Source organism: Microbispora corallina, from assembly GCF_016863035.1.
In the GTDB taxonomy this organism is placed as follows: Bacteria; Actinomycetota; Actinomycetes; order Streptosporangiales; family Streptosporangiaceae; genus Microbispora; species Microbispora corallina.
This window is the reverse complement of the sequence record NZ_BOOC01000015.1, coordinates 57,077-113,103: the sequence shown is the minus strand read 5'-3', so window position 1 is coordinate 113,103 and position 56,027 is coordinate 57,077. Positions and strand designations below refer to the sequence as shown.

Here is a 56,027-nt window from a genome sequence, read left to right as displayed (position 1 = left end):
GAGACGGCCCCCCAGGCGAGGGCCGCGGCCGTCAGCGAGGCCCAGAGCGGCCACACCCCGGCCGTGAGCCCGACGACGACGGCGAACGCGACCAGGCCGAGGGCGCCGAGGGTGGCGCCCCGGATCTCGTCGTCGGCCTCGCGCACGCCCTCCTCCTTCGCCACGAGCGTGACGCTGGCCAGCAGGATCGCCGGGAACGCGAGGAAGAGCCCGCCCGCGCGCGGACCGGCCACGATGGACACCGCGGCGGCGAGCGCCGACACGCCCGCGCCGAAGGCGAAGCGGATCGCCCAGTCCCGCTTCGGCGGCCGCCGCAGCTCGCCGGGCCGCAGCCGGACCCGGTCGTCGTCCCCGCCGGACGCGGTCACGGCTCCCATCCCGACGGAGTCCGCACGCCCGGGCGGTGCGAGTGCGCCTCGGACGGCGCGAGGCCGTACCCGGCGGCCGCCACCGCGCCCCAGACGGTGAGGGCGGCCAGCGCTCCCCGCCAGGCGCCCCAGCGCCGCACCAGCGGCACGGCGGCCACGCAGTAGAGGGCGAAGCCAGCCGCGCCGATCCACATGCCGTGGGCCGAGGCGAGGACGTCCCCGACGCCGGTGAAGCCCGCGGTGACGATGAGGCTGGCCAGGGCCACCGAGGGCGCCGCGGAGAACACCCCGGCGAGCCGCTTCGGCGACAGCGTCTCGGCCAGCGCGGCGAACGCCAGCACGAACGCCCCGCCCACCAGGGCCTTCAGCACGACCTCGACGATCCTGCTCCCCATTGCGCCTCCGGCTCCCGGTCCTCCCCACGCTGGCGGCCCACCGCGATCAGGTGGAAACAACGTTGATCCCCGCCCGGCCCGTCCCGGAAACGCGGTCACAGGCCGGGTGGCAGTCCAGGTCACGGCCCGGGTCACAGGCCGGGGTCGCGGTCCAGGGTGACCCGGCAGGCCAGGTGCAGCGCGAGCCTGTCGTCCGGGTTGTTCAGGTCCACGGTGAGGAGCTCCTCGATCCGGCGCAGCCGCGCGGCGACCGTGTTGCGGTGGACGCCGAGGACCGCGGCCGTGTCGGCGGCCGAGCCGCCCGCGTCCAGGTAGGCGGCGAGCGTGGCGACCAGCTCGCCCGGCTGTGCCTCCAGGGGGCTGAGCAGCCGGGTGGCGGTGGGCACGAAAGTCTCCGTGCTGGCCCAGGCGACGAGGAGCTGGGCCAGCCCGAGCCGGTCGATGTGGACCAGGCGCCCGGTCTGCGGGCGGCCGCGGGCGAGCCTCGCGGCGTCCCACGCCTCGGCGAGGCTGCGGGTCAGCCCGCCCGCGTCCGGGTAGCCGCGGCCGACGCCGATGGCGCAGTCGAACCGAGTCGCCAGGCGGCGGCGGATCCTCTGCAGCGCGGCGAGCAGGTCGCGGCTGGCGTCCTGGCCGGGCTCGGCGCGCGTCGTCGTCCAGGCCGACCAGCCGTCGCCGCGTTCCACCAGCGCGGCCTCGACCCGCTCCGCGGCCATGGCGGCGGCCACCGCGTCGGTGTGCTGCAGCAGGTCGACCTGCCCGAGGACGGCGAGGTGGAACGCCACGTGCCAGCCGTCCAGGCGCCAGCCGACCTCGGCCGCCCGCTGCCGGGCCGTCTCGCCGCCGCCCAGCCTCCCCTCCAGCAGGTCGCCGAACATGCCGGCGCGCAGGCGGGCGTCGCGCTCCAGCACCCCCCGGCGGGTGGCCTGCCAGCGCTGGACGGCGAGCGTCCCGGCCTGCAGCACGTCGCGCGCGCAGCGGGCCCAGGCCGCCGGCGCGTTCCCGAGCGCGACGGCCAGCCAGAGGTCGACGGTCCCGCCCGCCATGCCCGGGACCGGTACGGCGACCGTCGTCCGGCCGTTCCCGGTGAGGATCTGGGCCGCCCCGGCGTACGGGTCGAAGTCGGGCGGCGGGCCGACCGGGACGGTGATCGGCGTGCCGTCGGGCCCGAAGACGGCCACGGGCCGGTCCAGGATCGCGGTGAGGGTCCGCGCGACCTCCTGTGGGCTCAGCAGGCCACGGGTGAGGGCGCGGTGCGCGCGGCGCAGGTGTTCGGCCGCCTGGACGGCCGGGGCGTGCACGAACGCGGCGGCCGTGCCCGCCCAGCGCAGCGGCGCGGCCCCGATGCCGAGGACGGGCAGGCGCAGGTGCCGGGCCAGCCGGCGGCTGCCGTCCAGCATCGTCTCGCCGCCCTCGGGGGCGGGCACGGCGAGGGCGGCCGCGCGCCGGTCGTGGAGCCGCCGGATGACGGCGTCGAGCCGCCAGCTGGTGAGGTATCCGGGCGGGATGGCGGGGCAGACGGCGATCTCGCCCTCCTCGACCTCGCCCGCCTCCGCCGGGTCGATCAGCGTCACGCCGGTGACGGGCCGGTCGAGGTCGTCCTCGCCGGACAGGGGCGCGGCGGCGGCGAGCGGCGGGTAGCCGAGCAGCTCCCGCAGCGTGGGGACGGCGCCGGTCATCGCTCCGCCTCCGGCCGGATCGGGTCGGTGTCCAGCCCGAACGCGCGCGGGGCGACCGCGTCCACGACCTCGGGCCGCCACCAGAACGCGGGCCCGGGCAGGTGGAGGGCGACGACCTCGGCCCCGCCGCGTACCGTGTCGCACGGCACGGGCAGCCCGGTGGCCCGGTCGAGGACGCACAGGATGTCCGGCGTGGACACGGCGGGCCGCCCGTCGACGAGGGCGAGGAGGTACTCGTTCTCCATCTCCAGCCGCACGAGGACGCCGTCGCGGTCGGCGCGGACGATCACCGAGCCGCGCCCGAAGCCGACGCCGGAGCGGTGCCGGACGACCTCGACGACCCGCCCGGTGACCAGGACCCGGGCGCCGAGGGACGCGGCGACCTCGTACGGGTCGGCGTCCCGGGTCCAGGCCGCGTGGCGGGCCCCCAGGTCCAGCGCGCGGCTGAGCGAGCCCGTGATGGCGAGGCGGTCGAGGAGCTCGACGGGCAGCGGGCGCAGCACGATGGCGGCCCAGCCGCCGAACTCGGTGAGCGCCGACCGGACGATCCGCTCGGTCGCCCGGGGGGACAGGCCGTCCAGGACGAGGAGCCGGCCGGTGGCGTCGCCGATGGCCAGCGGGGTGAGCGGCTCGCCGAGGGCGGCCACCGACATCTGGTCGAGCCGCGGCAGCGCGCGGCCCTGCAGGTCCGCGTCGATCACCGGGAGGCCCAGCTCGGCGGCGGCGACGAACGCCACGACCCCGTTGACGCCGCCCGCCTCGATGGAGACGAGCCCGGCGGGGCGGGTCCTGGTCCGGTCCTCGATCGCCGCGAGGACGGGCGCCCACTCCCCGCCGGAGGGCAGCCTCTCGGTGAACGCCGACACCGCGCCCACGATCCCCACCGGCACGACGTGGCCGCCCGGCAGCTCCTCGTGGCCCAGCAGCGGGATGCGGTCGCCCGCGAGGCTCCGGCGCAGCAGGCGGGCGGCCGCGTCGGTCTGCCCGCCGCCGCCCGAGCCCAGCAGCGCCGTCCCGCGCGCGAGGTGGTCGACGTCGGGTTCTCCCAGGTGGCGCACCGGCATGCCTTCAGAGTGGCACGAGATCCTCCACGGGCTGGAACTCCATGTCGAGTCCGAACGCGCGCGGCCCGAACACGCCGAGGGCCTCCGGGCTGCGCATCAGGTCCGGGGTGCTGATGCCCACCACGACGGCCCGCTGCCCGTACCGCAGTCCCTCGGTGGTGATGGGCTCCCCGGTGTCGGCCTCCAGCACGCAGATCAGGTCGGGGACCACGCACCGCACCTCACCACCGGCCCGGGCGACCAGGTGCTCGTTCTGGAAGGTCAGCTCCAGCGTCCGCGGCCCGTCGAACGCGGCGATCGTGGCGTGCCCGCGGGCGAAGCCGGCCTCGGTCCGCCGCTCGACGTCCACGACCTTGCCCCGGAACAGCACCCGGACCTTGTCGTAGAGGGTCCCGGCCATCGTGTCCGCGAGCGCCTCCACCGGGTCGCGGTGGTTCTCGCGCGCGGCGCGCAGGGCCCGGCCGATCCGCAGGCCGAGCCCGAGGGTGCGCGGGACCGCGGTGCGCCTGACGTCCGCGCCGCTCATCGCGTACTCGGCGATGTGCGCGACCCCGCCGAGCCGCACGGCGATCCCGCGCGCGAGCCACTCCATGCGCCGGTTGTCGGCGCCGGTGTCGATGATGACGGTCTCGCCGTTCTCGCCGCCGACGGCCAGCGGGGAGCCGGGCACGCCGTACACGGAGAAGGTCTCCATCTGGAGCTCGGGGAAGGCGCGGCCCATGCCGTCCGCGTCGACCACGGGCAGCCCGGTCCGGGCGGCGACCAGGAGCGGGATCATCGAGTTGATCCCGCCGCACTCGATGGGCATGGTGGCGTCCGCTCTGCGGCCCAGGTGGTCCTCCAGCGCCCGGAGCGCCGCCACCGCCTCGTCACCCCGCGGGATCTTCTCCACCATCACCGTCGGCGCGCCCATCTGCGCCGTCGGGATGACGAAGTCGTCGTCGCGGAGGTCGTCGGGGTCGAGGACGGTGATCGTGCCGGGGCCGTGGCGGAGCGCCTGGTCGACGAGCAGCCGCCCGATGTACGGGTCGCCCCCGCCGCCGGTGCCCAGCAGGGCCGCGCCCCGGGCGAGGTCGGCCAGGTCGCCGCGGTCCAGGGTGTAGCTCATGCGACGGTCCCGGCGCCGAGGCGGACGGTGCCGTGGTCGTAGCCGAAGTACCGCGGCCCCACCAGCTCCAGCCCTTCCGGAGTGTGCCAGCGCGGGTCGCAGGGGGCGGCGATCACCCGCACCCGCTGGCCGTACCGGAGGGTCTCGGTGGTGATGGCCGTGCCCGCCTCGGCCTCCAGCACGCAGATCAGGTCGGGGACGGTGGCGACCACCTCGCCGTCCCTCACCGCGACCAGGTGCTCGTTCTGGAACCGCAGCAGGAGGCGCTCCCCGGTCCGGTCGCCCAGGCCCTCGACTGTCGCCTCGCCGCGGGCGAAGCCGCCCTCGGTCCTCCGGACGACGTCCACGACCTTGCCGGTGAACAGCTCGACCCCGCCCAGCCGGCCGGTGACGGCCGCGACCGGGTCGCGGTGGGCCGCCCGGGCCTCCCGCACGAGCCGGCCCAGCTCGGCCGAGAGCGAGAGCGTCCCGGGGACGAGCGCCTCGCGCGCCTGGGCCCCGGACATCGGGAGGAGACTGATCATCGCGGAGCAGCCCATGTCGATCGTGGCGGACCTGGCCAGCCGTTCCGCCCAGTGGTTGTCCACGGTGTCGAAGATGCCGCTGTTGCCCTTCTCGTCGGCGATCGACATCGGCGTGGCCCCGATGCCGTACAACGTGGGGACGACCATCTGCAGCTCGGGGAAGGCGCGGCCCATGCCGTCCGCGTCGATCACCGGGAGCCCCAGCTCGGCGGCGGCGACGAGCGGCACCAGGGCGTTCACCCCGCCGGCCTCGGCGCACACGAGGTGGGTGGGCGTCCTGCCCAGGTACGCGGCGAGCGCCCGCACCGCGAGCGCGGCCTGCTCGGCCGACGGCACCTTCTCGACCATGACGGTCGGGGCGCCCATCATGGCGACCACGACGGCGACGGCGTCGTCGGGGACGGTGTCCAGCGGGACCAGGCGGGCCGGGCCGCCGGCGCGGACGGCCGCGCCCGCGAGCAGCCGCCCGATGTGGGGGTCGCCGCCGCCGCCCGTGCCGAGGATGGCGGCGCCGGCCGCGATGTCGTCCAGGTCGGCCTCGGTGATCAGCAGCTCAGCCACGGACGGCCTCCATCTGGAGGTCGCCGACGGCCTTGACCCGGATGCGGGTGGCGTTGCCCGGCAGGTAGGCGAGCGGCACCTCGTCGACCTCGACGACCCGCACGCTGCCCGGCTTCGCGCCGGAGGCGACCGCCCGGTCCACGGCCTCCTGTTTGGCCTCGTCCAGCACGCTCTGCCGCTGACCCGGCTCGACCGGGAAGATCCGGTCGACCTCGCCGCCGATCTGCGCGATGGCGGCGCCGATCGCGTTGGCGACAGCGAAGTGCTCGGGGCGGTGGACCTGGCCCGAGTCGCCGATCTCGTCGGGGAGCAGGATCGACCCGCCGCCGACCGCGACGACCGGCAGCGGCTCGGGAGAGGTGCGGATGCGTTCGATGGCGTCGCCGATGTCGCGGGCGATCCGGGCCAGCGCGGCCTGCGCCAGCGACCGGTCGAGATCCCGTACGGCGCCGGGGTCGCCGATGGCGGCGCGGCCGGCGGCCACCGCCACGTCGGTCGCGGTGAGCGTGGCCCCGCCGAACACGAGGGCCTCCTCGGCCAGGCGGTACCCGACCGAGTCGGGCCCGACCGTGACGGCGCCGGCGTCGCCCCGTACCCGGCTGCCGCCGCCGATGCCGAGGCTCAGCACGTCGGGCATCCGGAAGTTGGTGCGGATCCCGGCGACGCTGACCTCCGTGGTCGCCTCGCGCGGGAAGCCGTGCCGCAGCACCCCGATGTCGCTGGTCGTGCCGCCCACGTCGACCACGGCGCAGGTCTCCAGGCCCGACAGGAAGGCCGCGCCGCGCATGGAGTTGGTCGGCCCGGAGGCGAAGGTCGCGACCGGGTAGCGGCGGGCGAAGTCGACGTCCATCAGCGTGCCGTCGTTCTGGCTCAGGTAGAGGGGGGCGCGGATGCCCGCCCCCTCCAGGGAGTCCGCCAGGCCGTCGACGATCTGGCCGGCCAGCTCGCGCAGCGAGGCGTTGATGATGGTGGCGTTCTCCCGCTCCAGCAGTCCCATGCGGCCGACCTCGGACGACAGCGAGACGGCCAGGCCGGGCAGCTGCGCGGTCAGGATGTCGGCCGCGCGCTGCTCGAACTCGGCGTTCACCGGGGAGAAGACACTGGAGATGGCGACGCTGCGCACGCCGTGCCTGTCCAGCTCCTCGGCGACCCGCTGGATCTCGTCCTCGCGCAGGTCGGCGATGCGGCGCCCGTCGAACTCGTGGCCGCCGTGACACAGGTACGCCCGCCCCGCGATAGCTTCCACCAGCCGCTCCGGCCAGTCGACCATCGGGGGCAGCGACGCCGTGGCGGGCAGGCCCAGACGCACGGCCGCCGTCGGCGCCAGCCTGTCGGCCTCGACCAGGGCGTTGATGAAGTGGGTCGTGCCGATCATCACCGCGTTCACGGCGGCCGGGTCGAAGGCCCGCTGCCGTTGCAGCCCCGCGAGCGCGGCGGTGATCCCGCCGGTCACGTCGCGGGTGGTCGCGGTCTTGACCGCGGCCAGGACGCTCTGCCCGTCCATGAGCACGGCGTCGGTGTTGGTGCCGCCGACGTCGATTCCGATCCTCATGCGAGTCCCTTCGTGCGTGCCGGTCGCCTCACCGGCGTGGACGTCCTTCCATGGCCGGACCTCTACGCGGCTGTGTGCGCGGAGGCGCCCACCTGCTCGCCGCCGGCCGACGTGGGGGCGGTGCCGTACCCCCGGACCAGGCCGATCCGGCCCGCGACCGCGTACAGGACGAAGGCGGCGACCAGCGAGTTGATGCTGGGCAGGCCCCATGTGACGAACTTGCCGATCAGGCTCGCCGCGAGCCAGATCACCAGCGTCGCCGGCACCCAGCGGGGCGACTGCGGCGGCACCGACCCGGCGGCCTTCGTGGCGTCCAGGTCCGGGCGCCAGGTGCGGACGACGAAGTACTCGGCGATCATGATGCCCGCGATCGGCGGGAACGCGACCCCGAGCAGGATGAGGAAGTCGGTGAAGCTGTCGAGGATGCCGGCCGCGGCCAGCACGCTGCCGACGACCCCGACGAACAGGGTGACCAGCGCGCGGTTGACCTTCCGGCCGAAGACCGTGCCGACGAAGTTCACCAGGCCGAGGCCGGAGGAGTACAGGTTCCAGTCGTTGATCTTCAACGTGCCGACGACGATGACCAGCACGCCCACCCAGCCGACGCTGGACGTGACGATCGTGATGATGTTCGCCGACTTCACGGCGTGCGCGAGCAGCACGCCGATCAGGCCGATCACGTACTCCCCCAGCGTGATGCCGAGCAGGGTCTGCTTGACCACGTCGGCCGCCGACCGGTTGAAGCGCGTCATGTCCGGGGTGATCACCGCCCCCACGATGAACCCGCCCGCGACCAGCGTCGTCCCCTCCAGCAGCGACAGGGCCGGACCCGCCGGCGCCGTGGCCGCCAGCTCCGTCAGGGAGTGGCTCGACAGCTCCGACCCGACCGACCAGGCGACCAGCAGGACGAACGCCGGCACGGTGAGGTAGGCCGTCCAGGCCATCGAGTGGAAGCCCTTGACGACGATGCCGGTGACCGCGAGCCCGAACAGCAGCGACCACAGCCACACCGGCAGCGCCGGGATCAGCTCGTGCAGACCCTGCGCCGACACCGCCGACTGGATGCCGAACCAGCCGACCAGGCTGATCCCGATGGCCAGGCCGATGATCGCCGATCCGGCCTGGCCGAACCCGCACCACCGCGCCAGCGTGGAGGTCGACAGGCCCTCCCGCATGCCGATCACGCCCAGCGCGATCGCCACGAGTTCGAGGATGACCGCGCCCAGCGTGATCGCCCAGAAGGCGTTCCAGAAGCTCATCCCGAAGCCGAGGGTGGCGCCGAGCAGGAACTGGCTGAGGGCGGAGATCTGACCGAAGCGCTGGACCGCCACCGACACCCAGGAGTATCGGGCGCGGGCGGGGACCCGGGATATCGCGTAGTCGTCGGTGCCGAGGGAAGGAGCCATGGTTGCCTCCGAGGGGGGCGGACGATGCCTGGTGGCCAGACCCCACGCGCGTGTGGTGGATCCGAGGGTAGGAAACGGTCCCCGGCCCGTCATGGTGCGGACGGCACGGCCGGACGCCTCCGGCCGTGCATCCCGCACACCCGGCTCACACCCGGATCACACCTGGCTCACGCCTGGGGCTTGCCCGTCCGGTAGAGCCAGGCGTCGAAGAAGGCCCCGAGGTCCCGCCCCGAGAGCCGCTCCGCCAGCCCGACGAAGTCGGCGGTGGTCACCAGGCCGTACCGGTGCTCCTGGGTCCAGGTTCTGATCAGGCGGAAGAACACCGGGTCGCCGACCTTCTCACGGAGGGCGTGCAGGGTCATCGCCCCGCGCACGTAGACGGCGTTCTCGTCGAACATGCCCCGGCGGCCGGGATCGCCCGTCCTCAACTTCCAGAAGCCGCCGCTACGCGCGCTGTACCTGTCGAAGATCTGCCGCGCGGACGGGCCGCCGTGCTGCTCCTGGTACAGCCACTCGGCGTACGTGGCGAATCCCTCGTTGAGCCAGATGTCCCGCCAGTTCCGCACGCCGACGCTGTCGCCGAACCACTGGTGGGCCAGCTCGTGCACGATCTCCAGGTCGTCGGTGGGACCGCCGCTGTAGACGGGCCTGCCCTGCGTCTCCAGCGCGGTCTCGTTGCCGTAGCCGTCCGCGATCCCGCCGGTCGAGGAGAACGGGTACGGGCCGAAGAGCCCGGCCTCCCATTGGACCGCCTTGGCGGTCATGTCATGGAGGTCCTTCGCCTTGCCGGCCAGAGAGGGATCGAAGGCGGTGATGTTCGGCATGCCGGCGACGGTCCCCTCGCTGACCGTGAAGCGGCCGATCGCGACCATCGCAAGGTACGGCGCCATCGGGTGCGTCATCTCCCAGCGGGTGGTGGCGTAGCCGTCCCCGGGCGCGGTGACGCCGTCGGCCGCCCGCTCCCCGTTCGCGAGCACGGCCAGGTCGTCGGGCGCCGTCACCTGGATGCTGAACGTGGCCTTGTCCGCCGGGCTGTCGTTGGCCGGGAACCAGCTCCGGGCCCCGTCGGGCTGAGAGGCGACGAACGCGCCGTCCCTCGTGTCGATCCAGCCCTGGTGGCCGACGTCGTCCTTGACCGCCTTCGGCCTCCCCGCGTACGAGACGGCGACCGTGAACCTGCTGCCCGCCGGCAGCCCCCGCGCGGGGGTGACGACCAGCTCCTGGCCCTCGCGCCGGTAGCCGGCCCGGGCGCCGTTCACCTCCACCCGGCTGATCGCGGGCCCGGAGAAGTCGAGGTCGAAGTGGGACAGGTTCTGGGTGGCGGTCGCCGTGATCGTCGTCCGCGCGGTGAGCCTGTGACCGGCCGGGTCGAAGCGCAGCTTCAGGTCGTAGTGGCCGACGTCGTACCCGCCGTTCCCCGCCAACGGGAAGTAGGGATCGCCGAGCCCCGCCGCTCCGGGAGTGAAGGTGGTCTGCCCCGCGTGCGCGGGAACCGCCAGGGACGCGATCACCGTGAGACCGGCGACGAGCGCCACCACGGGAGCTTTACGCAGCATTCGCCCATATTGCGGGAATTGTAGAGATAACCGGTAATTCGTCCCCTTCTGTCGCGTATGTCCCAGTTGTCACGGCGTCATGACGGCGTCCACGAGGTCGAGGCCGAGGTCGTGCGTGTGCTGGACGGGCAGGTGGGCGTCGGTGAACCAGTCGTCGGTCGCCTCGGGGTGCGGCCCCACGACGGCGACGCGGCCCTGGCCGAAGGGGGCGGCGAGGGCGGCGATCGTCCCGTTGGTGTAGGTGGCGAGCACCCGCACCCCCGGGCCCGGACGCGCGTCGAGCACGAAGTGGGGGCCGTCCTGGAAGAACACGGTGCGCGTCCGGTCCCGCCAGCGCACCTCGACCAGGCGGTCCTCCTCGTCGTGGACGGTGGCGCCGGGCGAGGCGATGTACTGGTCGGTGTCCCCGGGCAGCAGGGCGAAACCGGGGGTGGCCCCCGCGAGGTAGCCGCCGAGGCAGAACCCGAGGTAGCGGCCGCCGCCGGCGACGTACTCGCGGATCTCGTCGCGGTGCCGTCTGAGCCGCCGGTAGGCGCGGGACAGGCCCCCGCCGCCCGGCTGGGCGTACAGCGCGGCCCCGGCCAGCGTCTCCGCCGAGAGCGGCAGGTCCTCGTACGGGCCGGTGTAGCGGACGTCGAATCCCCACGGGGCCGCCGACAGCAGCGCCGCGACCGCCTCGGGGCAGCCGGGAACCGAGCCCGGGCCCCGGTAGACGAGCGCCAGCGGACGGCCCGGCCTCCGGCGCGGCGGCTGCGCCGGGCGGAGCGCGCGCCGCAGCGCGCCCAGGATCCTCTGTGGTCTCATCGCGTGCCTCACCAGGTCGTCCATGGAGTGTCAGGGGTCGGGCCCGGTGACGACGGCCTGGGCCGGGATGCCGCGCCAGCTCGTGCCGGGGGCGAGGTGCTCGCCCTTCATCAGGAGCGACAGGGCGCCCAGCGAGACGCCCTCGTCGACCACGGAGTCGTACAGCACCACGGTCCGCGCGCCGACGGTGGCGCCGTCCCGGACGGTGACGGCGGACATCTTCATCACACGGTCCTCGAACAGGTGGGTCTGCAGGGACGCGCCCACCCCGATCGCGGCGTCGTCGCCCACCTCCACCAGGTCGAACTCGGTGAGGTACGTGGTGCCGACGCAGGTTCGCCTGCCGATGCGCGCGCCGAACCACCGCAGGACGGGTGGCAGGAACGGGGTCCCCGTGAGAATCCCCACCCCGGCCGGGACCGCGGCCGCCTCGTAGAGCCCGGTGACGAACTCCGTGCGCCGGACGTACCGGCTCCACAGCGGCTCGACCCGCGGCTCGTACCTGCCGATCAGGACCCGCTTGGCGGCGGCGCAGCACCCGATCACGGCGAGCCCGAGGGCGAGCGCGACGAAAGGCGACGCGAGCACGACCACCGGCAGGGCGGATCCGAGGGCGAGCCCGAGAACGGCGAGGAGGTAGAGGTAGAACGCGCCGCCGAGCAGGGTCGCGGGGAGGGTGGCGCGGAAGAACTCGACGCCCAGCCGGTGCGCCACCAGCCCCCGGCTCGGCCGGTACGTCGTCTCCTGTGGGAAGGGGCCGCTCGCCTGCCGCCGGGGCAGGCGGATCGCGGGCGAGCCCAGCCAGGAGGTGCCCTCCGGCACCCCCTCCGCAGGCGGGACCGTGCCGACCCCGAGCAGCGAGCCCGGTCCCGTCCGCGTCCCGGCCGGCAGGACCGCCGCGTTGCCCACGAAGGCGCGCCGGCCCACCTCGGTCGGCAGCAGCGCCACCCGGCCGGCCGCGAATCCGGCGGCCCCGACGCTGGCCATGTCGGCGACGAAGCTCTCCTCGTGCAGCGTGAGCAGGTCGGGGTCGATCTGGGCGGCCGTGGACACCTCGACGCGCCGGCCGACCCGGGCGCCGAGCAGCCGCAGCCACGGCATCGCGTACAGGGTGCCGTAGAGCGAATTGGTCCAGGCGAGGCTGGCCGCGAGCAGCTTGTCCACGGCCCACTTGCGCACGCCCAGGCCGGAGCGGACCGGGTGGACGCCGGCCGGCGCCCGCCGCAGGACCAGCCGCTTGCCCCCGGCGACCACGGCGCAGACCCCGGCCACGAAGAGCGGACCGGCCACGGGCAGCGTGGCCAGGCCTGCCAGGACTCCTCTGGTCAGCAGGGCGTACCAGACGAGCGCGGCGCCGGGCGCCGCCGCGACCAGCCCGCAGACCTCCAGGCACAGGAGGCCGAGCGCGGCCGCGGCCGGCTCGCGCGCCCGCCAGCCGGCCGCGCCGGTCCCGGCGCCCAGCATGGCGTCCACGGCGGGGCCGAGGGAGGCGACGGGGCTCGCCGGCGACCCGGCCCAGCGCGCTCCCTCGGGCACGGCCTCGCCCTGGCCGAGCGCCGACTGGTCCCCGAGCCCGGCCCCCGCCCCGACGCGGGCGCCCGGCTCCAGGGCCGCGCCGGCCCCGACGAAGGCGCGCGGCCCGACCTCGACCGGCGCGACGATCACCCAGCCGTCCGCGACCCGCCAGCCGTGCAGCGAGGCCCGGTAGCCGACCGAGGCGCCCTCCCCCACGCGGACCAGCGTGGGCGGGCCGATGTCCGCGGTGGCGATCGTGGTGCCCGGGCCGATCCGCGCGCCGAGCAGCCGCAGGTACGGCCCCATCATCGGGGAGCCGCTGAGCACCCCCAGCGGGCTGAGCGACAGCAGCAGGTTGAGCGTCCACAGCCGCAGGTAGGTCACGCCCCACAGGGGGTGACGTCCCGGCCGGACGCCGGCCGCCAGCGGCCGCGCCGCCACGACCGGCAGGAGCCAGCGGACGCCGAGATAGCCGGCGACGGCGGCCTGCACGATCGGGATCAGCAGACCGGGGCCGAGAAGGCGGTCATGGGGCGCCGCGCCGCCCGCCGGGGGCCTCCCACCGCGGTCGCCCACCCACCGGTACAGCAGGCAGGACATCGGCAGCGTGACCAGGAGCAGCAGCAGGTAGATCGCCGCGGCCTGGGCCGCGCCGGCGGCGGCGACGCGCCGGGACGGGTGCCGTACGGGCTCGGGACGGGGGACGACGGCCGTCCCCGGCGTCTGCGCGCCCTGCGGGGACGCGCGCAGGTGCGCGGCGAGGCGGCGCACGGTCGGGTTGGCGTACAGGTCGCGGACGGCGAGGCGCGCTCCGACGTCCCGGGCGCGGAGCAGCGACACCACGCGGGCCGCGAGGAGCGAGTGGCCGCCGAGGTCGGTGAAGAAGTCCGCCTCGACCGACACCGACGCGGGCTCGACGCCGAACTCCTCGGCCCACGCCGCCCGCACCCGCTCCTCGAGCGCGTCCCGCGGCGGGACGGCCGGCCCCGAGCCCGGGAGCCGGCGCCCGGACGGCGGCGGCAGCCGCGAGCGGTCCACCTTGCCGCTCGGCATGGCCGGCAGCGCCGCCACGACGTCCAGGAACGACGGCACCATGTACGCGGGCAGGGCGCGCCGCAGCCGGTCGCGCAGCCGCCCGGCGAGCGCCGCCCCGTCGCCGTCCCGCCCGTTCCCGTTCTCTCCACCGGGGGCGGGCACCACGTACGCGGCCAGCTCGGCGGGCCGGCCATCGCCGTCGGGCGCGAGCGCGGCCGCGGCCGCCGCGACCCCAGGCTCCTCCAGCAGCACGCCCTCGACCTCGCCCAGGTCCACCCGGTGTCCCCGGACCTTGACCTCGGCGTCGGCGCGGCCCAGGTACTCGATCTCCCCGTCCGCCGTCGTCCTCCCGAGATCGCCCGTCCGGTACAGCCGGCCTCCGCCGGCCAGAGGATGGTCGATGAACCGCTCGGCGGTCAGGTCGGGGCGCCCGACGTAGCCCCGGGCCACGCCGGGGCCGCCGACGCAGATCTCCCCCACCTCGCCGTCCGGCACCGGGCGGCGGCGCTCGTCCAGCAGCACCACCGAGTACGTCGGCAGCGGCCTGCCGATGGTCACCGGACGGCCGGGCAGCAGCTCCGCCCAGGTCGCGGTGACCGTGGCCTCGGTCGGCCCGTAGGTGTTGAGGATGCGGCGCCCGGGCCGGCTCCACCGCTCCACCAGCGGCGCGGGGCACGGCTCGCCCCCGACCAGGACGGTCCGTACGGCGGGGAGGTCCCGGGGGATCGTCGCGAGCAGCGTGGGCACGCAGTACAGGACCGTGACGCCCCGGTCGTCGAGGAAGTCCGCCAGCTCGGCGCCGAGCCGCTGGGAGCCGGACGGGCCGGCGACGAGCGTGGCGCCGACCGCCCACGTCGGCCAGATCTCCTCGATCGAGAAGTCGAAGGAGATCGTCATGCCCTGGTACACCCGGTCGTCGGGCCGTACGTCGTACAGCCCGGGCACGACGTCGAGGAAGTTGCGGATGCTCGACTGGGCCACCTCCACGCCCTTGGGCCGTCCGCTCGACCCGGAGGTGTACATCACGTACGCGGCCGGATCGTCCTCCCGGCCGTCCCCGGGCGGCTCAGGAGGGGGGCGGGTCGGCGGCGCGGCGGCCAGCGCGGCCCCGCACCGGCTCACGTCGAGCACCGGCCGCCCGCCCGCCGCCGCGTCCGGCGTCGTCTCCGCGACGGTGAGCACGAGGTCCGCGCCGGCGTCGCGGAGGATGTAGGCGACGCGGTCCGGCGGCGACGCCGGATCGATCGGCACGAACGCGCCGCCCGCCTTGCCCACCGCGAGCAACGCCACGTAGGTGTCCAGCGACCTCGGCAGCAGGATCGCGACCCGCGACCCGGCGCCGGTCCCGCGCCCGCGCATCACGTGCGCCAGCCGGTTCGCGCGTTCGTCCAGCTCGGCGTAGGTGAACGCGCCCTGGTCGCACTCCAGCGCGGTCGCGTACGGCGTCCGGTCGCCGGCGGCTTCGAAGACGTGGTGGAGCCGCCCGGCCGCCGGCCGGCCCGGAGCGCCGGCCATCCGCTCTGGTCGCGATGCACACCCCGGCATGATCACCCTTTGGTCGCTCGCGGACCGCCGCCCCGTCGCCGGGGTCCCATGGGCGGTCGCGTCGTTCGCGCCTGATCGCCGTGCCGATGGACGGTCGCGTGATCGCGCCTCCTCGCCGTGGCCCGGGCGACGGCCTCGGACGCGGGTCTCGACATGCCCGGCGGCCGCACGGCGGATCCCTCCCAGGATAAGTTCCCGGCCCTTCTCCCCCGGTTATCACCGCAGCACAATCGGCGCAAAAGATCCCCGGTCATCGGATGCGCAGGGGCGGGCGGCGACCCCAGGTGGCCCAGCGCCAGAGCCACTCCAGCGGGCCGTACCGGTACCGCCGCAGCCAGGCGGCGGACACCGCCCACTGGACGGCGAGGATCGCGCCGGCGATCGCGAGCACCGTCGTGACGGGCCAGTTCTGCGGCACACCGCCGATCACCCGCGCGACGGCCAGGACGAGCATGGTCGCCGTGAGGTAGTTGGTCAGCGCCATCCGGCCGAGGGGCGCGAAGACGGCCCGCAGCAGCGGCCGGACAGGGGTGTGGAGCAGCGCTAGCAGCCCGCACACGTACACCCCGGCGATCAGCAATCCGGCCACGCCCATCGAGAGGCCGAACTCCGGGTCCGTCACCCGCGTGCCCGTCTGCCACCACAGGGCGGGCGCGGCCGCCGCCGCGAACGCCAGGGCCAGGGCGGCCGGCACCCGCGGGGACCGCTCGATCCGGTCGGCCACGCCGTACCGGACCAGTGCCGAGCCCAGCAGGAACAGCCCGGGGACGAGGGCGAACCCGCCGCCGAACGCCAGCAGCCCGGCCGCCAGGAGGACGGGAGCGAGGCCGGCCGCCGCCCACCGCGGCAGCCAGGTCGAGGGCAGCAGCACCACCAGCCCGACGAGCGCGTAGACGGTGAGGACGTCGCCCCGCCAGAGCGCGAACATGTGGACCAGGCCCACCGCGAGCAGCACCAGGAGCCGGCGCAGCAGGACCACCCTCGGGCGTGCCGTGCGCGCCGCGGCCGACTCCAGCAGCAGCGAGAACCCCACGCCGAACAGCAGCGAGAAGATCGGGAAGAAGCGCTGCTCGACGAGCAGGCCCACTACCTGCTCCCCCGGGCCGCCGCCTCCCGGGCCCACCACGGCGGCGTCGCCGACATGGGCGATCGGCTGGACGTTCGCCACCAGGATCCCGCAGAGCGCGAAGCCGCGGATCACGTCGAGGGCGGTGATGCGCTCCCGCACCGGGGGCGGGACGGAGTCCTCCCGTCCGGGAGCTTCTGACGGCGGGGAGGCGGGCCGCGGCGCCGCCCGGCCCGGAGAGGGGTGATCGGAGAACATGGGCCAAGCCTGCGGGCCGGCGGCCGGGCCGCGGCATCGGCCGGAAGGGGGGTTCGCGCCCCGGGGATCGTACTTTCGGCCGGTCCCGGGGGCGGCCGGCCTCTCGTAGCCTGAGCCCTGTGAACGCGAGGGAGTGGGCGGCCCGGCTCGTCCGGCTGGCGGCGGTCGCCGGGCTCGGCGCGGTCTTCGCCGCGGCGCTCGCCGTCCAGGCGTACCGGATCGCGCACAGCTGGGGCGGCGGCGCCTGGCGGTTCGACTGCGTCGCCGGACTGGTGGTGTGCGTGATCGCGCTGGCCCGGCGGCGCGACCTGGGGTGGGCGGCGGTGGCGGGACTGGCCGTCGCGGCGGTCGCCGTCCCGGCGGCCAAGGCGGCGCACCTGCCCGGCGAGCCCGGTCTCGCGATGACGCTGGCCCTGTCGGTGCTCCTCGGCAGCGCGATCAGAGTTCTGCGGCCCCTCGCCGCCTGCGCCGTCGCGGCCGGGGGGCTCGCGGTGGCCGCCGCCACCGCCGTCCCCCCGCCGGACCACCTCGCGCCGGTGACGAGGCTGTACGGCGCGGCCTGGCTCGCGGCCCTCGCCGCCGGGCTGGGCCTGCGGCTGCTCGACGCCCGCCGCCGCGCCGCCGCCGAGCGGGTGCGCCGCGACGAACGGCTGGCGCTGGCCAGGGAGCTCCACGACGTCGTGGCCCACCACATCACCGGCATCGTGGTGCAGGCCCAGGGCGCCCGGATCGTCGCCCGGCGGCAGCCGGAGAAGCTGGAGGAGTCGCTCGCCGGCATCGAGGCCGCGGGCTCGGAGGCGCTGACCGCGATGCGGCGGGTGGTCGGGCTGCTGCGCGACGCCGGGGACGCGGCGCCGGCCACTCCCGGGCCCGAGCGGCTCGGGGAGCTGGTCAGTCGCTTCGACGGCCACTTCGACGGCCGCGGACCCGCGGTGAGCCTGCGCCTGCCGGACGGCGAGGGGACGGCGGCGTGGCCGCCCGAGGTGACGAGCACTGTATACCGGGTGGTGCAGGAGTCGCTGACCAACATCACCCGGCACGCCCGGCACGCCCGCTCCGCCACGGTCACGGTCGCCCAGGACGGGCACGTCGTCACCGTCGAGGTGGTGGACGACGCCCCGCCGGGCCCCGTCCGGCCCTCCCATCGGGGCGGGTACGGCCTGGTGGGGATGCGTGAGCGCCTCGAGGCCCTCGGCGGCACGCTGCGCGCCGGGCCGCGGGCGGGCGCCGGCTGGGCCGTGCTGGCGACCCTGCCCGTTCCCGCGGGGAGGCCCCGGTGACCGGCGGCCCTCGGCGGCAGGCCACGGCGATCGGCGGCCCTGGACGGCAGGCCGCGACGACGGGCGGGCCGGTCAGGGGGATCGGATGACGATCAGCGTCCTGATCGCCGACGACCAGGCCATGGTGCGCAGCGGGCTGCGGCTCATCCTGGAGGACCAGCCGGACATCACGGTCGTCGGGGAGGCCGCCGACGGCGCGGAGGCCGTCGCCCTCGCCCGGCGGCTGCGGCCGGACGTGTGCCTCGTGGACATCCGCATGCCGCGCCTCGACGGCATCGAGGTGACCCAGGCACTGGCCGGCCCGGGGGTCGCCGACCCGCTGCGGGTGGTCGTGGTCACGACGTTCGACCTCGACGAGTACGTGTACGGCGCGCTGCGCGGCGGCGCGGTGGGGTTCATCCTGAAGGACGCCGGCCCCGTCCTGCTCGTCGAGGCCGTGCGGGCCGCGAACGCCGGGGACGCCCTGGTCTCCCCGTCGGTCACCCTGCGGCTGCTGCGCCACCTGGCCGCGGCCGCCGCACCGGCCGCCCGGCGGCCCGCGCGCCCGCTGTCCGAACGGGAGACCGAGGTCGTGCGGGCCATCGCCCGCGGCCGGACGAACCAGGAGATCGCCGCCGAGCTGTTCATCTCCCTGAGCACGGTGAAGAGCCACCTGGCCGGCATCCAGGCCAAGCTCGGCGTGCGCAACAGGGTCGAGATCGCCGCCTGGGCCTGGGAGAACCGCCTCACGGGCGCTTTCTAGCGGCGTACCTTGAACATGAGGTGCAGCACCCGGTCGCCCTGGACGACCACGTGGGGATCCTCCAGCAGATGCCGCCCGTCGACGCCGCCGAAGTAGCGCTTGCCCGACCCGAACACCACGGGCACCACGTCCATCGCCACCTCGTCCACGAGACCGGCCGCGAGGATCTGGCCGCCCACGTCGCCGGCGTTCACCGCGACGGTCCGCTCCCCGGCGAGCTCCTTGGCCTTGCCGATCGCGGCCGTCACGTCGTCGACGAAGTGGTACGACGCCTCGGGGTGCCAGCCCTCGGGCTTGGGCCGGTGGGACACCACGACCACGTGGTCGCCCGCGGGCGGCTTGCCCTCCCAGCCGTTCACCAGGTCGAACAGGGTGCGGCCCATCACGATCGCGCCGATCGCCTCCCACATGGGCCGGACGTACTCCGCCGACGCGCGCGAGACCGTGAAGCCGCTGCCGACTCCGGAGTGGTCGTACTGCCGGCCGCCGCCCTCGACGATCGGGGTGTCCCCGGTGAAGTACCACTCGTGGAGTGGCCCGACGTCGTCGTTCCCGTCGGCGATGAAGCCGTCCACCGACACCGCGCTGTTCATGATCACCATGCCCACGGGACCTCCTCGATTCTCCTCGCGCGTTCGCCTCCGATCGTGCCGGTCCCGAGGGCGGGCGGGCTTGTAGAAAATCCATCAGCGGGCATCGGACCGCTGTCCGGCGGGAACCCCCGCTCGGCGGGGAACCGGCGCCGCAGGGCCAGGTATTCCGTCGGGGTGTGGCCGGTGAAGTCCTTGAACTCCCTGCTGAAGTGGGCCTGGTCGAAGTAGCCCGCCGTCTGCGCGAGCCCCGGCCAGTCGACCGGACGCAGGGCGTCGACGGACAGGATCAGCCGCGCGAAGCGGTAGATCCGCGCCACCCGCTTCGGGGTGACCCCGACATGGGACGTGAACTGCGCCGCCAGGTGGTTGCCACTCACCCCGGCGGCGTCGGCCAGCGCGCCGATCGGGACCGCGCCGTGGGCGGCCTCCAGGCGCCCTCCCGTGTGCCGGACCAGGTCGAGGCCGCGCGGCGGCGCCTCGGTGAGCATCGACCGCAGTTCCTCCTCCAGCACCCGCAGTGTCTCCGTCGCCGACGCGAGGCCGCCGACCCGGTCGCGGATCCGGTCCGGTGACCGCCGCCGGACGGCGTCGGCCGGCACCCATCGGTCCCGCAGCTCGGCGGCCGGCACGCCGACGAACGGCGACATCCCCCACGGCTTGAAGTGCACCCCGACGAGCCGCACCCGCGTGGGGTACTCGAAGAGGAAACGCCTGGTCCACACACCCATGAACCACGCGCCGGTGAACGTCACCGGCGGCACCGAGGGGTCGGAGTCCCACAGGCGGGCGGGTTCGCCCAGGTTGACGAACAGGTGTGCCGACGGCATCGGCGGGACGTTCATCAGGCGGTGCCGCGGCACCCCCGTCAGGCAGTAGATGTCGTCGATGAACCGGTCGAGCGGCGGCGCGGGCACCCGTCCGACGTATTCCATGGACTCAGTGTTGCTCAACGCCACCCTGTGGGGCGAAGCCGTGGAGGAGGGCGTCCACGACGGCGTCGACGCCGGGCGGACCGATCCCGAGGAGCCCCCGGTAGACCACGAGCCCGGCGAACAGATCGGTCAGCAGCCACAGGTCGGCGTCCGGGCGGAGCTCGCCGCGCTCGATCGCCCGGTCGTACACGACCCAGGACCGCGTCATCCGCTCCCGCATCGTGGTCCGGACCATGTCGGCCACCTCCGGATCGCGCCCGGCCTCCCCCAGGACCTGGCGGCTGACGGCGGCGAGCCGGTCGTCCCGCCAGACGGCGAGCGTGTCGGCCACCACCTGCCGCAGGTCGCCGGCGAGCGAGCCCGTGTCGGGGATGGCGACGTGGACGTCGAGCAGCCGCCCCATCGTGTCGAGCAGCAGGTCGCGCTTGGTGCCGTACCGGCGGAAAACGCTGGCGCGGCCGACCCCGGCGCGCGCGGCGACCTCGTCCATCGTCATCTCCAGCCCGCGCTCCAGGAGCAGGGCGAGAACGGCGGCGCGGATCTTCTCGTCGACGGCGGGGTCGGGCCGGCGCCCCCGTGGTGACGGGCTCGTGGGCATATGTGATACTTCCGGTATCGGATACTGCGAGTATCAGAATGAGGATGACGACATGAGAGTACTCGTCGTCGGCGCGGGCGTCGCCGGGCTCGCCTGCGCCCGCGGGCTGGTGCGGGCGGGCCACGAGGTCGAGGTGTACGAGCGGGCGCCCGCCCTCCGCACGGCCGGCGGGTCCGTCACGTTGTGGAGCGGGAGCACGGGCATCCTGCGCGACCTCGGCGCCGGTCTGTCGGGGATCGGCCGGCGGATCGACGCCATGGAGTCCCGCCGGCACGACGGCCGGCGGCTGTTCACGGTCGACGTGGCGGCCGCGGCCCGCCGCTTCGGCACGCCCGCCGTCCACGTGCCCCGGCAGCGGCTCGTCGAGCGGCTGGCCGAGGGCCTGCCGAGCGGGGTGCTGCGCTTCGGCCAGGCCTGCGCGGGCGTGGACCCCGACGCGGGCGTGGTCCGCCTCGCCGACGGGCGGGAGGTGCGCGGCGACGTCGTCGTCGGGGCCGACGGGCGGTCGTCCGCGGTACGCGACCGCCTCTGGGGCGCGGACCCCGCCCGGCCCACCGGCTGGGTGACCTGGCAGGGGTTCGTCCGGGGGCCCGCCGACCTCGTGTCGTCCCACCTCGCCCTGATGATCATCGGGCGCGAGGGGCTGTGCGGGCTCATTCCGGCCGGCGACGGGCTGCTGCTGTGGTGGTTCGACCACCGGATCGGCGGTGGCGATCCGCCCGCCTCCCCCGCCCGCGCGCTCGCCGCCCGCTTCGGCGGCTGGGCCGCGCCCGTCCCCGAGATCCTCGCCGCGATCGGCGACGTGGACCGCTTCGCCCACTACCGCCATCGCGTCCCGAAGGTGTGGGGCCGGGGGCGGGCGACCCTCGCGGGGGACGCCGCGCACTCGATGCCGCCCACACTGGCCCAGGGCGCCAACCAGGCGCTGGAGGACGCGTGGGCGCTGGTGCGCGAGCTGACCGGGGACGGTCCCGTGGAGGACCGGCTGCGCCGCTACGAGCGGGTCCGCTCCCGGACGGCCGGCCGGGTGGCCGCCCTGGCGGCCGTCGAGAGCACGGACCGGTACCCCGTGCAGGCGATGACGCGCCTGGTCCCGGACGCGCTGCTCACCGCCACCAACACCCGCTGGCTGCGCCGGGCCAGCACGTACCTCCGGTCGTCGGGCCCGGTGCCGGAGAAGGGCGCCGTACGGAGGCCTTGACCAGGGAAATGAACGATCGTTTAATTCCTCCATGGCCCGAATCGCGGGCGTCACCGCGGCCGAGACGCGCGAGCGACTGCTCCGCGCGGCCGCCGACGTCTTCGCCGAGCGCGGCTACGACGGCACGCGGGTGGCGGACATCGCGGCGGCCGCGGGGGTGAGCAACGGCGCGCTGTACGCGCACTTCCCGTCCAAGGCCGGGCTGCTGGTGGAGGCGCTGCGCGCGCACGGCCCCCGCCTGCTGGCCACGCTGCTCGCGGCCGCCCCCGACCGGCCGGTCACCGACCTGCTGCTCACGGTCGGCCGGCAGCTGGCACGCCCGCGTGACGCCCGCGGCTACCTCATCGTCGAGGCGCTGGTCGCGGCCCGCCGCGACGAGGACGTGGCCCGGCCGATGCGCGACTACCTCGGCGGGCGCACAGAATGGATCGCGGACCTCGTGCGCGGCGCGCAGGCCCGCGGCGAGATCGACCCGGGCCTGTCGCCGGACGCGCTCGCCCATTTCTGCCTCCTGCTGGCGATGGGCAGCGCGCTCGTCACCCCCGGCCTGCACGGCGTGGACGACGCGCAGTGGTCCGCCCTGCTCACCCGCGTGGTGGCCGCCCTCGCCCCCACCGACGTCACTGCCCAGAGGGGAGCAACCCAGTGAAAGTACGGATAGACCCGCAGCGGTGCCAGGGACACGGCCGCTGCTACGACCTCGCGCCCGACCTGTTCGGTGAGGACGACGAGGGCTACGGCCAGGTCATCGGCGACGGCACGGTGCCGCAGGACCAGGAGCACGCGGCGCGCCTGGCGGTCTCGAACTGCCCCGAACGAGCGATCGAGATCCTCTAGGAGGGGTGGCATGACCGTCGACGACCGGTTCACCAAGGACTTCCGGGAGACCCGGGGAGAGGCGCCGGCCGGAACGCGCAACGAGGTCGTCACCGGCCCCGTCGCCGACTGGGCGACCGACTTCTCCCACCTCGAACCCGAGTGGGCCGCCGACCCCTACCCCATCCAGGACGACCTGCGGCGGCGCTGCCCCATCGCGCACACCGACCGGTTCGGCGGCGGGTGGCTGCCGACGCGGTACGAGGACGTCGCGGCCATCGCGTACGACACCGAGCGGTTCTCGTCGCGGTCGATCGTCATGAGCAACTTCCGGCCGCCGCGGGACATCGCCCCGGTGGGCGGCGTTCCGCCGATCTCCTCCGACCCGCCGTTCCACCACGACGCCCGCAAGCTCCTGCTCCCGGCGTTCACGAAGAGCGCGGTGGCCCGGCGCGAGGCGGCCACGCGGGCGCTGTGCCACGAGCTGATCGACGCGTTCCAGGGCCGTGATCTGGTGGACGCCGCCCGCGAGTACGCGCAGCATATCCCGGTGCGGGTCATCGCCGACATGCTGGGCTTCCCCCCGGAGGACGGGCCGCAGTTCCGCGAGTTCATCGAGAACTCCCTCGAAGGCGTCAACCGGCCGCCCGACGAGCGCATCGAGCGGATGGACAAGGTGTTCGACTACCTGCTCGCGCAGATCCGCGACCACGTCGACAACCCCCGCGACGACCTGACGACGTACCTCGTCAACGCCGAGCTGTACGGCCGCAAGCTCGACCCCTCGCACGTGGCCGGCACGATGGCCCTGCTGCTCATCGCGGGCATCGACACCACCTGGAGTGCCATCGGCGCGTCCCTGTGGCACCTCGCGAAGACCCCCGAGGACCGTGAGCGCCTGGTCGCCGAGCCGGGGCTGCTGCCGACCGCGATGGAGGAGTTCCTGCGGGTCTACGCCCCGGTGACGATGGCCCGGCTGGTGAAGGACGACATGCGCTGGAACGGCGTCGACATGAAGGCCGACGACTGGATCCTGCTGTCGTTCCCGGCCGCCAACCGCGACCCGGCCCAGTTCCAGCGGGCGGACGAGGTCGTCATCGACCGCGAGGTCAACCGGCACGTGGCGTTCGGCCTCGGCATCCACCGCTGCGTCGGTTCTCACCTGGCGCGCATGGAGCTGCGGATCGCCCTCGAGGTGTGGCTGGAGCGCATCCCCGAGTTCACCCTCGCCGACCCGGCGGCGGTCACCTGGTCGGCCGGCCAGGTACGCGGCCCGCGCACGCTGCCCGTCCGCATCGGCGCCGCCTGAGCCGTGACCGCCGGACGCCGGCCGGCCGGTCCGGGGTCCGGCGGTGGCGCGGCCTCCTCGCCGTACGTCCGCGGTGACATGCTGGAGGGGGCTTCGCAATCTCGCGATCAGGGGGGCGTGGGATGACGCGCTTCGACGGCGTCAGGGCGCTGGTCTTCGACGTGTTCGGCACGGTGGTCGACTGGCGGGAGGGCGTGGCCCGGGAGGCGGCGCCCTTCCTGGCCCGTCACGGACGCCACGACGTCGACCCCCACGCCTTCGCCGACGCCTGGCGGGCGCGCTACCAGCCCGCGATGGAGGAGTGCCGGTCGGGCCGCCGTCCCTTCACCCGGCTGGACGTCCTGCACCGCGAGAACCTGGAGGCCGTCCTGGCCGACCTGGGCCTCGACCCCAGGCGCATCGGCGAGGCCGAGCTGGACGACCTCAACCGGGCGTGGCACCGTCTGGACCCCTGGCCCGAGGCGGTGGCGGGAGTGACGCGCCTCAAGCGGCGCTTCACCGTCGCGCCGCTCTCGAACGGCAACATCGCCCTGCTCACGGCGATGGCGAAGCGGGCCGGGATCCCGTGGGACGCCGTGCTCGGCGCGGAGGTCGCCCAGGCCTACAAGCCGCGGCCCGAGGCCTATCTGCGGACCGCCGAGGTCCTGGGACTGCGTCCCCCGGAGCTCTGCCTGGTGGCGGCGCACAACGACGATCTGCGGGCCGCGCGGGCGGCCGGCCTCGTCACCGCCTTCGTGCCGAGACCGGCCGAGCACGGCACCGGGCAGACCGCGGATCTCACGCCCGTCGAACCCTGGGACGCCGTGGCGCGGGACTTCCAGGACCTCGCCCACCGGCTGGGGTGCTGACCCCAGATCGGTGCCGCACCCCCGTCAGCCCGGCGCCGCCTGGAGCGACACCAGGCCGGCGTACCGGCGGCCGTACGAGAGCAGCTCGTCGTGCGTGCCGGTCTCCACCACCCGGCCGCCCTCCAGGACGACGATCAGATCGGCGTCCCGGATCGTCGACAGGCGATGGGCGATCACGATCTGCGTGATGCCGAGGCCCGCCAGGTTGAGCCGGATCCGCTCCTCGGTGAGCGCGTCGAGGGCCGAGGTCGGCTCGTCGAGCAGCAGGACGCGCGGGCGGCGGGCCAGCGCGCGGGCGAGGGCGAGCCGCTGGCGCTGCCCCCCGGACAGGCGGCCGCCGCTCTCCCCGATGTGCGTGCGGTAGCCCAGCGGCATCGCGCGGATCTCGTCGTGGATCTCGGCGAGCCGGGCGGCCTCCTCGGCGACGGCGGGCGTGACCGATGGGTCCCCGAAGGCGATCGTGTCCAGAACGGTGCCGGAGAACAGGTGCGGCTGCTGGGTGACCACGCCGACCTGGCGGCGCAGGTGCCGCGGGTCCAGGTCCGGCAGGGGCAGCCCGTCGAAGCGGACCTCTCCCCTCGCCGGCTCGACGAGCCCCAGCAGCACGCGCCCGAGCGTCGTCTTGCCCGACCCCGACCCGCCCACGACGGCCACCCTGGCCCCCGCCGGGATCCGCAGGGAGACGTCGTGCAGGACCGGGAAGCGCGGGTCGTACCCCGCGGACACGCCCCGCACCTCCACCGCGCCGCGCAGCGCGGGCCGCAGCCCACCGGACGGCTCGGGGGCCGCGGCGAGCAGGTCGGCCACGCGGTCCAGGTGGGCGAAGGCGAGGTGGATCTGCTGCACCGTGCCCAGCAGCGACGAGAGCGGCGCGATCGCCGCGCCCGCCATCGCGGCGAGGGCCAGCAGGTCGCCGAGGCTGGACGACCCGGGCAGCTGGGCGCGGACGACGACGAGCAGGCCCAGCGCGAGCGCGAGCTGGAGCGCCTCGGTGGCGGCCTGGATCGTGACGACCGTGCGATCCCGCTCGGCGCTCGCCTCCAGCTCCCGCCGGTGGCAGGCCTGCCACCGCTCGAACGCGCCGTCCTCGGCGCCGGCCGCCTTGAGCGCCTCGATCCCGGACAGGCTCTCCACCAGGCTCGTCTGGGTGGCGGAGGTGGCGTGCAGCCCGGCGTACGCGAGCTGGACCGACCGGCCCGCGAACAGCGCCACCACGGCCGCCTGCGCCGCGGCGGCCGCGACCGTCAGGGCCGCGATGCCGGGCGCGGCGACGGCGAGGGCGACGAGGTACGTCAACGCCGTCAGCAGGTCGAACAGCAGGGCCAATGAGCGCTCGGCGATCATGTTGCGGATCCCGGAGACCGCGCTCAGCCGGCTGAGCAGGTCGCCGCTGGTGCGCCGCTGGAAGAACCCGTACGGCAAGGCCAGGACGTGGCCGACGAGCCGCCGCATGAGCGCCGCCGCCACCCCGGTCTGGAGCCGGATCAGCAGGAACGACCGCACACGCGAGACGAGCAGGTGCGCGGCCACGGCGACGGCGGCCGCCAGGCCCAGCGCCCCCGGCGAGAGCGCGCCGCCGTCCACCACGAGCTTGGTGAACAGCGGGACGGCCAGGCCGAACAGCTGGACCAGCGCCGTCGCCGCCACGACCTGGAGGATCAGCCGGCGCTCGGTGAACGCCCGCGCCAGCGTCGACAGCACGGCCCGGGCCGACGAGCGGCCGGGCTCGGGCGGGGTGAGCCGCTCCGGGACGTCCGGCACGAGTACCGTGCCGCTGTAGCCCTCGGCGAACCGCTCGCGGGTCAGGCGCAGCCGTCCGGACGCCGGGTCGGCCACCACCACGCCCCGCGCGTCCACGCGCTCGACCACCACGAAGTGGCGCTGCTCCCAATGGGCGACGAACGGCGTGGGCAGCCCCCCGGCCTGGTCGGGCGCGAGCCGGAAGGCCCGCAGCCGGAGGCCGAACGCGGTGGCGGCGCCGATGAGGTCGCGCAGCGTCGCCCCGTCCGCGTTCTCGGGCAGGTGGCGCCAGACCTCGGCGATGCTCGTACGGCGGCCCAGGGCGCCGAGCACCATCGCGAGGCAGGCGGCGCCGCAGTCGGTCTGGGTCTGCTGCATCCGCAGCGGCACACGGCGTCTCATAGCCAGTGCCAGGTGATGGCCGCGGCGGCGCGGCGCCCGGCCAGCCACGCGGTGTAGGCGGCGTCGGCGGCCGCGGCCAGGGCGGCGGGGTCGTCCGGGTCGGCGGCGGCGCGGTCCAGCACGACCCCGGCCAGCAGGCCGTCCTCCGACTCGGCGGGGCCGACGACCCGGCCGGGCGCGGCCGCGCGCAGCGGCGCGGGCAGCTCGGAGGCGGGCCCGGCGGCCGTCGTGAGGCGCAGCCGCCCGGGCCGCTCCTCCAGGGCGCGTCCCGCGCGGTCGAGCAGGCCGGCGGCCGTGTCGGCGCCGGCGATCTCCTCGATCACCGCGCGGTCGCGCCCGGTGACCCAGGCCGCCCGCGCGTGCGCCAGCTCGTCGGCGTGCTCGCGGAGGTAGGCCCTGGCCGGCTCGCCGGCGAACCGCGCGCGGACCCGGTTCATCCGGGCCGTCGTCTCCATGAAGCCGGCGAAGGCGTCCTCGGGCAGCCCGACCTCCTCCAGCCATCGGAGCGTGCGCTCCCGGCTGAACAGGCCGCGGCGGCGGCGGAAGTCGTCCATGGCCTCCCGCAGCTCGGCGTCGCCCACCGGCTCCTTGTCGCCGTCGATCTCCGACAGCAGGATCCGGTAGTCAGCGAGCTGCTCGTGCACCGTGCGGTCGCGGGCGCCCAGCGCGCGGAGGGCGTACAGGGCGGCGGGCACGGACAGCCCGATGCCGTCCACGCTCACGACCTGCCCGGCCGCCCAGTGGGTCGAGTGGTCGACGAGCCACGGCACGCCGTCCTCGGTCTGGGCGGAGATCGCCACCGTGCCGCCCTCAGGGTGGGCCAGCAGCAGGTCGTACCCGACCTGCCCGGTGCCCGGCGGCTCGTCCACGACGAGCTCGGCCGCCAGGGCGGGGCGCTCGGCCGACCAGGCCCGCACCCGCCGCTCGGCCTGCCCGACGTCCTGTCTGCGCCGGGGCAGCGTGCGCAGGAGCCGTACGGCGGACGCGAGGTCGCCGCCGAAGACGTCTGTCATCATGATCTTCCTTCGGTGAGCCAGCCGGCGATCGCGTCCCCGATCGGCAGCCCGGCGCGCAGCTCGACGAACGCCCACTGGCCGCTGACGTTGAGCTCGAGGAACACGTACTCGCCGTCCGGGGTGAGGATGAGGTCGACGGCCCCGTAGCTGAGCCCGAGCGAGTCCACCAGCCGCAGGCAGCGCTTCTCGACCTCGGCGGGCAGGGGATGCGGGCGGTACGCCACGCCGAGGTCCTCGTAGTGGCGCCAGTCCTGGCTGGTCAGGCGCGACGACTGGGAGTCGATCTCGGCGCTGAAGACGCGGTCCCCCACGACGGTGACCCGCAGCTCGACGGCCTTGGCCAGGTTGGGCTGCAGGATCACCGGGCAGTGCCGCACGCGGTGCCGCCCGGCCAGGTCCCTGCGCTCGATCTTCGTGGTGTAGACGTGGTGGTCCTCGCCGTCGACGAAGAACGGGCGGAAGTCGAGGGCCTTGGAGATCAGCCGTCCGCCCGAGCGCCGCCAGGCGGGCACGAGGTCCCCGGGATCGTTGCCGACCACCGTGTCCGGCACCGTGAACCCCAGCTCGACGGCCCGGCGCAGGTGGAGCAGCTTGTTGTCCACCCGGGCCAGGTGCTTGGGCCGGGCCGGCATCCAGCGCTCGGCGGGCATCAGCTCGTAGACGCCCTGGAGCATCTGGCGGGCCATCTGCTCCGCGTACGCCCGCTGGCTCGGGTCGGCCACGGACGGCGCCGACGGCGGGTTGGGACGCCGGTGCCAGACCGCGGTGACCTCGGCGAGGTCGTAGGTCGTGCCCCCGTGCGTCAGCGACTGCCGCCAGCCCTCCCCGGACAGGCGGGTGCCGATGACGGTCCGCTCCGGGAACTCCGCCTCGTCCCACCACAGAAACGGCACGTCGCGCTCCGCGAGGCGGCGCACGACCATGCGCACCGAGTCGTCCCGCGGATCACTGATGATCAACAGCATTGTGGCGTCCCTTCCCACCGGGTACGGCCGGGCGGGAGCCCGGCCGTACCCCCGGATCACATGTCCCAGCAGTCGCCGCTGCTCGACCCGTTGAGGGCGCTGCACACGAAGCCGGACTCGGGGCGCTGGGCGCCGGCGACGATGTCGAGCTGGTCGCCGTCCAGCTCCACGGCGGCCTCGGGCAGGTCGACGATCTGGATGTTCTTGCGCACGAAAGTGCTCCTCTCTGGATTTCTTGCCGATCACGTCGCCGTCTCGTGCGGCGACGGGGACGACGGTGCCAGCCGGCACTTGGCCCCGACTCGTACGCGACTTGGAGTCCGGTTGACCCGCTGCGCACGGGCCCCGTCCGCCGGGTCCCGCCTCGTGCGCGATCTCGCGGTGCGGGATGATTCACCCGTACGGGCAGTGATCGTGGACGCCGGCGCCGGAGGTCTGTGTGATCGTTCTTTCCGCGGAGGGCGTGGGCCTGGTCCTCGACGTCGCCGGGCCGCGCCCGCCCCGGGTCCTGCACTGGGGCGCCTGCCCGGGACCGCTCACGGACCTCCCTCCGGCGCCCGCCCAGGACCTCGTGCCGAGCCAGGGCGACGGCTGGTACGGACGTCCCGCGCTGGCGGGGCACCGCGACGGCGCCTGGCGGCCGCCCCGGTTCACCCTGGCCGAGCCCGTCGCGGTGGACGGCCGCCGCGTCGAGGCGCGCGCCACGGACCCCGGCGCGGGGCTGGACCTGCGGACCGAGATCGAGCTCACCGGACAGGGCGTGCTGCGGATGCGGCACGAGGTGGTCAACACGGCGACATCGCCGTACACCCTCGACCGGCTGGCCTGCCTGATGCCGGTGCCGGCCGAGGCGGCCGAGGTGCTCGACTTCACCGGCCGGTGGGCGCGGGAGCGCCACCCCCAGCGGGCGCCGCTCCGGCGGGGCGTGTGGTCGCGGGAGAACCGGCGCGGCCGCACCGGGTTCGACGCGGGCCCGCTCGTCGTCGGCACCCCCGGGTTCGGGTTCCGCACGGGCGAGGTCTGGGCCGTCCACGTGGCCTGGAGCGGCGACCACGTCCAGCACGTCGAACGGCTCCCCGAGGGGGACGGGGTGCTCGCCGGGGCCGAACTGCTCGCGCCCGGCGAGGTGCGGCTGGGCGAGGGTGAGTCGTACCGGACGCCGTGGGTCTACTTCGCCACCTCGGACGCCGGCCTCGACGGACTGAGCCGGCGGCTGCACGCGATGCTGCGCGCCCGCGGCGGCCATCCGGGGTCGCCGCGGCCGGTGACGATGAACACCTGGGAGGCCGTCTACTTCGACCACCGCGAGGACCGGCTGCTCGCGCTCGCCGACGCGGCCGCCGAGGTCGGCGCGGAGCGGTTCGTGGTGGACGACGGCTGGTTCCGGCACCGCCGCGACGACCGCGCGGGCCTGGGCGACTGGTACGTGGACGAGACCGTCTGGCCGGACGGGCTGCACGCACTGGTGCGGCGGGTACGCGAGCACGGCATGCAGTTCGGGCTGTGGTTCGAGCCCGAGATGGCCAACCCCGACTCCGACCTGGTCAGGGCCCACCCCGACTGGCTGCTGGCCGACCCTGGGCGGCTGCCGCGTCCCCGGCGCCACCAGCACACCCTCGACCTGGCCCGGCCGAAGGTCTACGCGTACCTCCTGGAGCGGATCGGCGCGCTCGTCGGCGAGTACGGCGTCGACTACGTCAAGTGGGACCACAACCGCGACCTGGCGGAGGCCGTCCACGACGGGATCCCGGGCACGCACGCGCAGACCGAGGCCGTCTACCGGCTTCTGGACGACCTGCGCGGCCGCTTCCCGCACCTGGAGATCGAGTCGTGCTCGTCGGGAGGCGGCCGGGCCGACCTCGGCGTCCTCGAGCGCACCGACCGGATCTGGGCCTCCGACACGATGGACCCGTTCGAGCGGCAGCGGATCCAGCGCTGGACCGGCCTGCTGATCCCGTACGAGCTGATGGGCACCCACGTCGGGTCGGAGCGGGCGCACATCACCGGCCGGGTCACCGGCCTCGGGTTCCGCGCCGCCACCGCGCTGTTCGGCCACGCCGGCATCGAGGCCGACATCACCGCGTGGACCACCGAGGAGCGCGCCGCGCTCGCCGAGTGGGTCGCCCTGCACAAGAGGCTGCGCCCGCTGCTGCACGGCGGCGAGGTGGTGCGGGTGGACCACCCGGACCCCGCCGCCTGGGTCCACGGCGTCGTCTCCCCCGACCGCGGGCACGCCGTGTTCGCCTACGTGCAGCTGGAGACCTCGGCGTCCGAGCGTCCCGCGCGGATGCGGCTGCCCGGGCTCGACCCGGACGCCGAGTACGCCGTCGCCGCCGTCCCCGGCGTCGTGTCCGGACCACCCGGCAGGTGGCCGGACTGGGCGTCCGGAGGGGTTCGGCTCGGCGGCCGGGCCCTCGCCGTCATCGGGCTCGCCGCTCCCCTCCTCTCCGACAGCCCCGGCACCGCGTTCCTCGTCGAGGCGGTCCGCCTCTGATGTGCGGGCGCGGTGTGGGGTGTTCACCCGACGCGCGGGCCGGTTGCGCTCTCGCATACTGAGCTATTCGACCGCGTGCCGGTCGAGACACTTAGTGAGGAGTGCGCCGCGCCATGAGTCTTCCGGATCACGACGCCGCGGGTGAGAATACTTCCGGCCTTCGATCTTCACAGACCGATCCGACGGAGCAGGACATGATCCGGGTAGGGGTGGTGGACGATCATCCGATCGCCCGGCGGGGCGTGGAGCATCTCCTCCACGAGACGGGTCGCGTGAAGGTCGTGGCCGCCGCCGGGTCCCTCGGCGAGCTGGCCGCCGCCATGGAGGCCGCCGAGTCTCCGGCGGACTTCGACGTCATCGTGCTCGACCTGTACCACGACGGCGGGGCGCCCTGCCTCGACGCGGTGGCGCGGCTGGCCGGGAGCTCCCGTGTGCTGGTGATGTCGGCGTCCGGGCAGCCGAAGGACGTGATGGGCGCGATCCGGGCCGGCGCCTCCGGCTACATCACCAAGCACGCCGACGACGCGATGTTCGTCGCCGCCGTCGAGACGGTCGCCGCCGGGGGTTTCGCGCTCTCGGCCCCCCTGGCGGACATCCTCCAGGCCGAGCTCGGTCCGTCCGCGGCCGCCGGGCCGGTCAAGGGGCGGCAGCCGTCCGGGGCACGCCAGGCGGAGCTGTCGGCCCGCGAGGAGGAGACGCTGAACCTGATCGCGAGCGGGTTCACCCACGCCCAGGTGGCGACCCGCATGGGGGTGAGCAAGGCGACCGTGGAGACGTACGTGGAGCGCATCCGGGCCAAGCTCCAGATCGGCAACAAGGCCCAGCTCACGCGGGCCGCCCTGGAGCGATTAGGGGGAACGGGACCGGTATGACCTCCCCGCCCCGCGCGCCGGACGGCTCCCCCGCGCCCGCCCCGGACCTCGCGCAGGGCCTCGCGCCCAGGCCGGGCTTCGTGCCGGTCTCCGGGGCTGCGCGAGCCGAGTCGGCCCTCGTCCTCGCGCTGTCCCTGTACCGCCTCTACGGTCTCAGCCAGGTCGCGGTGGCGGTGTGGCTCGACGGTTCCCACTACCCGCGTCCGGTCCCGGTGCTCGCGCTGGCGGCGGCGGTGTTCGCCGAGAGCCTCGCGGTGATCGCGGTGTGCGTGCGCCGCCGCGCCATCCCCTCCTGGCTCATCAGCGCCGACGTGGTCTTCTGCACGGCGGGGCTGTTCCTGTGCGCGGCGCTCACCGTCCGGGGGGACGGGCACACGTGGATCTACTTCATGTATCCCTTCACGGTCGTCACCTCGGTGGCCGTCGGCTTCGGGTACCGCCGCCTCGCCGCGGTGATCGCCGCGACGCTGCTCCTGTGCGCCGGGTATGTCGCCGCGGCGATAGTCCTCCATCACGACCCCTTCTGGAACGTCGTGCCGAACGCCGTCAGCTACCTCGCCAACACGACCGTGGGCTGGGCGGCGGCCCGGTACCTGCGCCGCAGCGGAACCGACCTCGACCGCAGCCGCGTCGTCGCCGTCGAACGCGCCGACGCGCTCGCCCGGGAACGGGAACGCGCCCGGCACGCCCGCATCCTGCACGACCGGGTTCTCCAGACGCTGGAGACGCTCGCGCGGGGCGAGTGGGTCTCCGACGAGGCCTTCCGCGCCCACATCGCGGGAGAGGCCGCCTGGCTGAGGGCACTGGTGGAGGGCGTCCACGACGGCGACGGCGGCGACCTGCCGGCGGGCCTGCAACGGCTGGTCAGGGACAAGGCGCGGACCGGGCTGCGGGTCGATCTCAACAGCGCCTCCGTACGCGATGTGGACGGGTGGCCGGACCTGCTGCCGCCGGACCGAGCGGCCGCGCTCGTCGAGGCGGCGAACGAGGCGCTGACCAACGTGGCCAAGCACTCCGGGGTCTCCGCCGCCACCATGCGCGTCCACCTCCGCGGCGCCGAGGTCGTGGTCACCGTGCACGACCGGGGCCGCGGCTTCTCGCCGGGTGAGGCGGTCTGGGGGATGGGCCTGCGGGAGTCCATCGGCCGCCGGATGCGCGAGGTGGGAGGGCACGCCCTCGTGGACAGCGCGCCGGGCGCCGGGACGTTCGTCGAGCTGCGGGCGCCGTTCGGCCGGGCCGGAGACCGGCCCGGCCGTGCGGCCCCGGGATCCGCGGCGTCAGAAGTGTAGGTACCGGCTCGGGGCGTTGGCGGGGATCGTCCGGATGTTCAGGCGGTGCATCGTGCCCCAGTTGTACTCGTACACCTTGATGGTGCCGTCCGAGTTGACCGCCGCGACGTAGGCCACGTGGCCCCTGTCGCCGGCCCCGTTGACCTTGTCGTCCCACTGGGCGATGTCGCCGGCGTGGGGCGAGGTGTCCACGTACGCGCCGGTCCACATGTCGGCGTTGCCGAGCCAGTCGGGCGACTTGCTGTGCGGCATGCCGTCAGAGCGGATCGCCCAGGCGGCGAACGACACGCACTCGCCCTCGTAGTAGCCGTGCCCGTCGGCCACCCATCCGTCCACGGCGGGCCAGGGGTAGTTGTTCGGGTTGAGGCTGGAGGTGGAGCCTCCGCCGGAGCCGCAGTGCCGCACGCCGGGCGACCAGCCGTCGGTCCCCTGCGCCGGGGTGGTGATGAAGTGGTCGTACACCCAGCCGGTGCCGGCTGCGGTGGAGATGTAGTCCCAGGTGTGGCTGGTCATGTTGTCGTAGGGGTCGGTGCCGCCGTTGTTGATCTGGCAGACGACGCCGACGCTGTCCCCCTCCTTCAGCCAGCGGACGACGTTGTCCACCTTGGGGGTCTTCTGCACGGCGAGGGTGCCGTCGGTCGAGAACACCTTGTAGGTGACCGGGCTCACGCAGACTCCGCTGTAGGGATCCGTGACGCACGCGGCCGACGCGGCGTGCGGCGCCAGGACGGGGACGATCGCGGCCGTCAGCACACCGGCCGTCGTCGCGAGCAGACGTGTCCACCTGGTACGGGACATGGGGCAGCCTTTCTTCGGAGGGGGACCCCGCGAGGGAGGGTCGCGGGGAGTGTGCGAGCGCCGTGCGCCACACCGGCGGCACCGGCACCGGCACCGCGGCGTGGAGCCGGGACGGGACGGCAGGGCGCCGGGGGTGGGCCCGGCCGGCGCCGGCGGCGTCAGGACGGGCAGGCCGTCTGGAGGACGAAGCGCATGGCGTCGGCCGCGACGTAGGAGCCGGCCGGGCTCTGGTCGGTGAGGGTCACGCTGAGTCGGCCGTCGGGTCCGGCCTGGTAGACGCCCACGCGCGCCCACTGATCGGTGAAGGCGTTCTGGTCGACGCGGGCCGTCGTGGTGCCGGCCGCGCCGCTGACCAGGTACGTCGCCGCTGGGGCGTTGGAGTAGCTGTCGGGTATCAGCGCGTCGACGGCGTAGCACGCGCCGGCCCGGAGCGGCGGGCTCCACGTGGCGGTCGAGTCGGCCGCGCCCGCGTGGGTGTTGGTCCACTTCATCTGGCCGATCTCGCCGTGCCCGGCGTGGGTGTACCAGCCGTGGTCACTGCCCGGGTAGGCCGCCCCGGCCAGCGAGAAGCCGCTCCCGTCGCCCGGGCCGTACACGTTGCGGGGGTAGTGGAACGCCACCGCGGGGACCGGGGCGGGCGGCTGGACGGTCTGGAACGCGCCGTCGCCGATGTGGATGAACCCGGTGGGCCAGACCACGTGGAAGGCCGGCAGGTGGAAGCTCCTGTCGTCGGTTCCCCCCGGGCCGAGGTGGACGGTCGAGTACTGGCCGTTCTCCCGGAGGTTGTACGACTCGACGAGGATGGTGCCGTCCGGGTAGACGTCGGCGACGTAGCCGACGTGGCCCAGGGCCATTCCCGTGCCCTGGTCGCTCCACCAGGCGATCGAGCCCGGGCGCGGGGTGCCGTCCACGGCGTAGCCGTAGCCCGGCGCGACCCGCCCCCAGTCCCTCGCGTCGCCCCAGTTCGACCGTCCTGTCGGGCGGGCCGTGCCCCAGACGGGGCTGCGGTTCGCGTCGGGCGGCGTGAAGCCGGAGACGGGGATCCGGTCGGGGTTGGCCCTGGTGAGGCCGCCCAGGTTCTCATACACCTTCCAGGCGGCGAACGAGTCGCACTGGCCGTAGAACTCGTTCCACGGGTCCGTGGGCCCCATCTGCTCGAACTGGCCCAAAGTGGCGTACGGGTAGTCGTCGCCGGCCAGCCGGGCGTGCCCGGTGACGGGCGTGGCCACGGCCCTCGCGGGGACGGCGCGGGCCGCGGCGGAGGACGCCGACCCCGGATAACCGGCGAGCAGCAGGAGCGTCGCGACGGCGAGCAGGATCACCCGCGTGGCGGCGGGTCCGGACGATCGCGGCATGGGCGACTCCAATCGATCACGGCGGTCACCGATGAGTTTTGGGCCGTCGATCAGCTCCCGTCATGTCAGGTGATGACGCGACATGTGGCGTGAAGCCAGGACATGTTTCGAGTGCCTTTGCCCGACATGACGCCGATCCGCGGGGCCGGGACACTCAGGGCGCCGGCCGCGTTCCCCCCGGCCCGCCAGGGCCGCACGGCCGGCAGGAAGAGGTGCTCCATGCTGCAGCTGAGGCTGGTCGCGCGCGTCGCCTGCGCGGCCGCGCTGGCCGCGGGAGGCCTGGTCGTCGCGGCCGGGACACCCGCACTGGCCTGCGTTCCCGACGACGTCACCGGCCAGTGCGTGCCTCCCACGCAGACCTACCACGTCGACGGCACGGACGGGACCCTGGCCGTCCAGCGCGACCCGAAGGTGGGCGACCCCGTCCGCTGGCTGCGCGAGGGCGACGCCGTGGCGGTGGTCTGCCAGATCAACAATGGCGGCGCCGACCCCGACGACGGTCTCGCCAGCCGCACCTGGGACCTGGTCGCAGGCGGCGGATGGGTGTACGACCACTTCGTCACCACCCCGCCCCAGGGCGCCGACGGGTTCTCTCCCGGCGTGCGGCACTGCTCCCCCACAACCGGGAGCCCGGGCGGCGGATACCACGTCCAGGGCACCGACGGCACGCTCACCGTCCAGGGCCGGCCGGCCGTCGACCACGTCGTCGGCTCCCTGCGGGAGGGCGACCCGGTGCAGGTCGTCTGTCAGGTCAACGACGGCGGCGCCGACCCGTACGACGGCCTCACCAGCAGGACGTGGGACAAGATCGGCGACAACAGGTGGGTCTACGACTGGTTCGTCTCCACGCCGCCCCAGGGCGCGGACGGATACTCGCCGGGCATCCCGCACTGCTCGCCCACCCAGACCCCGGGCCCCACGGGCTACCGGATCCAGGGCACGGACGGGAGTCTGTCGGTGCAGAGCCGGCCGGAGACCGGCCACGTCGTCGCCACCCTCCGCGAGGGTGCCGGGGTCAGCGTGATCTGCCAGGTCAACAACGGCGGAGCCGACCCGTACGACGGCCTCACCAGCAGGACGTGGGACAAGATCGGCGACAACAGGTGGGTCTACGACTGGTTCGTCTCCACGCCTCAGCAGGGCACGGACGGCTTCTCACCGGGTGTCCCGCACTGCGACTCCGCCCAGCCGCCCGCCGTCGACACCTCCGTGCCGTTCGTCGCGCTCGGCGACTCCTACGCCGCGGGCCTCGGCACCTACGACCACTCCGGCTTCCCCGGCGACAACTGCGACCGCTCGGACAAGACGTACTCCATGGTGGCCGCGAACAGCGGTCTGCCCACCTGGCTGGGCGGCGCCAAACCGGTGATCCTCGCCTGTTCGGAGGCCACGACCAGCGTCCTGACGCAGGTCTTCAAGGGCCACCCGCCGCAGATCGACCAGACGGGCGGTTCCGGCCCCCTCGGCGCGAAGACCCGGCTGGTCACCCTCACCCTCGGCGGCAACGACGTCGACTTCGCCGGCATTCTGACCCGCTGCATGGGATCGGCCACCATCAACTCCTGTTTCGGCGGCGAGCTCGACAAGGCCGACGCGTTCATCGACGACTTCGAGTGGACGCTGGTCGCCACCTACGACGCCGTGCGGGTCGCGGCCCCCAAGGCGCACGTCGTGGTGCTGACCTACCCGCAGATCTTCCCCGAGACCGCGCCGTTCTACTGCGGCGCGTCCCTCGGCGTCATCGACTCGATCAGCGACACCACGCTGAAGCGCATCCGGGGGACGTGGTCGCGTCTCAACGCCGTCATCAAGGCCGCGGCCGCCATCGCGGGGGTCTCGGTCCTGGACGTCGAGGACGCGTTCAAGGGTCACGACTTCTGCGCCGGCAGCCCCTACGCCAACGGGCTCCCGGCGTCCTGGCCGCCGAACAGGGAGTCCTACCATCCCACGGTCGCGGGCTACGCGGAGGAGGGCCGCCGGCTTGCCGACCTCGTCAGGAGCACCTGGCCGTAGGCCATCGTGCGACGCCGGGTGGTCCCCCGGGCCGCCCGGCGTCGCGGCGTCCCGGCGGGCGGACGCCGTACGGGGTCATCTGCCGGCGAGAGCCAGGTAGCGGTCGTCGCCGTCGTGGAACGCGAGCAGGGCCCAGCCCGCGGCCTCCAGCAGGGGGCGGAGGTTGGGCTCCGCGCGCACGTCGTCCGGGGTGAGCGTGCGGCCGCGCCGGGCCGCCAGGACGGCGCGGCCGACCGGGTGGAACAGCGCCAGCCTGCCCCCGGGGCGGGTCACCCGGGCGAGCTCGGCCAGCACCTCGGCCGGCTGTGGGACGTGCGAGATCAGCCCCGACGCCAGCACGCCGTCGGCCGCGCCGTCGCGGAGCGGGAGCCGTCCGACGTCGGCGATCAGCAGGGTGCCGTGGGCGCCCCGGCCGCGGTCGCGGGCCGACCAGATCATCTCCGGCGTGACGTCGACGCCCACGACGTGCCCGGACGGCCCGACGGCGGCGCGCAGCGGGAGGAAGGCGCGGCCGGTGCCGCACCCGGCGTCCAGGGCCACGCCGCCCGCCGGGAGGGCCAGGCCGGCGACGGCCGCGGCGAAGGCCGGGCCGTCGTCCGGGTACTTCTCCTCCCAGGTGGCCGCCTTGGCCGCGAAGAAGGCCCTGGTGTCGTCGAGGGATCGCTCGGTCATGCCGTGTCTCCTCGTGCGGCGGCCGGGGGGACGGGCAGGGGGAGGGGGAGGGGCGCGGTCACGGGAGTCCGACGACGAGGCGGAGGGACCCGTGGAACTCCGGCTGCCCGCGCAGGTGGCCGAACCGGGCGTCCCCGGCCCCGCTGTCGAGGTCGGCGCGCAGGCGCTCCACGGCGCGGCGCTCGACCTCGTCGTCGACGAACCCCCACGCCGACTGCGACGCCCGCACCCGCGGGTCGAGGAAGTGCTCCGGCCGGGCGTAGTAGGCCTCGACGAAGCCGTCCACACAGTCGTTCGGGACCGGGACCGTCTCCACGCGGCTCGTCGTCCCGATCCGCCCGGCGATCCAGTCGACGGCGGGGAACCGGCGGCGCTCGGCGGCGGCGTCGAGCGCGGGCACCCGGTGCGCCGGGCGCTGCGCCCGCATGACCGCGAAGGGCTCGACGGCCACGACGTACCGGTCGTCGGGCTCGTACGACCCGGCGCCCGCGCCGACGTTGATCAGGCTGCGGCCCTCCCCGATCGCCGCGTGGACCCTGGCCGCGATCCGCGGGTCGGTCCTGCGCTGGACGGCGTAGCCGTGAACGTGGGCGTCGTAGTCGACGTCACCGGCGCGGGCGGTCGTCATGCGACGCTCCCTTCCGCCGTCCCGGGCACGGCGTACGGCGCCGCGGGCAGGAGGCCGCGCCGCGCGCCGGCCGTGAGCGGCGCCGGATGGGCGGCCAGGTGAGTGGGCGTCACACGCCACACCCTAGTTCCACCCCGGGCGGGACCACGGTCCCGGTCACGCGTCGAGCACGGCGAGGTGGAGGCCGCGGAGCCGGTCCGGGTCGGCGATGATGTCGATCGCCGTGATCCGGCCGTCCGCGATCGCGAAGCCGAGGACGAGCGAGAGCCTCCCCCGCGGCGCCATCACGAGACCGACCGAGCCGTTCACCAGCGCCGGCTGGGTGAACCTGGCCCGCGCGGAGGCGAGGAACGCGCCCTTCGCGACGGACCGCGCGCCGCGGAGCACGACCGGCGCCGGGGTCGGCCCGACCGCCGCGTCGGCGTGCAGCGCCACCTCGGGGTCGAGCACGGCCACGAGGGCCTCGAAGTCGCCGCCGCGGGAGGCCGCCAGGAAGGCGTCCACGACCCGCCGCTGCCGGACGAGGTCGGCGTCGGGCACCGCCGTCTCCCCGCGGACCCGGCGGCGGGCCCGGCTCGCGAGCTGGCGCGCCGCGGCCGGAGACCGGTCGATCATCGGGCCGATCTCGTCGAACGGCACCGCGAACATGTCGTGCAGCACGAAGGCGATCCGCTCCGACGGCGTCAGCGTGTCGAGCACGACCAGCAGAGCCAGCCCCACCGAGTCGGCCAGCACGGCCTCCTGCTCCGGGTCGCCGCCCGCCGTCGGATCGGCCCGCCCGTCGAGCGGGTCCTCACGCCGGTGCGCGCGCGTGCGCAGCATGTTCAGGCACACGCGGGCCACCACCGTGGTCAGCCAGGCGCCGAGGTCGTCCACGCCGCCGGCTCCGGCACGGCTGACGCGTAACCAGGCGTCCTGCACGGCGTCGTCCGCCTCGCTCGACGAGCCCAGCATCCGGTAGGCCACCGCGCGCAGCCGCGCCCGGTGCTCCTCGAAACGCTCCGCCAGCCGATCGCCCTCGTCCACGTCGTCACATTCCTTTCCCGCGCGGTGTCCCAGCGGTAGACCCACCGAAACCGGCGGATGTGACCGGGGGCGCGGCTCCCGGTCCGAAGGAGGACATATGACATCGCTCGTTCTGGTCACCGGGGGCACGGGCACCCTCGGGCGTCTCGTTGTGCCGGCCCTGCGGGACGCCGGACACGCGGTCCGGGTGCTCAGCCGCCGGGCCCGCGAGTCCGGGGACGGCGTGGACCACGTGACCGGCGACCTTCTCACAGGCGTGGGGATCGAGCCGGCCGTGAACGGCGCGGAGGTGGTCGTCCACCTCGCCGGCGGGTCGAAGGGCGACGACGAGGCCACCCGGAACCTCGTGCGGGCGGCGTCGCGGGCCGGCGTCCGGCACCTGGTGTACATCTCGGTCATTGGCGCGGACCGGGTCCCACTGGGCTACTTCCGCGCCAAGCTGGGCGCGGAGCAGGCCGTGGCCGGCTCCGGCCTGCCGTGGACGACGCTGCGGGCCGCCCAGTTCCACGACCTGGTCCTGAAGGTGGTGCGGCAGATGGCCAGGCTGCCCGTGGTGCCGGTCCCCGGCGGCCTCCGCTTCCAGCCGGTCGACGCGCGCGACGTGGCCGACCGGCTCGTCGGCCTGACGCTCGGCGAGCCGTCCGGTCTCGTGCCCGACCTCGCCGGGCCCCGGGTGTACGGCCTGGGCGACCTGGTGCGCGGCTACCTCGCGGCCGTCGGCCGCCGGCGTCCCACGCTGCCGGTGCGGATGCCGGGGAAGGCCGGCCGCGTCTACCGGGCCGGGGGGAACCTGTCCCTCGAAGGCGCCGATCTGGGCGGGCGGACCTGGGAGGAGTTCCTGGCCGAGCGCCTGCGCTGACCGCTCCCCCGGCCGGGGTGTCGCGGCGCGGCCGCTCACGGCGCGACTCGGCGGCCGTCCTCGTCCCGGGGGCCCCCGGCCGCCGTCTGGAGCAGGGTGACGGTCCTCGTGCCGACCTTGAAGGATCCGCGCGGAACCAGGCCGTGGGCGCCGTCGGCGCGCGGCGGCCGGCGGCCCCTGACCGCCACCGCTATCACGGCGCCCTCGGGCAGCACCGCGCCCAGCGTGCGGAGCATGCCCGCGGCGCCGCTCCCGCCGTCCGGTCCGAGCCAGGACGTCTGCTCGCCGTACGGCACGTCGGTGACGACCAAACCGGGACGGCGTCCGCCGAGGACCTCCCGCAGCCCGCCGGCGTCGAACACGTCGGCGCGGCGCGCCTCGGCGGGCAGGTCGCCCCCGCCGTCCGCCAGCGTCCGCGCGAGCCGCCGGGCGGACCGCGCCGCCGCGGCGTGGGACGGCCTCCCCCAGCGCTCGGCCCGCGCGCCGAGGTCGGCGGCCCGGGCCTCCAGGCCGTCCCGTCCGAGCAGGCCCAGGTTCCGCTCCGCGAGCCGTACGGCCTCGGGGTCGGCGTCGGAGCCCAGCAGGGACGAGATCGACCGGCGGTGCAGGAAGCCGATCACGGTCAGCAGGTAGCCGCTGCCGCAGCAGGGGTCCCAGACCATGCACGGCCCGCCGCCGCGCACGTGCAGGGCACGCTGGAACATCTCGCTGGCCAGCCGGACCGGGAAGGCGGGGAAGCCCGGCGCCGAATGCAGGACGGCCCCGCCCGCCAGGTCCTCGTAGTCGTCCCGTTCGGTGGCGTGACGGTAGGTCATGACAGGCGGCCGGCTCTCCGTCCCGTGGGCACGGGGCCGGCGCGGGACACGCCCTCCCCGCCCGGCCCGTCGATGTCGGCGATCCGCATGCGGGCACGCTACCAGCGCCGTCGCCGGGCTCCCCTGGGCTCCCCGGGGCTCCCCGGGTCTCCCCGGCGCGATGCACGACCCGGCACACGAGGAACGCCCCCCGTCCAAGGGGAGGCCGGGGGGCGTTGCGCCGTGCTCCGGGTCACACGGCGTGCCGTCCGGCCGGCCCTACCCTGTGGAGGGACGGGTGGGAACGGCCGAGGCAAGGGCACCGTATCCGCCGCCCGGCCGGTGGCGAAGAGTATCGAGAAAGAACCAGTCCGTTATCTGACTGGCTGCCCGACTTATGTCAAGGGGATGGTTCTCATGTATCCGCAGCTCAGACGGTGAGGAGCGGACGCGGGGGTTCACTGCGCGATCGGGAAGACGGCGCACGTCGTCGTGCCGTGTGCGTACAGCTTGCCGTCGGCCACGCCGGTCAGACGGGCCTCGGCGGTCGCCACGGTCCTGCCGACGTGCATGGCCGTGGCCTCGCACCGCAGCGTCCCGGTGTGGGAGAAGGCCGGGCGGACCATGTGCACGCCCAGCTGGGTCGTCGTGTAGGCGCGTCCGGCGGGGAGGCGGGTCATGACCGCGCAGCCGAGCGCCGAGTCGAGCAGGGTGGCGAAGTAGCCGCCGTGGATCGAGCCCATGGGGTTGTACTGGTGCTCGCCGGTCTCCCCCTCGAAGACGGCGACCCCCGGCTCGACGTGGACGAGAGTGAAGCCCAGCGTGCCCGCGATCGGCGGCGGGGGGATCTTCCCGTCCAGCAGGGCCTGGAGGAAGTCCAGCCCGCTCATCTCCGGGCTGGGGAGGGTCTGGGGGGCCCAGCTGTGGGTACGGGAGCTCACGGTCGTCGTCATGAGTCCAACTTTGGAACTCAGATGCCCCCGGGCGCAAATCGGGCCACCGGTCACGCCCGTCTCCGCCCGGCGTCAGACGGTTTCGATCACCTCGTTGCGCATGACCGGACCCCGACGCGCCGATCTCGCGCGAGCCGCACGGGCTCCCCGCGAGATCGGCGGTCACAGGGACGTCGTTACTGGTAGACCCGCACGTAGTCGATCGCCATGTCCTGCGGGAAGACGCTCGTGCCGTCGGGCGCGCCGGGCCAGTCGCCGCCGACCGCGTTGTTCAGGATGATGTAGAAGGGATGGTCGTAGACCCAGGGACCCCGGGTCGCCTCCACCTCGGCCTTGTTCACGGTGAAGAACGCGTTGCCGTCCACGTAGAACGTCATGTGCGACTGGTCCCAGTCCACGGCGTACGTGTGGAACCCGTCCTTGAAGTCCCCGCCGATCGTGTACGGCGACCCGATGCCGCCGCCGCCGTTGTAGGCGGGGGCGTGGATGGTCGAGTACACGGCGTTGGGCACCTTGCCGACGTGCTCCATGATGTCGATCTCCCCGCAGTAGGGCCAGTTGGCGGTCGGGAAGTTGGAGCCGAGCAGCCAGAACGCCGGCCACAGGCCCTGGGTGCCGGAGACCTTGATACGCGCCTCGGCGTGGCCGTACGTGAAGCTGAAGCTCCGCGCGGTGTTGATCCGCCCCGAGGTGTACTGGCAAGGGCCGCCGGGGCAGGCGGAGCCGGGAGTGGTCTCCCTGCGCGCCTGGATCACGAGGTTGCCGTTGCCGTCCATCTTGGCGTTCTGGTTCGCCGTGTAGTACTCCAGCTCGTTGTTGACGCCGGGGCCGGTGTCGGCGAACCACTTGCCCGCGTCCGGTGTGGTGCCGGCCGCGCCGTTGAACTCGTCGCTGAAGACGAGCTTGGTGGCGGGGAACGCCGGGTTCTTCGGCAGTGCCGGCGGCGCGGTCGGGTTGCCGCCCGTGCCGTAGACCTGGAACTCCCACATCGAGTAGCCGTAACCGTTCGAGCGGGCGGTGCCGTACATGCGGATGTAGCGGCCGCTGCCGTTGAGGCCGGTGATGGTCTCCTTGAAGCCCTTGCCGGTGGTCGTGGAGTAGATCGACGTCCAGTTCGTCCCGTCGTTCGAGGTCTGCAGCTGGTAGGCCGTGGCGTAGGCCGGGTCCCACTGCAGGATCACCGTGTGGATGGCGGCCGGGGCGCCGAGGTCGACCGAGATCCAGCCCGGGTCGACCCAGCCGGTGGTGGCGCTGGTGGCCCAGCGGGTGGCGGGGTCGTTGTCCAGGGCCTTCGCCGGGCCGCACCCGCGGCAGTTCGCGTCGTCCTGGTACGACGAGGCCGTGGCCGGCTTCTGGTAGGACAGCTCCACGTCACCGCCGGGAGACGGGGACGGGGAAGGCGACGGAGACGGGGACGGCGAGGGCGAGGTCGTCACCCCACCGGTGTGGACGGCGAACTCCCACAGCGAGTACCCCCACTGGGTGCCGCGGGCCGTGCCGTACAGGCGCACGTAGCGGCCGGTGCCCGAGACGGTCAGGTTCTGGACGCCGCCTGCCCCGGTCGTGGTGGAGTAGACGTCGGTCCAGCTCGTGCCGTTGCCGGACACCTGGATCTGGAAGGACCTGCCGTACGCGGTCTCCCAGGTGAGGGTCACCCCGCAGACGGTCGTGGACGAGCCGAGGTCGACCTGGAGCCACTGGGGGTCGCTCGCGGCGCTCGACCAGCGGGTGCCGGCGTTTCCGTCGACGGCCGCAGAGGCCGGGGTCCCGGCGTTCTCGGTGGAGGAGGCGGTCGCGGGGCGGCCCTGCGCGGCGTCGGCCGTTCCGCAGCCCGAGGTGCCGGTGAAGCTGCCGTAGACCTGGAACTCCCACAAGGAGTAGCCGTACGCGGTCGCGCGGGCCGTGCCGTAGAGGCGGACGTACCGCCCGGTGCCGGACACCGCCAGGGTCTGGACGCCGCCGGCGCCGGTGGTCGTGGAGTAGACGTCCGTCCAGTTCGCCGCGTCGGCCGAGACCTGGATTTTGAACGCCTTCCCGTACGCGGCCTCCCAGTTGAGCACGACGCCGCTGACGGTCGCGGGCGCGCCCAGGTCGACCTGCAGCCACTGGGGATCGCCGAACGCGCTGGACCAGCGGGTGCCGGCGTCGCCGTCGACCGCCGCCGACGCCGGGCTGCCCGCGTTCTCGGTGGACGACGCGGTCGCCGTCTTCCCCTGCGACAGCAGGGTGTCGGCCGCGACGGCCGGGCCGACCGTCAACGCGGTCGCGATCAGGGCCAGCGACGCCACTATGGCCGCCAACCGGCCCGAACGGGGTGGGTGCACTGCTTCTCCTCGGAATGGGGGGTGCTTCGCACGCCCGGTCCGGCTGACCGGGGCACGAAAGGAGGGGGCAGGGCGCGCTCTACCGGATCACAGTGCATCCGGGCTCGAACTAGTGTCAAGGCTTAATTTAATACTTCTAAGAAGACGTGTCAGAGGGTCCGCCGTAGAGGCGGCGGGCAGCGAAACCGCGGCCGGCGTCGCCTCCGCCGGGCTGGACGGCACCGGGTGTTCACACGACCGACCGCGGACGCCCTCCTGCCCACGTCCTGGAGTTCGCCTCGGCGCGCTGGACTTCCAGACCGTTCGCAACGGCGCCTCCGGGCGCCTCCCCGAGTTGTAAGGAACCGGCATGAACGACGCCCCAGGCAGCGGTCGCGGCACCCGTACGCGGCCGGCGCTCCACCTGGCCACCGCGCTGGCCGTCACCCTGGCCCTCGCGGCGCCGGTGGCGGTCCCCGGCGTGGCCGCGGCGGACGCGCCGGTCGCCGCCCCCGCGACCACCGCGCAGTGGACGACGGCAACCGTCGCGCCGGGGGTGGAGGTGCGTACCGGCACGATCACCAACCCCGCGGCCGCACCCCGCTGGACCGTGACCGTGCAGGCCCCGGTGACGGCGCGGTTCACCGGCGCCCAGGCCTGGGCCGCGGTGGGACCGGAGTCCTGGGCTTCGGACACCGCGGCGCGACTGCGGGCGGCGGGCTTCGAGCCGGACGTGCGGCGGATCCCGTGGCCGGGCTACAGCGACACGCCCTCCGGCCTCATGGGCGTGCGGGTGCGGGTCGGCTCCTACGACACCCAGGACGCGGCGAAGACGACGGCGTCCAAGGTCACGGCGGCGGGCTTCCACACGGCCGTGGAGTGGACCGGCTACGACGCCGACCAGCCGGCCGACGTGGAGAACATCCACGTCGCCGTCGTCGACCCCCACGTCTTCCGCGGCTCGGTCGAGGCCACGCACGACGGGAACGTCACCCAGCGGGAGACGACGTCGTCGGTCGCGGCCCGGCTGGGCTCCCTGGTCGGCGTGAACGGCGGCTTCTTCGTCACCTCCGACGCCGACGGCGTCCAGGGCATCCCGGCCGGCCTCAGCGTCCACCGCGGCGCGCTCGCGTCGATGGCCGTGGGGGCGCGCGCGGCGCTGATCCTCGCGGACGGCGGACGCCGCCCCCGCGTCGCCGACCTGACCACGACCGTCACCGCGCGCGCCGGCCGCTCGGCCCGCGCCGTCCGCGGCGTCAACCGCACGCCGGGACTCGTTCGGGACTGCGGCCAGCCCGGCGGCACCCCCACCGAGGAGCCGCGCCAGGACGTGACCTGCGCCGAGACCGACGACCTGGTGGCGTTCACCCCCGAGTACGTCCACGCCCTGCCCACGGGCGCCGGCGTCCAGGTCGTGCTGGACGGCCGGGACCGCGTGGTGTCGGTCGGCGACCGGGGCGGCTCGGTCGCGCCCGGCCAGACCGTCCTCCAGGGCGTCGGCCCGGCCGCCGACTGGCTGGCCGCCCACGCCTCGACCGGCGGGAGGGTCGCGCTCACCGAGGTCGTGCGGGACGCCGACGGCCGCAGGGTCAGGTTCGGCGCGGACGACAGCGTTGTCAGCGCCGCCCCCACGCTCGTGCGGGACGGCCGGATCGACATCGACGCGGCCGCCGAGGGCACGGTCGACCCGGCCGACCTGTCCTTCGGGTACGCATGGGCGAACAACCGCCAGCCCCGGACCATGGCCGGTGTCGACGAGCGGGGCCGCCTGCTGCTGGTCACCGTGGACGGCCGCCTCAGCGGCGGCAGCGAGGGCTTCACCATCGCCGAGGGCGCGGCGTTCATGCGGTCCCTCGGAGCCGTCCAGGCGCTGAACCTCGACGGCGGCGGTTCGACCGCCATGGCGGTGAACGGCGCCCTGGTCAACCACACCTCCGACGCGACCGGTGAGCGCCCGGTCGGCGACACCGTCCAGGTGCTGCCGCGGGCGCACTGACCCCCACACCGCCGGCGCCGCGCCGTCCTGTCCGGGCTTCCGGACGGGACGGCGCGGTCGTATGGTCGGGGACGGCGATCCTGGAGGTGCGCGATGCCGCTGCCGTCGACCGTCCGCGAACGGTGCCGGCCGTTCCTGGACCCGGACGAGGTGCTCCAGTACCTGTTCCCCGCGTACACGCAGGGGGCGAACTTCATCTTCGCGGTGACCGACAGGACCATCACGATCCTGCACTGCGGAGCGTTCAACCGGGACCGCCCCAAGGGCGTGTACGCCCGGCTGCCCCGGGCGACCCGGATCGGGCCGGTGAACACCAACCTCGACCCCGTGTTCCGGTGCAACGGCATGGGCTACCGCGTCGACGACCAGTACGTATCGACGATCCTCGCCGCCGACGCGGAGATCGCGGGGGCGCCGGTGCTGCCGCCGGACCCCGAGTGGGAGACATAGAACGCCGCCCGAATGACCGACTCTCCCCTTTTAGGGGCATTTCGCGCCCTATCGAACCGAGAAATCGAACGCGCGCCGTCTGATTCACGAAATCCCTCATGTTCCTTCATAGCCGAACAGGCGAATCGGGCCAGACCAGGGGCGAAGGACCGCGCTCATCCGGGAGCCGTACGCCGTTCAGGCAGGGGGACCCGGCCTGTCACCGTGACGCAACCGAGATTCGGGTCGCCTTGACACGCGCGCGAGACGAGGATTTAACTCTGATCGGACTTGTTTAATTATGTTCGCTAAAGACTGATTCTGCGCCCATTCGGGAGGCGTCATGTCTCACTCCGTCACTCCCCGCCCGTCCGGTCTGCCGGGGTCCCCCACGAGCCGCCGTTCGGTGCTCAAGGGGCTCGCGTTCACCCTCGGCGCGACGGCGGTCCCGGCCGGTCTCCTCACGGCCTGCGGCAGCTCCTCCAGCCCGTCGGGCACGTCGTCGGGCGGCTCGGGCGGCGGCGCGACGACGGTCACGTTCGGGTCGAACTACTCCGACCCGGCGCCCAAGGCGGCGTTCGAGGCGCTCACGAAGACCGCCGGGCAGCAGGCCGGGGCGACCATCACGCTCAACACGGTCGACCACAACACGTTCCAGAACAACATCAACTCCTACCTCCAGGGCACCCCCGACACCCTGTTCACCTGGTTCGCCGGCTACCGGATGCAGTTCTTCGCCCAGCAGGGGCTGATCGCGCCCATCGACGACGTCTGGCAGAAGATCGGCGGCAACTTCGGCCAGGCCGCGCAGTCGCTGTCGAAGGGCCTGGACGGGCACTACTACTTCGTCCCGATCTACAACTATCCGTGGGTCGTCTTCTACAACAAGAGCACCTTCCAGGAGAAGGGCTACGAGATCCCCAAGACCTGGGACGACTACGTGGCCCTGCTCAAGAAGATGAAGGGCGACGGCCTGACGCCGCTGGCCTTCGCCGACAAGGACGGCTGGCCCGCGCTCGGCACCTTCGACATCCTCAACCTGCGGATCAACGGGTACGACTTCCACATCCAGCTCATGAAGCACCAGGTGCCGTGGACCGACCCGCGGGTCACCCAGGTGTTCCAGCAGTGGGCCGAGATCCTGCCGTACTGCCAGCCCGGCGCCACCGGCCGCATCTGGCAGGACGCGGTCAAGACGCTGGAGAGCAAGCAGGCCGGCCTGATGTTCCAGGGCACCAACCAGGTCGCCGCCCAGTACGTCACCGACGGCAAGGACCTGGCCGACCTCGACTTCTTCGCCTTCCCGGAGATCAACCCGCAGTTCGGCCAGGACTACATGGACGCCCCGACCGACGGGTTCTGCCTGGCGAAGAACGCCAAGGAGGACACGGTCGCGGCGGGCAAGAAGGTCCTGGAGTACCTCGGGACCGGCGACGCCGAGGCCACCTTCCTCAAGACCGACCAGTGGGACGTGGCCCTCGCCCAGGGCGCCAGCATCCCGACCTACAACGCGATCCAGAAGAAGTCGGTCGAGATGATCGCCTCGTGCAAGGCGGTCTCCCAGTTCATGGACCGCGACACCGACCCCGGCTTCGCCAGCAACGTGATGATCCCCTCGATCCAGAAGTTCATCAACGACCCGAGCCCGTCGGGGATCAAATCGCTGCAGGACAGCATCGAGGCGCAGGCGAAGACAATCTTCACGAACTGATGGCCCTACAGTCACGACCCCGCGCGCGGGGGATGACCCCGCGCGACCGGGTGCTGGTCGGGCTCATGCTCGGCATCCCGGTGCTCGCCGACCTGGCGTTCGTCTGGTTCCCCGCGCTGTCGTCGGTGGTGCTGTCGTTCACCCGATGGAACGGCATCGGCGGCCTCGACCAGATCAAGCCGTACGGCGTGGAGAACTACCGCATCGCGGCCACGGTCGACCCGCAGTTCTGGCCGGCCGTGCAGCACAACGCGATCTGGCTGCTGGTCTTCGTCTGCCTCGCCACGCCGCTCGGCATGCTGTTCGCGGTGATCATCGACCGCAACATCCAGGGCAGCCGCGTCTACCAGAGCGTGCTGTTCCTGCCCGTGATGCTGTCCCTCGCCCTCATCGGGATCATCTGGGAGCTCATCTACTCCCCCAACTACGGCCTCATCAACTCGATCACCGGCCACAACCACGACGACAACCTCGTCAACTGGCTCGGCGACCCCCACCTCAACCTCTGGGCCGTCCTCGTGGAGGCCTGCTGGCGGCAGGCGGGGTACGTCATGATCCTCTACCTGGCCGGGCTCAAGGCCGTCGACCCCTCCCTGCGGGAGGCGGCCCTGATCGACGGGTCCAACGCCTGGCAGACCTTCTTCCGGGTGGTCTTCCCGGTGATGAAGCCGATCAACGTGGTCATCCTCGTCGTGACGCTGATCGAGTCGCTGCGCGCCTACGACCTGGTCTACATCAACAGCCACGGCCCGGTGCTCCCCGGCCTGGAACTGCTGTCGATCCTGGTCACCCAGAACATCCTCGGCGAACAGACCCGCATCGGGTACGGCTCGGCCCTCGGGGTCGTGCTGCTGGTCATCTCGCTCGTCCCGATCTCGGTGTTCCTGTACCAGACCTTCCGGCGGGAGGAGCGGCCGTGACGGCACAGGCCCGATCCACCACGGCCCCGGCGGTGGCCGCCGCGAGCCGCCGACGCGCGCGCGGCAGCCGCCGCGCCGCCCGCGTGGCGGCGCTCGTCTTCATGATCACGGCCACGGTGCTGTGGCTCGTCCCGATCCTGTTCGCGCTGTACGTGTCCCTGCGCCCGGTGGAGGACACCGCCCAGAGCGGCTACTTCTCGCTGCCGCGCCACCTCACGCTGGGCAACTTCACCGACGCGTGGACGCAGTCGGACATGCAGCGGTACTTCCTGAACTCGGTGATCGTCACCGTGCCCGCCGTGCTCGTCACGCTGCTGCTCGCCTCCAGCGTGGCGTTCGTGCTGTCCCGGGTGCGGATGCGGTACACCCTGACCCTGCTGATCCTGTTCACCGCGGGCAACCTGCTCCCCCAGCAGGTCATCATCACGCCGCTCTACCGGCTGTACCTGCTCATCCCCGTGCCCGAGTTCCTCAGCGAGAACGGCCTGCTGTACAACTCCTACGCCGGGCTCATCCTGATCAACGTCTGCTTCCAGCTCGGCTTCTGCGTGTTCGTGCTGAGCAACTACATGAAGTCGATCCCGCACGAGATCTACGAGGCGGCCGTCGTGGACGGCGCCTCCCTGTGGACGCGCTACTGGAAGCTGACCCTGCCGCTGTGCCGCCCGGCGCTCGCGGCGCTGGCGACGCTGCTGACCACCTGGATCTACAACGACTTCTTCTGGGCCATCGTGCTGATCCAGCGTGGCGACAAACGCCCCATCACCTCCGCCCTGGCCAACCTCCAGGGACAGTTCGTCAGCAACCAGAACATGATCGCGGCGGCCGCCCTCATCGCGGCGATCCCCACCCTGATCGTGTACGTGGTCCTGCAGAGGCAGTTCATCGCCGGTCTGGCCCTCGGCTCCACCAAGGGCTGACCTGCCCCGCCGGCGCCGCGATGTTGATTCGTTGTTCACGCAGCTCAGAGAGGTTGATGATCAAAAATCCGGGCCGTAGATCGGAGGAGGGCGACCGGTCGTGCCGACGACCGGCCCCGCCGATCCGATCAGGAGGAAGCGCACATGCACCGCACGCTCCGCACCACGGTCCAGGGATCCGCACGGCGCCGGCTCGCGACGGCGGCCGCCACGCTCGCCGCCGGCCTCGCGGCGGTCGCCGGCTTGACGGCCCCGGCCGCCGCCGCCTCCGCGCCCGACCCGGTCATGCTCACCTGCCGTGACTTCAACGGCGCCGGATTCATCAACTGGGACCTGCTCGTCCAGCTCAACCCCGACGGCACCGCGCGGTCGGCCGAGCAGTTCGGCGACGCCTACCTGACCGGGCTGCAGGTGCTCTCCGTGGAACGGACCGGGCGGCCCTCCATCGCCATCCGCGACAACGGCCGCTCCCTCGACTTCCACGGCGACGCCATCCTGCAGGCCGGGATCCCCGGCACCTCGTTCAACGCCTCGGGCCCCGCCCAGAGCTGCAGCGCCCACTTCACGTTCCCCCACCCGGCCGGCACCTACACGAACCTCACCCCGACGTCCTGACGGTCCGCGGCAGCAGGGTGGGCGGTCTCCGGCCGCCCACCCTCGGGGGTCACCCCCAGCACTGCCAGGAGTCCTTGTCGTAGAAGTCCTGGAACCGGCTGACGGGCGGGTCGGCGCCGTACTGCCACCGGCAGGCGGCCTGGGTGTCGATCCCGAACGTCTCACCCGCGCAGTACCACCCGTAGGCCCCGCGCCCGGAGACGTAGCGCGCACCGGTGCGGCCGCGGGCCCGGCAGTAGGCGGAGAAGTCGAGGGCGCCGAGTCTGCGGGTGGCGTGCCAGCACTGCCACGAGCGCGGGTCGAAGAAGTCGGCGACCCTGTCGGCCACCTGGGCGCTGTGGTAGGTCCAGGCGCAGACGGCTGCCGCGCCGTTGCCGGTCGCGTTCTGGCCGGCGCACCGCCAGCCGTAGGCGTCGGCGCCGGTCAGCCGCGCCGTCCCCTGGCCGGTCGCCCGGCAGTACCCGTCCCAGTCGGGCGCGCCCAGCAGCCGCGCACCGCCGACTGCGGCCGCCGACGGTGTGGCGGCGGCGAGGGACCGGCCGGGGGACCCGGCATGGCCGGACGTCGTCCCCGCTCCGGACGCGACCAGCGCCGCGGCGGCCGACGCGGCCACGGCCAGCACGGCCGCCGCGGCCAGCATCACGGGGCCACGCCGCCTCGCCGCCCCCGCCCGCACGGCCGGGTCCGCACCAGCGGCCGCCGCGGCCAATATCCCCCGGCCACGCCGTCCCGCCGCTCCCGCCCCCGCCCCGGTGGCCGGGTCCGCGCCAGCGGCGGCCCGCCCGGCCCCGGCAGCCTCCCGGCCCTCCCCGGCGGCGGTCCGCTCGGCGGCCGTGCGGCCCGACCTGACGCCCGCGCCGTCCCGCGGGCCGTTCATCACGTCCTCGCGCGGGCCGTCCGCGCCCTCGTCCGCGCCCTCGTCCGCGCCCTCGTCCGCGCCCTCGTGCGCGGCGGGCGCGCGTCCGGCGGAGAGCTCGGCGGCGAGCGTGGCGGACAGCTCGTGCCAGCGGGCCTCCCAGACGGCGGGGTCGCCGCCGCAGGCCCGTACGTAGGCCAGCGTGACCATGAGGCTCGGCAGCCGGTCGCCGGACGCGGCGATCGACAGGGCGCTGGCCGAGGTGTGCACCCTGGCCGCCATCTGACGGTACGTCGGCTCCCCCGCGTCCTCGCGCAACCGCCGCAGGTCGTGGGCGAACCTCTGGATCGGCCCCTGCCCGGGGTCGAGGGGTTTCGGCTTACGCCCCATCAGCCCTCCGCGTCATGATGCCGGCCCGTACGCGGTCGCCCGGCGCCTACCGGCTCTCCTCTCCCAGCAGCGCCGGGACGAGCCCGGCCAGCGTGGCCCGGTCCTCGTCGCGGCGCGGCGCGTACTCGGTGATCCCCAGGCCCGCCAGGGTGAACGCGGCCGTGAGCGCCCGCACGGCCGCGCGCAGCGTGGAGACGGCGAGGCCACCGGCCTCGGGGTGGTTCAGGGACCCGAACTCCCCCGGGTCGAGCACGTCCAGGTCGATGTGGACGTACACGGCCGTGGCGCCGGTGTCGGACACCGCGGGGACCAGCGCGGCCGGGTCGGCCGTCAGCTCGGCCACGGTGCGGCGGGCGAGCCCCGCCTCGGCGACGTACGCCGCCTCCGAGGGGTCCAGGGCGCGGACGCCGGCGAGGACCACCTGCCCGGGCCGCAGCGGGCGCGCCGGGACCAGCTCGGGGCGGCCCTCCCCCAGCAGCGTGCGCAGGACCATGCCGTGGAACGCGTGCGAGGGCGACGACGCGGGCGTGTTGAGGTCGCCGTGGGCGTCGAACCAGACGACGGCGAGCCGCTCCCCGTGCCGCGCCAGGGCGGCCGACACGGGCTCGAGCTCGACCCCGCAGTCTCCCCCGGCCGTCACCACCGTCTCCGGTCCAGTGTCGGCGAGGGCGGCGCGGGTCCCGGCCGCGACGGCGACGAGCGCGTCGAGGCCGCGCACGCCGTCCCGCTCGACGCCCTCGGCGTCGGGGACGGGCACGCGCACGGTGCGCCGGGACGGCACGAACGAGGCCAGCACCTCGGCGCCACGCGACAGACGGCGGGCGTCGGGGGCGCCCGAGCCCTGCCACTGGGGAACCTGGATCAGCGTCGTCGGGGGCATGTCACGATCATCGCACGCGCGCCACCGCCGGGATCATGCACCGGTCTCGCCCCCGTCACGCACGGCGGCACACGGCGGCCCGGGGTTCCGGGCGGGACCGCGGGGCTCCGCCACGCTCGCGGCGCCGGCGGGGCGGCCCGGGTCCCGTCCGGGCGCGGAGCGTCAGTCCCTGTTCGACTGCCGCCAGTCGCGGACGGCGTCGCGGACCTTGTCGAACACCGCGACGGGCGGCCCGACCAGCATGTTCGCGAGCGCGGACTCCCCGGCGCCGGGGTGCGGACGGGTGGGTGAGACCGCCTCGGCGGCCCGCACGGCCCCGGCCATCCGGCGCAGTTGCTCGGGGGACGTCTCCTGGCGCAGCCGCGTGAACTCCTCCTGCTCCTCGTGGGTGGCGTGGTCGAGGACCGCCTGCGCCAGCGTGGCGAGCCCGGTGTCGAACGCGGGATGGTCCACCCCGAGGTCGTACAGGTCGGACAGGGCGTGCTTCGCCTCGTCCTCCTCGTGCAGCCGCGCCTCGACGACCGCGTCGCCCGCCTTCGACCGGGCGGCCGGGTGGACGACCTGCTCCTCCGCGCTCTCGTGCACGGCCAGCAGCCGTACGAGGTCGTGGAACAACTCGAGCCTGCGCTCGCCCCGGGCGGCGGCGACGTCCGCGAACAGGGTCTTGATCTGCGTGTGCTGCTCCAGCAGCAGGTCGACGACGTCGTGCTCTCCGGTGGTGGTCACTGCCGTCACCTTTCGACTAGGGGATTCCCAGCCGCTGCCCGGCGCGGTCCGGGCTACACCCGCGAATGCCGCCGTCCGGTCTCAGTCCGCGTCCGGGCGAGCCGGGAACCGGCCGGCGGCCTGGGCCGGCGTGTCGGCGACGGTGAACGGAATGGGGCTGAGGCCGTCGAGCCGGTGCGCGAACTCCGGCGTGAGCCCGGAGAGGGCCATCATCCCCGCCGGCGTCTGGTCCAGCCGCTGCTGGGCGCTGATCAGCGCGGTGATGCCGGTGCTGTCCCAGAAGGCGACCCCGGAGAGGTCCACCACCAGCCGCGGCGCGCTCGTGTCCGACACGAGCCCGCGGACGACGAGGGCGATCTCGGTGGCCGCCCGCCCGTCCAGAGCGCCCTCCAGGGCGAGGACGAGGTAGGAGTCGCGACGGTCGAGCGTCCGGGCGGAGGGGTGATCGGGTGACGGAAGGACGAACTCGGCCGTGGCGACGGTGCCGTCCGTCCCGGATTCGATGGTGAACCCGTCGGTCAGGTAGCGGGCGATCCACAGACCGTGACCGTGGCGGACGGGCCATGCGGCGGCGTCCGGCCCGGCCGGGCCGGGACCTCCCGTGTCGCTGACCTCGCACCGCAGCGACCCCGCCGACCGCCAGATCCGCACCCGTCCCGTGCCCACGCTGTGGAAGACCGCGTTCGTGGCCAGTTCATGGACGATGAGCACCAGGTCCGTGGCCCGGCCGTGCGGGAGGCCCGCGTGCGTGGCGTGCGCCTCCAAGGTGGCCCGCAGCGCGTAGAGCGAGTCGCGGTCGAACGGCTGGTCGAGGATCGGCGCGGCCCCGCCGGCGCCCATCGGCCCTCCTCCCCCGCCGGAGGCCTCGGCCGTGCCGGGCGGGGTGTCCATCGGCCGGTCATCGGTCATCGGCGGTCACCAGATCGATGCCGTGCACCCCGTCGGCGCCCAGCAGGACGAACCTCGACACGATGCCCCGGTTGCAGCGCAGTACCACCCTGCGGGACGGAACCAGGCTCCGCGCCGCGTCGATGATCATGCGGGTGCACGAGAGGTCGATGAAGGACAGCTCCGCCATGTTGATCGTGATGTGGCCGTCCACGCGGATGGCCTCGGCCAGGGCGAGGGCCAGGGCGTCCTCGGCCGAACGGTCGATCTGACCCGCGAGGCGGATGCCGGCCGGGGCGTACTGGCGGCAGATGCGCAGCAGCGGGTCGTCGTGGTAGGTGGCCGCCGCGACCGCGCGGGTGTGGAAGGGCGACACCGACGCGAGGGTGACCGGGTCGAAGCGGTCGCGGTCGTACTGGCACAGGACGGACACGCTGGTGCCCGACAGCGCCGCGGCGATCTCCTTCTCGAAGGCCGGCAACTGCTCGACCCCGCTGACGGGCCGCAGCGCCCAGCCCATGTCGAGGGCCACCCGCAGCCCCGCGTAGCCCTCCCGCGAGGTCAGCTCGATCTGGGAGCGCAGCCACGCCATCGCGTGCTCCACGCTGAAGGACTGCCCGGACAGCAGGCCCTCATGCGACGCGACGACGTCCATCCGCCCGGTCTCGGTCGCGGGCCGTACGGCGACGCCCCGGCGGCCCAGCTCGGTCAGGGCCGCCTGCGGCTCCTCGCACAGCCAGACGACGCGCAGTCCCCCGGACA

The 56,027-nt window shown here is 74.2% G+C and carries 50 protein-coding genes (2 of these 50 running past the window's edge); 18 read left to right on the top strand and 32 right to left on the bottom strand.

The window, feature by feature from the left end; genetic code table 11:
* The 12 genes from Mco01_RS18755 to Mco01_RS18700 form a co-directional block, all read right to left on the bottom strand.
* Positions 1-368, bottom strand: the 5' portion of a protein-coding gene (locus Mco01_RS18755) for a DUF3147 family protein (RefSeq protein ID WP_204058176.1). Its footprint begins 55 nt before the window's first position; the window shows 368 of its 423 coding nt (coding positions 1-368); the start codon lies at positions 366-368; the stop codon falls past the left edge of the window.
* Complete coding sequence (locus Mco01_RS18750) at positions 365-763, bottom strand: hypothetical protein (RefSeq protein ID WP_204058175.1); 399 nt, start codon at positions 761-763, stop codon at positions 365-367. Before Mco01_RS18750 ends, Mco01_RS18755 begins: the two co-directional genes overlap by 4 nt.
* A gap of 131 nt (positions 764-894) precedes the next feature.
* The gene (locus Mco01_RS18745; protein WP_204058174.1) at positions 895-2,442 is read right to left on the bottom strand and encodes a helix-turn-helix domain-containing protein; all 1,548 of its coding nucleotides are present in this window, start codon (positions 2,440-2,442) and stop codon (positions 895-897) included.
* Positions 2,439-3,506: a DUF917 domain-containing protein gene (locus Mco01_RS18740; RefSeq protein ID WP_204058173.1), complete on the bottom strand. Its 1,068-nt coding sequence runs from the start codon at positions 3,504-3,506 to the stop codon at positions 2,439-2,441. The genes Mco01_RS18745 and Mco01_RS18740 overlap by 4 nt, the downstream gene beginning before the upstream one ends.
* A gap of 4 nt (positions 3,507-3,510) precedes the next feature.
* On the bottom strand, positions 3,511-4,614 hold the full coding sequence (locus Mco01_RS18735) for an S-methyl thiohydantoin desulfurase family protein (protein ID WP_036333291.1): 1,104 nt from the start codon (positions 4,612-4,614) through the stop codon (positions 3,511-3,513).
* Positions 4,611-5,699: an S-methyl thiohydantoin desulfurase family protein gene (locus Mco01_RS18730; RefSeq protein WP_204058172.1), complete on the bottom strand. Its 1,089-nt coding sequence runs from the start codon at positions 5,697-5,699 to the stop codon at positions 4,611-4,613. Before Mco01_RS18730 ends, Mco01_RS18735 begins: the two co-directional genes overlap by 4 nt.
* Complete coding sequence (locus Mco01_RS18725; RefSeq protein ID WP_204058171.1) at positions 5,692-7,251, bottom strand: hydantoinase/oxoprolinase N-terminal domain-containing protein; 1,560 nt, start codon at positions 7,249-7,251, stop codon at positions 5,692-5,694. The genes Mco01_RS18730 and Mco01_RS18725 overlap by 8 nt, the downstream gene beginning before the upstream one ends.
* A gap of 62 nt (positions 7,252-7,313) precedes the next feature.
* The gene (locus tag Mco01_RS18720) at positions 7,314-8,657 is read right to left on the bottom strand and encodes a purine-cytosine permease family protein (protein WP_204058170.1); all 1,344 of its coding nucleotides are present in this window, start codon (positions 8,655-8,657) and stop codon (positions 7,314-7,316) included.
* Between the two features lie 167 nt (positions 8,658-8,824).
* Positions 8,825-10,213: a M1 family metallopeptidase gene (locus Mco01_RS18715; RefSeq protein ID WP_204058169.1), complete on the bottom strand. Its 1,389-nt coding sequence runs from the start codon at positions 10,211-10,213 to the stop codon at positions 8,825-8,827.
* Between the two features lie 69 nt (positions 10,214-10,282).
* Positions 10,283-11,017, bottom strand: coding sequence for a BPL-N domain-containing protein (locus Mco01_RS18710; RefSeq protein ID WP_204058168.1), 735 nt, complete (start codon positions 11,015-11,017; stop codon positions 10,283-10,285).
* A 30-nt stretch (positions 11,018-11,047) separates the two neighbouring features.
* Positions 11,048-15,082: a Pls/PosA family non-ribosomal peptide synthetase gene (locus Mco01_RS18705; RefSeq protein ID WP_204058167.1), complete on the bottom strand. Its 4,035-nt coding sequence runs from the start codon at positions 15,080-15,082 to the stop codon at positions 11,048-11,050.
* A gap of 280 nt (positions 15,083-15,362) precedes the next feature.
* On the bottom strand, positions 15,363-16,436 hold the full coding sequence (locus Mco01_RS18700; protein WP_204058166.1) for a DUF418 domain-containing protein: 1,074 nt from the start codon (positions 16,434-16,436) through the stop codon (positions 15,363-15,365).
* A 119-nt stretch (positions 16,437-16,555) separates the two neighbouring features.
* On the opposite strand from Mco01_RS18700, the gene Mco01_RS18695 reads away from it, so the two are divergent.
* Together Mco01_RS18695 and Mco01_RS18690 are read left to right on the top strand one after the other, a co-directional pair.
* Positions 16,556-17,716, top strand: a complete 1,161-nt coding sequence (locus tag Mco01_RS18695; protein WP_239103729.1) for a sensor histidine kinase — start codon at positions 16,556-16,558, stop codon at positions 17,714-17,716.
* A gap of 85 nt (positions 17,717-17,801) precedes the next feature.
* Positions 17,802-18,458: a response regulator gene (locus Mco01_RS18690; protein WP_204058165.1), complete on the top strand. Its 657-nt coding sequence runs from the start codon at positions 17,802-17,804 to the stop codon at positions 18,456-18,458.
* Here Mco01_RS18690 and Mco01_RS18685 read toward each other — a convergent pair.
* The 3 genes from Mco01_RS18685 to Mco01_RS18675 are packed head-to-tail and all read right to left on the bottom strand — an operon-like array spanning position 18,455 to position 20,581.
* Positions 18,455-19,060, bottom strand: a complete 606-nt coding sequence (locus Mco01_RS18685) for a dihydrofolate reductase family protein (RefSeq protein ID WP_239103733.1) — start codon at positions 19,058-19,060, stop codon at positions 18,455-18,457. The genes Mco01_RS18690 and Mco01_RS18685 overlap by 4 nt on opposite strands.
* On the bottom strand, positions 19,054-19,983 hold the full coding sequence (locus Mco01_RS18680; RefSeq protein WP_204058163.1) for a helix-turn-helix domain-containing protein: 930 nt from the start codon (positions 19,981-19,983) through the stop codon (positions 19,054-19,056). The genes Mco01_RS18685 and Mco01_RS18680 overlap by 7 nt, the downstream gene beginning before the upstream one ends.
* A 4-nt stretch (positions 19,984-19,987) precedes the next feature.
* The gene (locus Mco01_RS18675) at positions 19,988-20,581 is read right to left on the bottom strand and encodes a TetR/AcrR family transcriptional regulator (RefSeq protein ID WP_204058162.1); all 594 of its coding nucleotides are present in this window, start codon (positions 20,579-20,581) and stop codon (positions 19,988-19,990) included.
* A gap of 52 nt (positions 20,582-20,633) precedes the next feature.
* Between Mco01_RS18675 and Mco01_RS18670 the strand changes: the two genes are divergently transcribed.
* The 5 genes from Mco01_RS18670 (at position 20,634) to Mco01_RS18650 (ending at position 24,755) form a co-directional block, all read left to right on the top strand.
* Positions 20,634-21,782, top strand: a complete 1,149-nt coding sequence (locus tag Mco01_RS18670) for an FAD-dependent oxidoreductase (RefSeq protein WP_204058161.1) — start codon at positions 20,634-20,636, stop codon at positions 21,780-21,782.
* A gap of 31 nt (positions 21,783-21,813) precedes the next feature.
* Positions 21,814-22,431 (top strand): TetR family transcriptional regulator, encoded by a 618-nt coding sequence (locus Mco01_RS18665; protein ID WP_204058160.1) that lies wholly within the window; start codon positions 21,814-21,816, stop codon positions 22,429-22,431.
* A complete protein-coding gene (locus Mco01_RS18660; RefSeq protein ID WP_204058159.1) occupies positions 22,428-22,619 on the top strand; it encodes a ferredoxin in 192 nt (63 codons plus the stop codon). Before Mco01_RS18665 ends, Mco01_RS18660 begins: the two co-directional genes overlap by 4 nt.
* A 10-nt stretch (positions 22,620-22,629) precedes the next feature.
* Positions 22,630-23,907: a cytochrome P450 gene (locus tag Mco01_RS18655; protein WP_204058158.1), complete on the top strand. Its 1,278-nt coding sequence runs from the start codon at positions 22,630-22,632 to the stop codon at positions 23,905-23,907.
* Positions 23,908-24,029: 122 nt separating this feature from the next.
* Positions 24,030-24,755, top strand: a complete 726-nt coding sequence (locus tag Mco01_RS18650) for a haloacid dehalogenase type II (protein ID WP_204058157.1) — start codon at positions 24,030-24,032, stop codon at positions 24,753-24,755.
* Between the two features lie 24 nt (positions 24,756-24,779).
* Here Mco01_RS18650 and Mco01_RS18645 read toward each other — a convergent pair whose 3' ends face one another.
* Genes Mco01_RS18645 through Mco01_RS18630 form a run of 4 tightly spaced genes read right to left on the bottom strand, consistent with a single transcriptional unit; the run spans position 24,780 to position 29,090 of the window.
* The gene (locus Mco01_RS18645; protein WP_204058156.1) at positions 24,780-26,897 is read right to left on the bottom strand and encodes a peptidase domain-containing ABC transporter; all 2,118 of its coding nucleotides are present in this window, start codon (positions 26,895-26,897) and stop codon (positions 24,780-24,782) included.
* A complete protein-coding gene (locus tag Mco01_RS18640) occupies positions 26,894-27,913 on the bottom strand; it encodes a TIGR04500 family putative peptide maturation system protein (protein ID WP_204058155.1) in 1,020 nt (339 codons plus the stop codon). The genes Mco01_RS18645 and Mco01_RS18640 overlap by 4 nt, the downstream gene beginning before the upstream one ends.
* Entirely contained in the window at positions 27,910-28,878 is a 969-nt protein-coding gene (locus Mco01_RS18635) for an MvdC/MvdD family ATP grasp protein (RefSeq protein ID WP_204058154.1), read from the bottom strand. The genes Mco01_RS18640 and Mco01_RS18635 overlap by 4 nt, the downstream gene beginning before the upstream one ends.
* Before the next feature lie 56 nt (positions 28,879-28,934).
* On the bottom strand, positions 28,935-29,090 hold the full coding sequence (locus Mco01_RS18630) for a hypothetical protein (protein ID WP_157099945.1): 156 nt from the start codon (positions 29,088-29,090) through the stop codon (positions 28,935-28,937).
* Positions 29,091-29,317: 227 nt separating this feature from the next.
* On the opposite strand from Mco01_RS18630, the gene Mco01_RS18625 reads away from it, so the two are divergent.
* From Mco01_RS18625 to Mco01_RS18615, 3 genes are all read left to right on the top strand, one after another.
* A complete protein-coding gene (locus Mco01_RS18625; RefSeq protein WP_204058153.1) occupies positions 29,318-31,372 on the top strand; it encodes an alpha-galactosidase in 2,055 nt (684 codons plus the stop codon).
* Between the two features lie 194 nt (positions 31,373-31,566).
* On the top strand, positions 31,567-32,244 hold the full coding sequence (locus Mco01_RS18620; protein ID WP_204058152.1) for a LuxR C-terminal-related transcriptional regulator: 678 nt from the start codon (positions 31,567-31,569) through the stop codon (positions 32,242-32,244).
* Positions 32,241-33,533 carry a sensor histidine kinase gene (locus Mco01_RS18615; RefSeq protein WP_204058151.1) on the top strand — a complete coding sequence of 431 codons (1,293 nt, stop codon included), beginning with the start codon at positions 32,241-32,243 and terminating at the stop codon, positions 33,531-33,533. The genes Mco01_RS18620 and Mco01_RS18615 overlap by 4 nt, the downstream gene beginning before the upstream one ends.
* Here the strand turns inward: Mco01_RS18615 and Mco01_RS18610 are convergent.
* Both Mco01_RS18610 and Mco01_RS18605 read right to left on the bottom strand, forming a co-directional pair.
* Positions 33,522-34,331 carry a CHAP domain-containing protein gene (locus Mco01_RS18610; protein WP_204058150.1) on the bottom strand — a complete coding sequence of 270 codons (810 nt, stop codon included), beginning with the start codon at positions 34,329-34,331 and terminating at the stop codon, positions 33,522-33,524. The genes Mco01_RS18615 and Mco01_RS18610 overlap by 12 nt on opposite strands.
* Positions 34,332-34,489: 158 nt before the next feature.
* Entirely contained in the window at positions 34,490-35,686 is a 1,197-nt protein-coding gene (locus Mco01_RS18605; protein ID WP_204058149.1) for a golvesin C-terminal-like domain-containing protein, read from the bottom strand.
* Positions 35,687-35,905: 219 nt separating this feature from the next.
* Between Mco01_RS18605 and Mco01_RS18600 the strand changes: the two genes are divergently transcribed.
* Positions 35,906-37,699, top strand: a complete 1,794-nt coding sequence (locus Mco01_RS18600) for a GDSL-type esterase/lipase family protein (RefSeq protein WP_204058148.1) — start codon at positions 35,906-35,908, stop codon at positions 37,697-37,699.
* A 75-nt stretch (positions 37,700-37,774) separates the two neighbouring features.
* Here the strand turns inward: Mco01_RS18600 and Mco01_RS18595 are convergent, their stop codons facing one another.
* The 3 genes from Mco01_RS18595 to Mco01_RS18585 all read right to left on the bottom strand — a co-directional run bounded on the left by Mco01_RS18595 (position 37,775) and on the right by Mco01_RS18585 (position 40,025).
* The gene (locus tag Mco01_RS18595) at positions 37,775-38,371 is read right to left on the bottom strand and encodes a class I SAM-dependent methyltransferase (protein ID WP_204058147.1); all 597 of its coding nucleotides are present in this window, start codon (positions 38,369-38,371) and stop codon (positions 37,775-37,777) included.
* A gap of 58 nt (positions 38,372-38,429) precedes the next feature.
* On the bottom strand, positions 38,430-38,999 hold the full coding sequence (locus Mco01_RS18590) for a hypothetical protein (protein ID WP_204058146.1): 570 nt from the start codon (positions 38,997-38,999) through the stop codon (positions 38,430-38,432).
* Between the two features lie 156 nt (positions 39,000-39,155).
* On the bottom strand, positions 39,156-40,025 hold the full coding sequence (locus tag Mco01_RS18585) for a sigma-70 family RNA polymerase sigma factor (RefSeq protein ID WP_204058145.1): 870 nt from the start codon (positions 40,023-40,025) through the stop codon (positions 39,156-39,158).
* A gap of 97 nt (positions 40,026-40,122) precedes the next feature.
* Here Mco01_RS18585 and Mco01_RS18580 point away from each other — a divergent pair, with 97 nt between their 5' ends.
* Positions 40,123-40,884, top strand: a complete 762-nt coding sequence (locus Mco01_RS18580; protein ID WP_204058144.1) for an SDR family oxidoreductase — start codon at positions 40,123-40,125, stop codon at positions 40,882-40,884.
* Positions 40,885-40,919: 35 nt separating this feature from the next.
* Here Mco01_RS18580 and Mco01_RS18575 read toward each other — a convergent pair whose 3' ends face one another.
* From Mco01_RS18575 to Mco01_RS18565, 3 genes are all read right to left on the bottom strand, one after another.
* Positions 40,920-41,699, bottom strand: a complete 780-nt coding sequence (locus tag Mco01_RS18575; protein ID WP_204058143.1) for an rRNA methyltransferase — start codon at positions 41,697-41,699, stop codon at positions 40,920-40,922.
* 437 nt (positions 41,700-42,136) lie between these two features.
* Positions 42,137-42,631 (bottom strand): PaaI family thioesterase, encoded by a 495-nt coding sequence (locus Mco01_RS18570; protein ID WP_036333256.1) that lies wholly within the window; start codon positions 42,629-42,631, stop codon positions 42,137-42,139.
* 176 nt (positions 42,632-42,807) lie between these two features.
* Positions 42,808-44,955 carry a discoidin domain-containing protein gene (locus Mco01_RS18565; RefSeq protein WP_204058142.1) on the bottom strand — a complete coding sequence of 716 codons (2,148 nt, stop codon included), beginning with the start codon at positions 44,953-44,955 and terminating at the stop codon, positions 42,808-42,810.
* Positions 44,956-45,304: 349 nt separating this feature from the next.
* On the opposite strand from Mco01_RS18565, the gene Mco01_RS18560 reads away from it, so the two are divergent.
* The 6 genes from Mco01_RS18560 to Mco01_RS18535 all read left to right on the top strand — a co-directional run bounded on the left by Mco01_RS18560 (position 45,305) and on the right by Mco01_RS18535 (position 51,525).
* The gene (locus Mco01_RS18560; protein ID WP_204058141.1) at positions 45,305-46,930 is read left to right on the top strand and encodes a phosphodiester glycosidase family protein; all 1,626 of its coding nucleotides are present in this window, start codon (positions 45,305-45,307) and stop codon (positions 46,928-46,930) included.
* A gap of 93 nt (positions 46,931-47,023) precedes the next feature.
* Positions 47,024-47,380: a hypothetical protein gene (locus tag Mco01_RS18555; RefSeq protein ID WP_204058140.1), complete on the top strand. Its 357-nt coding sequence runs from the start codon at positions 47,024-47,026 to the stop codon at positions 47,378-47,380.
* Between the two features lie 322 nt (positions 47,381-47,702).
* Positions 47,703-49,070, top strand: a complete 1,368-nt coding sequence (locus Mco01_RS18550; protein WP_204058139.1) for an ABC transporter substrate-binding protein — start codon at positions 47,703-47,705, stop codon at positions 49,068-49,070.
* A gap of 32 nt (positions 49,071-49,102) precedes the next feature.
* The gene (locus Mco01_RS18545; RefSeq protein ID WP_036333250.1) at positions 49,103-49,990 is read left to right on the top strand and encodes a carbohydrate ABC transporter permease; all 888 of its coding nucleotides are present in this window, start codon (positions 49,103-49,105) and stop codon (positions 49,988-49,990) included.
* The gene (locus Mco01_RS18540) at positions 49,987-50,910 is read left to right on the top strand and encodes a carbohydrate ABC transporter permease (RefSeq protein WP_239103728.1); all 924 of its coding nucleotides are present in this window, start codon (positions 49,987-49,989) and stop codon (positions 50,908-50,910) included. Before Mco01_RS18545 ends, Mco01_RS18540 begins: the two co-directional genes overlap by 4 nt.
* A gap of 144 nt (positions 50,911-51,054) precedes the next feature.
* Positions 51,055-51,525, top strand: coding sequence for a hypothetical protein (locus Mco01_RS18535; RefSeq protein WP_204058138.1), 471 nt, complete (start codon positions 51,055-51,057; stop codon positions 51,523-51,525).
* A 49-nt stretch (positions 51,526-51,574) separates the two neighbouring features.
* Here Mco01_RS18535 and Mco01_RS18530 read toward each other — a convergent pair whose 3' ends face one another.
* The 5 genes from Mco01_RS18530 to Mco01_RS18510 form a co-directional block, all read right to left on the bottom strand.
* On the bottom strand, positions 51,575-52,771 hold the full coding sequence (locus tag Mco01_RS18530) for a hypothetical protein (RefSeq protein ID WP_204058137.1): 1,197 nt from the start codon (positions 52,769-52,771) through the stop codon (positions 51,575-51,577).
* Positions 52,772-52,817: 46 nt separating this feature from the next.
* Positions 52,818-53,651 carry an arginase family protein gene (locus Mco01_RS18525; RefSeq protein WP_204058136.1) on the bottom strand — a complete coding sequence of 278 codons (834 nt, stop codon included), beginning with the start codon at positions 53,649-53,651 and terminating at the stop codon, positions 52,818-52,820.
* 162 nt (positions 53,652-53,813) lie between these two features.
* The gene (locus Mco01_RS18520) at positions 53,814-54,377 is read right to left on the bottom strand and encodes a hemerythrin domain-containing protein (protein ID WP_204058135.1); all 564 of its coding nucleotides are present in this window, start codon (positions 54,375-54,377) and stop codon (positions 53,814-53,816) included.
* An 81-nt stretch (positions 54,378-54,458) separates the two neighbouring features.
* Positions 54,459-55,286, bottom strand: coding sequence for an ATP-binding protein (locus Mco01_RS18515; RefSeq protein WP_204058134.1), 828 nt, complete (start codon positions 55,284-55,286; stop codon positions 54,459-54,461).
* Positions 55,276-56,027: the 3' portion of an MEDS domain-containing protein gene (locus Mco01_RS18510; RefSeq protein ID WP_204058133.1), read on the bottom strand. The gene runs 118 nt beyond the window's last position; 752 of the gene's 870 nt are visible here — the last part of the coding sequence; the start codon falls outside the window, past its right edge; it ends in the stop codon at positions 55,276-55,278. Before Mco01_RS18510 ends, Mco01_RS18515 begins: the two co-directional genes overlap by 11 nt.

What these genes read in the sequence shown, in the direction of transcription:
- Mco01_RS18530 (WP_204058137.1), bottom strand. Translation starts at nt 52,771, where the DNA reads ATGGGGCGTAAGCCGAAACCCCTCGACCCCGGGCAGGGGCCGATCCAG.
- Mco01_RS18715 (WP_204058169.1), bottom strand. Translation starts at nt 10,213, where the DNA reads ATGCTGCGTAAAGCTCCCGTGGTGGCGCTCGTCGCCGGTCTCACGGTG.
- Mco01_RS18675 (WP_204058162.1), bottom strand. Translation starts at nt 20,581, where the DNA reads ATGCCCACGAGCCCGTCACCACGGGGGCGCCGGCCCGACCCCGCCGTC.
- Mco01_RS18550 (WP_204058139.1), top strand. Translation starts at nt 47,703, where the DNA reads ATGTCTCACTCCGTCACTCCCCGCCCGTCCGGTCTGCCGGGGTCCCCC.
- Mco01_RS18610 (WP_204058150.1), bottom strand. Translation starts at nt 34,331, where the DNA reads ATGTCCCGTACCAGGTGGACACGTCTGCTCGCGACGACGGCCGGTGTG.
- Mco01_RS18590 (WP_204058146.1), bottom strand. Translation starts at nt 38,999, where the DNA reads ATGACGACCGCCCGCGCCGGTGACGTCGACTACGACGCCCACGTTCAC.
- Mco01_RS18580 (WP_204058144.1), top strand. Translation starts at nt 40,123, where the DNA reads ATGACATCGCTCGTTCTGGTCACCGGGGGCACGGGCACCCTCGGGCGT.
- Mco01_RS18555 (WP_204058140.1), top strand. Translation starts at nt 47,024, where the DNA reads ATGCCGCTGCCGTCGACCGTCCGCGAACGGTGCCGGCCGTTCCTGGAC.
- Mco01_RS18720 (WP_204058170.1), bottom strand. Translation starts at nt 8,657, where the DNA reads ATGGCTCCTTCCCTCGGCACCGACGACTACGCGATATCCCGGGTCCCC.
- Mco01_RS18640 (WP_204058155.1), bottom strand. Translation starts at nt 27,913, where the DNA reads ATGATGACAGACGTCTTCGGCGGCGACCTCGCGTCCGCCGTACGGCTC.
- Mco01_RS18700 (WP_204058166.1), bottom strand. Translation starts at nt 16,436, where the DNA reads ATGTTCTCCGATCACCCCTCTCCGGGCCGGGCGGCGCCGCGGCCCGCC.
- Mco01_RS18690 (WP_204058165.1), top strand. Translation starts at nt 17,802, where the DNA reads ATGACGATCAGCGTCCTGATCGCCGACGACCAGGCCATGGTGCGCAGC.
- Mco01_RS18545 (WP_036333250.1), top strand. Translation starts at nt 49,103, where the DNA reads ATGACCCCGCGCGACCGGGTGCTGGTCGGGCTCATGCTCGGCATCCCG.
- Mco01_RS18525 (WP_204058136.1), bottom strand. Translation starts at nt 53,651, where the DNA reads ATGCCCCCGACGACGCTGATCCAGGTTCCCCAGTGGCAGGGCTCGGGC.
- Mco01_RS18595 (WP_204058147.1), bottom strand. Translation starts at nt 38,371, where the DNA reads ATGACCGAGCGATCCCTCGACGACACCAGGGCCTTCTTCGCGGCCAAG.
- Mco01_RS18635 (WP_204058154.1), bottom strand. Translation starts at nt 28,878, where the DNA reads ATGCTGTTGATCATCAGTGATCCGCGGGACGACTCGGTGCGCATGGTC.
- Mco01_RS18745 (WP_204058174.1), bottom strand. Translation starts at nt 2,442, where the DNA reads ATGACCGGCGCCGTCCCCACGCTGCGGGAGCTGCTCGGCTACCCGCCG.
- Mco01_RS18620 (WP_204058152.1), top strand. Translation starts at nt 31,567, where the DNA reads ATGATCCGGGTAGGGGTGGTGGACGATCATCCGATCGCCCGGCGGGGC.
- Mco01_RS18710 (WP_204058168.1), bottom strand. Translation starts at nt 11,017, where the DNA reads ATGAGACCACAGAGGATCCTGGGCGCGCTGCGGCGCGCGCTCCGCCCG.
- Mco01_RS18725 (WP_204058171.1), bottom strand. Translation starts at nt 7,251, where the DNA reads ATGAGGATCGGAATCGACGTCGGCGGCACCAACACCGACGCCGTGCTC.
- Mco01_RS18685 (WP_239103733.1), bottom strand. Translation starts at nt 19,060, where the DNA reads ATGGTGATCATGAACAGCGCGGTGTCGGTGGACGGCTTCATCGCCGAC.
- Mco01_RS18670 (WP_204058161.1), top strand. Translation starts at nt 20,634, where the DNA reads ATGAGAGTACTCGTCGTCGGCGCGGGCGTCGCCGGGCTCGCCTGCGCC.
- Mco01_RS18705 (WP_204058167.1), bottom strand. Translation starts at nt 15,082, where the DNA reads ATGGCCGGCGCTCCGGGCCGGCCGGCGGCCGGGCGGCTCCACCACGTC.
- Mco01_RS18535 (WP_204058138.1), top strand. Translation starts at nt 51,055, where the DNA reads ATGCACCGCACGCTCCGCACCACGGTCCAGGGATCCGCACGGCGCCGG.
- Mco01_RS18735 (WP_036333291.1), bottom strand. Translation starts at nt 4,614, where the DNA reads ATGAGCTACACCCTGGACCGCGGCGACCTGGCCGACCTCGCCCGGGGC.
- Mco01_RS18750 (WP_204058175.1), bottom strand. Translation starts at nt 763, where the DNA reads ATGGGGAGCAGGATCGTCGAGGTCGTGCTGAAGGCCCTGGTGGGCGGG.
- Mco01_RS18740 (WP_204058173.1), bottom strand. Translation starts at nt 3,506, where the DNA reads ATGCCGGTGCGCCACCTGGGAGAACCCGACGTCGACCACCTCGCGCGC.
- Mco01_RS18515 (WP_204058134.1), bottom strand. Translation starts at nt 55,286, where the DNA reads ATGACCGATGACCGGCCGATGGACACCCCGCCCGGCACGGCCGAGGCC.
- Mco01_RS18600 (WP_204058148.1), top strand. Translation starts at nt 35,906, where the DNA reads ATGCTGCAGCTGAGGCTGGTCGCGCGCGTCGCCTGCGCGGCCGCGCTG.
- Mco01_RS18575 (WP_204058143.1), bottom strand. Translation starts at nt 41,699, where the DNA reads ATGACCTACCGTCACGCCACCGAACGGGACGACTACGAGGACCTGGCG.
- Mco01_RS18665 (WP_204058160.1), top strand. Translation starts at nt 21,814, where the DNA reads ATGGCCCGAATCGCGGGCGTCACCGCGGCCGAGACGCGCGAGCGACTG.
- Mco01_RS18655 (WP_204058158.1), top strand. Translation starts at nt 22,630, where the DNA reads ATGACCGTCGACGACCGGTTCACCAAGGACTTCCGGGAGACCCGGGGA.
- Mco01_RS18570 (WP_036333256.1), bottom strand. Translation starts at nt 42,631, where the DNA reads ATGACGACGACCGTGAGCTCCCGTACCCACAGCTGGGCCCCCCAGACC.
- Mco01_RS18650 (WP_204058157.1), top strand. Translation starts at nt 24,030, where the DNA reads ATGACGCGCTTCGACGGCGTCAGGGCGCTGGTCTTCGACGTGTTCGGC.
- Mco01_RS18680 (WP_204058163.1), bottom strand. Translation starts at nt 19,983, where the DNA reads ATGGAATACGTCGGACGGGTGCCCGCGCCGCCGCTCGACCGGTTCATC.
- Mco01_RS18645 (WP_204058156.1), bottom strand. Translation starts at nt 26,897, where the DNA reads ATGAGACGCCGTGTGCCGCTGCGGATGCAGCAGACCCAGACCGACTGC.
- Mco01_RS18605 (WP_204058149.1), bottom strand. Translation starts at nt 35,686, where the DNA reads ATGCCGCGATCGTCCGGACCCGCCGCCACGCGGGTGATCCTGCTCGCC.
- Mco01_RS18560 (WP_204058141.1), top strand. Translation starts at nt 45,305, where the DNA reads ATGAACGACGCCCCAGGCAGCGGTCGCGGCACCCGTACGCGGCCGGCG.
- Mco01_RS18615 (WP_204058151.1), top strand. Translation starts at nt 32,241, where the DNA reads ATGACCTCCCCGCCCCGCGCGCCGGACGGCTCCCCCGCGCCCGCCCCG.